The sequence below is a fragment of the Streptomyces sp. NPDC104761 genome, from assembly GCF_055583445.1.
In genome coordinates this window covers 141,273-197,897 of sequence record NZ_JBVJNZ010000007.1, presented here as the reverse complement: position 1 = coordinate 197,897, position 56,625 = coordinate 141,273, and the positions used below count along the sequence as shown (strand labels likewise).

Here is a 56,625-nt window from a genome sequence, read left to right as displayed (position 1 = left end):
CCGCGGCAACGCCGACGAGGCCGCGAAGAAGGCCGACGTCATCGTCAAGGGCGAGTACTACTTCGGCATGCAGGACCAGGCCTTCCTCGGCCCCGAGTCCGGGCTCGCCGTCCCCGAGGAGGACGGCGGCGTCCACCTCTACATCGCCACCCAGTGGCTGCACAGCGACCTGCGCCAGATCGCTCCCGTCCTCGGCCTGCCCGAGGACAAGGTGCGGATGACGCTGTCCGGTGTCGGCGGCGCGTTCGGCGGCCGCGAGGACCTGTCGATGCAGATCCACGCCTGCCTGCTGGTCCTGCGCACCGGCAAGCCGGTGAAGATCGTCTACAACCGGTTCGAGTCCTTCTTCGGGCACGTCCACCGCCACCCGGCCCGGCTCTACTACGAGCACGGGGCAACGCGCGAAGGCAAGTTGACCCACGTCAAGTGCCGGATCGTGCTCGACGGCGGTGCCTACGCCTCCGCCTCCCCGGCCGTCGTCGGCAACGCCTCCTCGCTCGGCATCGGGCCGTACGTCGTCGACGACGTCGAGATCGAGGCCATCGCCCTCTACACCAACAACCCGCCCTGCGGCGCGATGCGCGGCTTCGGCGCGGTCCAGGCGTGCTTCGCCTACGAGGCGCAGATGGACAAGGTCGCCCAGCAGCTCGGCTTGGACCCGGTGGAGTTCAGGAAGCTGAACGCCATGGAGCAGGGCACGATCATGCCGACCGGCCAGCCGGTGGACTCGCCGGCCCCGGTCGCCGAACTCCTGCGCCGGGTCACGGCGATGCCGCTGCCGCCCGAGCGCCAGTGGGAGAGCAGCGAGGGCGCGGACGTACGGCAGCTGCCCGGCGGTCTGTCCAACACCACGCACGGCGAGGGCGTCGTACGCGGCATCGGGTACGCGGTCGGCATCAAGAACGTCGGTTTCTCCGAGGGCTTCGACGACTACTCGACCGCGCGGGTGCGCATGGAGGTGGTCGGCGGCGAGCCGGTGGCCGTCGTGCACACCGCGATGGCGGAGGTCGGGCAGGGCGGGGTGACCGTCCACGCGCAGATCGCGCGCACCGAGCTCGGCGTGGCGCAGGTGACCATCCACCCGGCCAACACCCAGGTGGGTTCGGCGGGTTCGACCTCGGCCTCCCGGCAGACGTACGTGACCGGCGGCGCCGTGAAGAACTCCTGCGAGCTGGTCCGCGAGCGGGTGCTGGAGCTGGGCCGCCGCAAGTTCGGTACGTACCACCCCGCCTGGGCGACGGCCGAACTGCTCCTGGAGGGCGGCAAGGTGGTCACCGACGGTGGTGAGGTGCTCGCCGATCTGGTCGACGTGCTCGGTGACGAGGCCGTGGAGGTCGAGGCGGAGTGGCGGCACCGGCCGACCGTGCCGTTTGACCTGCACACCGGTCAGGGCCACGGCCACGTCCAGTACAGCTTCGCCGCGCACCGCGCGGTCGTCGAGGTGGACACCGAGCTGGGCCTGGTCAAGGTGATCGAGCTGGCCTGCGCCCAGGACGTCGGCAAGGCGCTCAACCCGCTCTCCGTCGTCGGCCAGATCCAGGGCGGTACGACCCAGGGCCTGGGCATCGCGGTGATGGAGGAGATCATCGTCGACCCGAAGACCGCGAAGGTCAGGAACCCGTCCTTCACGGACTACCTGATCCCGACCATCCTCGACACGCCGACCATCCCGGTCGACGTCCTCGAACTCGCCGACGACCACGCCCCGTACGGGCTCCGTGGCATCGGTGAGGCCCCGACCCTGTCCTCGACCCCGGCGGTCCTCGCGGCGATCCGCAACGCGACCGGCCTGGAGCTCAACCGGACACCGGTCCGCCCAGAACACCTGACGGGCAACGCGTAACACTGCCGAACGGCAGCCCGGCGCCGGGCAGTTGCCCCACCACCCGGCGCCGAACCCACAAGCGTGCACCTCCGGGCCGTCCCCCGGGTCATGCACTTCCCAAATCCCGCGTGCCGCCGAAGACATCGGCATGCGCGGGGGCCCCTGTGAACCTTGGGAGACGGCACCATGACCCAGCAGTCACTCGAACCCAGGGCGACGGCCGAAGACGCGGGAGAAGGCACCCGCGTCCCGGCCGGACGGTCCTGGCTCGACCGCTACTTTCACATATCCCGGCGCGGATCGAGCGTCGCGCGTGAAGTCCGCGGCGGCGTCACCACCTTCATGGCGATGGCGTACATCCTCCTGCTCAACCCCCTGATCCTGTCCGGCAAGGACGCGGCCGGGGACACGCTCGGCCAGAAGGCCCTGATCACCGCGACGGCGTTCGCGGCGGCCTTCACCACGCTGCTGATGGGCTTCGTCGGCAAGGTGCCGCTCGCGCTCGCCGCCGGCCTCTCGGTCTCGGGCGTGCTCTCCTCGCAGGTCGCCCCGCAGATGACCTGGCCGCAGGCGATGGGCATGTGCGTGATGTACGGCGTCGTCATCATGCTCCTGGTCGTCACCGGCCTGCGCGAGATGATCATGAACGCGATCCCGCTCGCGCTCAAGCACGGCATCACCATGGGCATCGGCCTGTTCATCGCGCTCATCGGCTTCTACAAGTCCGGCTTCGTGCACCAGGGCAAGGCCACCCCGGTCACCCTCGGCCCCGCCGGCGAACTGGCCGGCTGGCCGGTGCTGCTCTTCGCCGGCACCCTGCTGCTGATCTTCATGCTGCAGGCGCGGAACGTTCCCGGTGCGATCCTGATCGGCATCATCAGCGGCACCGTCGTGGCGGCCGCGCTGAACGGGCTCGGGGTCGTCGACCCCAGGCAGTGGGCCGACGGCGCCCCCGAACTGCACGGCTCCGCCGTCTCCATGCCGGACTTCTCGCTCTTCGGGCACGTCGAGTTCGGCGGCTGGGGCAAGGTCGGCGCGATGACGGTGGCGATGATCGTCTTCACCCTGGTGCTCGCCGGGTTCTTCGACGCGATGGCCACCATCATCGGCGTCGGCACCGAGGCGAAGCTGGCCGACGACAAGGGCCGGATGCCGGGGCTGTCCAAGGCGCTGTTCATCGACGGCGCGGGCGGCGCGATCGGCGGGGTCGCGGGCGGCTCCGGCCAGACCGTCTTCATCGAGTCGGCCACAGGGGTCGGCGAGGGTGCCCGCACCGGTCTCGCCTCCGTCGTCACCGGCTTGTTCTTCGCGGCCTGCCTGTTCTTCACGCCGCTCACCGCGATCGTCCCGCAGGAGGTGGCCTCGGCCGCCCTGGTGGTCATCGGCGCGATGATGCTGATGAACGCCCGGCACGTGGACTGGGCCGACCGGGCCACCGCCATTCCGGTGTTCCTGACGGTCGTCCTGATGCCCTTCACGTACACGATCACCACCGGTGTGGCCGCCGGGGTGATCTCCTACACCGCCATCAGGACGGCTCAGGGCAGGGGGCGGGAGATCGGGGCATTCATGTGGGGCCTGACAGGGATCTTCCTGGTCTACTTCGCCCTCAATCCCATTGAGAGCTGGATGGGCGTCCACTAGTCGCTCCGCTGGTTCAGCCGTGACGGGCCGGTGGTCGGGTGCCGGTCCGTCGTGGCTGGTCGCGCAGTTCCTACCCCCAGCCTTCGGCTGGGGGTACCCCCAGCGCCCCTTGCGGGGCGCCTGTCCTCAACCTCGTTAAGGAGATCTGGACATGTTGGACATCGCCGAGGAGCTGAACCGGTGGGTCGCGGACGGCCGTGACTTCGCCGTGGCCACGGTGGTGGCCGTTGGCGGGAGTGCGCCGCGGCAGCCCGGTGCCGCTCTCGCGGTGGATGCCGAGGGGACCGCCGTCGGTTCGGTCTCCGGCGGCTGTGTCGAGGGTGCCGTGTACGAGCTGTGCCGGGAGGCGCTGGAGGACGGGGAGACCGTTCTGGAGCGCTTCGGGTACAGCGACGAGGACGCCTTCGCCGTCGGCCTGACCTGTGGCGGCGTCATCGACATCCTCGTGACCCCGGTCCGGGCGGACGACCCTGCCCGGCCGGTGGTCGCGGCGGCGCTGGCCGCGGCCGCGGGCGGGCGGGCTGCGGCCCTCGCGCGGGTCGTCACCGGGCCCGCGGAGCTGCTGGGCCGCGCCCTCCTGGTGGACGCCGACGGTGCCCACCAGGGCGGCTTCGGCGCCCACCCCGAGCTGGACCGCACGGTCGCCGCCGACGCCGCCGCCTTCCTGGACGCGGGCCGCACCGGCACCCTGGAGATCGGAGAGCAGGGCTCTCGGTGCGGAGCACCGCTCACGGTGCTGGTCGAGTCGTCCGTCCCGCCGCCCCGGATGATCGTCTTCGGCGCGATCGACTTCGCGTCGGCGCTGGTCAGGGTCGGCAAGTTCCTCGGCTATCGCGTGACGGTGTGCGACGCGCGGCCGGTCTTCGCCACCAGGACCCGCTTCCCGGAGGCCGACGAGATCGTCGTCGAGTGGCCGCACCGGTACCTGGAGCGCACGCGGGTCGACGGCCGTACCGTCCTGTGCGTCCTCACCCACGACGCAAAGTTCGACGTCCCGCTGCTCCGGCTCGCCCTGCGCCTGCCGGTGGCCTACGTCGGCGCGATGGGCTCCCGACGCACCCACCTGGACCGCAACGAACGCCTGCGCGAGGTCGGCGTCACCGAACTGGAGCTGGCCCGCCTCCGGTCGCCCATCGGCCTGGACCTCGGCGCCCGTACGCCGGAGGAGACCGCGCTGTCGATCGGCGCCGAGATCGTCGCGAACCGCCGGGGCGGCAGCGGGGTCTGCCTGACCGGCGCGCACACCCCGATCCACCACGACGTGACGTCCGCGGCGCTCCCGGCGCGGCGGATCGGATCGGTGGCGTAGAGCCCCCGGTCAGGGCTGCCGGAGGAGTGCGTTGACCGCCCGCCCGAACACGGCCCGGGAGGCCCGGCGGACCAGCGGGTCGAAGAGCGAGGGCAGCCCCCGGACCCGCAGTTCCTCGTGCCAGACCACCCGGGTGCGGCCGCCGGGCCCGGGGTGCACCTCCAGTTCGGCCCAGCCGAGCACCACCCGGCCGTGCTTGACCAGGCGGCACCGGCCGGAGCCGCCGTCCCGCGGGGGCTCCCAGACGGTCACCTCCATGGGGTCGTCGAACGACAGCGGCCCGAACCCGGAACGGGCCACGAAGACCGTGCCCTCGTGGGTCGGGGGGTCGGTGAGCACGGTGACCCGGGTCAGCGGAACCACGTCGGCGTGCCGGGACCACTGCGTGAGCCGGCGCCAGGCCTCGTCGATCGGCAGCGGAGCCGTCCGCTGAAGGAGGAAGTTGACCACGGCACGATCGTAGGGAACCGGCCACCGTGCGCGGGTCGCACACGGGATGTTCACGGGACCGACAGATGCGTCCAGGTCGGGCCGGCGCCGGACCTTGCGCCGTACGACCCCGCAATGGCGGGCAAACCGCCTGCCTGCAGCCCGCACCACCGGACGGATCCACCGCACCGGCGAGTCGGGCGCCCGGCCGGGGTTCGGGGGCCGGGCGCCCGGGCGGTCCGGGCCGGTGGTCACCTCCCGGTGACGGACTCCACCCAGCTGATGAAGTTCGTCGTCGGGTCGCCGGTGCGCTCGGCCTCGGTGTGTCCCTGGGCCCAGACGGTGGCGAAGTCGACGTCGCGGATGCCGTAGTTGCGCAGGGCCAACTGGAGGTTGATCTCGGTGGTGTTGGCGGTGTCGCCCTGCATGATGCCGGTGCGGATGCGCCAGTGACGCGCCACCCGCGACCGGCGGTAGCCGTCGAAGGCGGGGGAGAGGAAGTACAGCGGGTTGTACGCGTCGGCCCGCCAGCCCATGTCCTTGCCGACGCTGTCCTTCTTCGCGAAGTCGCTGTCGTACGCCGCGGAGCCGTAGTCGGAGCTCCAGTCGGCGTAGGTGGCGTACGTCGTCTCGTTCGCCCTGACGACGTCACGGGTGAGCGGGGCGAAGTGCGCGGGGGCGTTGAGCCCCGTCGCGAAGACGCCGTTCTCGGTCTGCCCGCGGGAGTACCCGTCGAACGCGCCGACCGGCTTGCTCGCGGTCTTCTGGCTGGTGACGAAGCCTTCGAGGCCGGACACCGTCGCCGTGTTGGTCGTGGCGTCGTACGTGACCCACGTACTGCCGGTGTTGAGGTAGGCGATGTAGTCGTCGACCGTCTGGTACGTGGTCGAGGTACCCGGCCGGCCCGAGCCGGGCGGACCGCCCATCGTGGTGACGGTGTACGGGAACGTGGTGTCGGAGAGGAAGTTGTTCAGCGAGGTGGTGATCACCTCGACCAGGTGGTCGTAGTAGCTGCCGGCCAGGTAGGTGCCGCTGTCGGACTCGGTCAGCTTCAGGCGCCTGCCCTGCTCGTCACGCAGTCCCAGCCGGTCGAGGTACCTGGGCCAGGCCTTCGCGAGGTCCGCCGAGTAGGCGCCGGTCCAGGTGCCGGACGCGCGCGTGCCTTCCGAGGCGAACTGGCCCATGTTCCACTCGTAGGACAGGTTGGCCTCGTGCAGGCTGGTGATCGGGCACCAGGCCATGACGGCGGCGACCGCGTCGCTGAGGGGCCTGCCCTGGGCGTCCGCCATCGCCGCGCCGATCGTACGCAGGTACGGGTGGTACAGGGGGCTGTCGCCGGAGGCGCCCGCCACGGTGTCCTGGGCGCCGCCGCCGCTCATGCCGAACAGGACGATGTCGTCCGTGCTGCCGGGCAGGACGCTCCGGTTGTACCGCAGGAAGCGGACCGCGGCCTTGAGGTCGGTCACGCCCCAGGGGGCCGCGTCGGAGCGGGTGCTGGTCGAGCTGTCCCGGCCGCGCAGGCCCGGCCACACGTAGATGTGCCCGGCCGCGAGGTACTGCGCGACGCTGCTGTAGCTGTAGGACGTGGTCGGCTTCTGGGCGGCGTAGCCGGGGGTGTTGACCGGGATCACGATCGGCGCCGTGCGCCCCGAGCACGCGCCGACGGTGCCCTTCGGGTCGACCGTCGCGGTGTACGTGGTGCCGTCGCTGTTCACGGTTGCCTTGAGGTAGGCGCCCGGCACGTAGACCGAGAGGTTCTCGATGTCCGTGGCGGCCGGGTCGGTGACGTACACCTTCCCCAGCTGGTAGTACACGTCGTTGGCCGAGTCGTACGACCAGGCGGTGGGATCGAACTCCAGCGAGTACGCCGGGTCCGCCGTGGACGTGCCGGACGAACCGGTCGACGACGAGGTGCCGGCGAAAGCCCTGCCTGCCGCGCCCTCGGCCATTCCGAACGCGGCCATGGCTGCGGCGCCCCGGACAACGGTTCTGCGGTTGATCTCCACCCGTGGACCTCCTTGTGCATCGGGTTGCGGTGCGGCTCTTCCGAGTCCCCGACTGTAGGCAAGGAGGCATGAGATTGTTGACAATGTTGATGATTATTTTGTTAGAAGGTTGCCGGGTGTCGTGCGGAGCCGGCGGTCGTTCCCCCGGGAGGGTTCGGCCTTCGGGGCCTCGTGGTGTGAGCATGGAGGAAGGAGACCCGACCCCGCCCGGAGAGGACGAACCGTGCGCTACCGGGACCGCGCCCACGCGGGCCGCGAACTCGCCGCCGCGTTGGGCGAGTTGCGTGACGAGGGCGCCCTGCCCGACCCGATCGTGCTGGCGCTGCCCCGGGGCGGAGCGGCGGTCGCCGCCGAGGTGGCGCGCGAGCTGTCGGCCCCGCTCGACGTGCTCGTCGTACGCAAGATCGGAGCCCCCTACCACGAGGAGTTCGGCGTCGGTGCGATCGCCGGGGACGACCCGCCACTCCTGGACCTGGCGACCCTGGCCCACCTGGACCTGAGCGAGGACTCCCTCGCCCCCGTCGTCGAGCGGGAGCGGCAGGAACTGCGCCGCCGCGAGCGCCGCTACCGTGAGGGCCGGCCGCCGCCCGCGCTGCGCGGCCGTACCGTGCTCGTCGTCGACGACGGCCTCGCCACCGGCTCCACCGCCCGCGCCGCGCTGCGTCACGTACGCGGGCGGGGCCCCGCGCGGACCGTCCTGGCCGTCCCGGTCGGCGCCCCCGACTCCCTGGACGCGCTCGCCGCCGAGGCCGACCTCGTCGTCTGCCCGTACCGTCCGGCCGTGTTCAGCGCGGTCGGTCAGTGGTACGACGACTTCGCGCAGCTGACGGACGACGACGTGCTCGACGCGCTGCGCCGGGCCTGACCGGGACGGGGCGCGCGGTGCCGGAGCTGGCCGACGACGAGGCACGACGCCGGTTCGCGGCGGCCCGGGTGGCCCGGCTCGCGACCGTGGACGGGAACGGCCGCCCCCATCTGGTGCCGGTCGTCTTCGCCCTGCACGGCGCCGACGGGATCGTCACCGCCGTGGACCACAAACCCAAGACCACCACCCGTCTCAAGCGGCTGCGCAACATCGCCGCGCGGCCGTCCGTGTGCCTGCTCGCGGACGACTACGACGAGAACTGGGACCGCCTGTGGTGGGTCCGGGCGGACGGCGAGGCGGCCGTGGTTCCCGCCGGCGCGGAACTCGTCGGGCCGCTGAGCGCGAAGTACCCGCAGTACCGGGAACACCCGCCGGCCGGCACGGTCGTCCTCGTGACCGTGACCCGCTGGACCGGCTGGCAGTCGGCGCCCCTGTGACCCGGCCGCCTCCGGTCCGCCGGAGCGCGGCCTTCTCGCGGGCCCCGGGCCCGCTGGATACGATGGGAGCGATGGCGACGCGCATCGCGGGCTACGAGGTCCAGGGCGAGATCGGGCGCGGCGGCATGGCCGTCGTCTACCGTGCCAGGGACCTGCGTCTGGACCGGACCGTCGCCCTGAAACTGCTGGCCCCCGAGATGGTGCGCAACGACACCTTCCGCCGCCGTTTCACCCACGAGTCGCGGGTCGCCGCCGCCATCGACCACCCCCACATCGTGCCGATCTTCGAGGCCGGCGAGGCGGACGGCGTGCTCTACATCGCCATGCGGTACGTCTCGGGGCCCGACCTGCGCGCCCTGCTGGACGAGGAGGGCGTACTGCCGGTGGACACGGTCCTGCGGATCGCCGCCCAGGTCGCCTCCGCGCTCGACGCGGCGCACGAGCACGACCTGGTGCACCGGGACGTGAAGCCGGGCAACGTGCTGGTGGCGCGAGGCACGGACAGCGACCACCCCGAGCACGTCTACCTCACCGACTTCGGGCTCACCAAGAAGTCGCTGTCGCTGACCGGGTTCACGACGGTCGGCGAGTTCGTCGGCACCCTGGACTACGTGGCACCGGAGCAGATCTCGGGACGCCCGGTGGACGGGCACTGCGATCTCTACAGTCTCGCCTGCGTGGTCTTCGAGATGCTCGCCGGCGGTCCGCCGTTCGTCCGGGACGAGGACATCGCGCTGCTGTGGGCGCACCAGTACGACGCCCCGCCCGCGCTGAGCGAGGTGCGGGCCGGGCTGCCGCCGGCGCTCGACGACGTGTTCGCCAGGGCGCTGGCCAAGGCCCCCGAGGACCGGTACGGCTCCTGCCTGGAGTTCGTGGCAGCGCTGCGGGGCGCCGCGTACGGCCCCGGACCGGCCGGGCAGGCCCCTGTCCACCGGGATGCCCGGGACGCAGGCGGCGCCCCGACGGTCGGCCGCGACACCGTCCGCACCCCGACCGTCGTCCGGGAGACCGCGGACCCCCCGCACCCGCCTGCCTGGGCCCGCCCGGTGTTCCGCCGGTAGTCGAAGCCGCCTACCGAAGCCGCCTACCGAAGCCGCCTACCGAAGCCGCCGGCCGGAGCCGGTGGCCGGAGCCGGTGGCCGGGTCCGTGGTGGGCAGCCGCCCGCGGCCGCGTCAGTCCTCGGTGAGGTGCTGCTCGGCCCAGACGGTCTTGCCGGTGCCGCCGTGCCGGGTGCCCCAGCGCCGGGTCAGCTGGCCGACCAGCAGGAGTCCGCGTCCCCCCTCGTCGTAGGTGTGGGCCCGCCGCATGTGCGGGGCCGTGTTGCTGGAGTCGAACACCTCGCAGGTGAGGGTGTGGTCGTCGTGGATCAGGCGGAGCCGGACGGGTGGGCGGCCGTACCGGAACGCGTTGGTGACCATCTCGCTGACGATGAGCTCGGTGATGAACGCGGCCTCCTCCAGCTGCCATGCGGCCAGCTGCTCGGTGGCCAGTTTGCGGGCCTCGGCGACCGCGGCGAGATCGAAGGGGAGCTCCCAGGTGGCGACCCGGTCGGCGTGCAGGGCCCGGGTGCGGGCGACGAGCAGGGCGATGTCGTCGTCGGGGCGGTGGGTGAGCATGGACGTCAGGACGCGGTCGCAGACGGTGTCCAGGGTCTCGGCGGGGCGGCCGAGCGCGGCGAACATCGTGTCGAGGGCGTCGTCGATGTCGTGCTCGCGGGGTTCGAGCAGGCCGTCGGTGTAGAGGGCGATCAGGCTGCCCTCGGGGAGTTCCGTCTCGTACGACTCGAAGGGCAGGCCGCCGAGGCCGAGCGGGGGCCCGGCCGGGATGTCGAGGAAGCGGACGGTGCCCGCGGCGACCACGGCGGGCGGCGGGTGCCCGGCCCGGGCGGCGCAGAGCCGCCGGGTGACGGGGTCGTACACGCTGTACAGGCAGGTCGTGCCGACGCCGCCGGCCGCCTCGGCGGCGTTGTCGGCGCCGGCCTCCTCGGCGGAGAGGTGGACCACCAGGTCGTCGAGGTGGCTGAGGAGTTCGTCGGGCGGCAGGTCGACGTCGGCCAGGGTGCGGACCGCGGTGCGGATCCGGCCCATGGTGGCGGCGGCCCGCATGCCGTGGCCGACGACATCGCCCACGACGAGCGCGACCCGGGTCCCGGACAGCGGGATGACGTCGAACCAGTCGCCGCCCACCCCGGCCTGGCTGACCGAGGGCAGATAGCGGGAGGCGATGTCCAGGGCCGCCTGTTCGGGCAGGGTCTGCGGAAGCAGGCTGCGCTGCAGCGTCATCGTGGTGGTGTGCTGCCGCTGGGCGCGGGCGGCGCTCTCGATGCTGGTGGCGGTGCGCGCCGCGAGCTGTTCGGCGAGCCACAGATCGTCCACGTCGAACGGCTCGGTCCGCCGGTTCCGTCCGAAGAGGGCCACGCCGAACGTGACGTCGCCCACCCTGAGCGGCACCGCCAGCAGCGAGTGCGTCCCGCTCTCCCGGATCCACCCGGCGGCCCGCGGATCCTCCCGCTCCCAGCGGCTCACGACCTCGTCGCCGCCCCGGTACACCGTGCCCCGCCCCTCGGCCAGGCACCGGCCCGACGGTGACCACGCCGGGCAGCACAGCACGTCGCCCGAGGGCTGCGGGAGCGGCGGCCCGTCGGGCAGCGACCGCACGGCGGCCCGGCGCAGGGCGACACCGTCGCCCGACGGCGCGTCGGGCCGTCGCGCGTGCCCCCGGGCGAGCTCGTCCGCGCGTGGGGGAGCGTCCAGCAGGTCCACGGCGCACACGTCGGCGAACTCGGGGACGGCGACCTCGGTCAGCTCCCGCGCGGTGCGCTGTACGTCGGAGCTGGTGCCGATGCGCACCCCGGCGTCGCCGAGGAGCAGCATCCGGCGCCGTACCAGCTGCTGGGACGCGTCGGCGTGCGCCGTCAGGGCCACCGCCCGCACCCGGCCGCCCGAGTCCGTCAGCGGCATGAGCCGGGCGTGCCAGGTGCGCTCCGGCTCGGCCGGATCCAGATGGAGCCGGATCTCCTGCGGTCCGGCGCCGTCCAGGACCCGCCGCATGCTCGCCTCGGCCTCGGCGCTGCCCTCGTACGGCGCGATGTCCGTCAGCCGCAGCCCCCGCATCATCCCCTCCGCCAGCGACAGCGTGCGCTGCGACGCGACGCTCGCCCGGGCCAGCCGCAGCTCCTCGTCGAAGACGGCGGAGACGCAGGGCGACTGCTGGAAGGCCCACTCGCCGAGCGCCTGACCGGCGGCGGTGGCCGCAGGACCGGTCACCGCGGACACCACCTGCCACTGTGTGCCGCCCGCCCGTTCGCCGGCGGACCTGCGGTGGACCAGGACGTCCCGGTCCACACGGTGCCCGTCGCGGTGGCGCAGCGCGACGGTCCCGCTCCAGCGTGGCCCGGTCGCCGCCTTCCGCCAGGCGTCCAGGTCCGGTTCGGCGAGCAGGCGGGCGGCCGGCTGTCCCAGGATCTCGGCGGGCGCGTAGCCCAGCAGCAGCCGCGCCCCGTCGCTCCAGCCCGCGACGGCACCCTGCTCGTCGACCGTGACCGAGGCGGTGCGGGCCCGCTGGGGCACGGCGTGCGTCTGCGCCGGATTGCTGGGAGGGGTGGGAGGTCGTTCCATCGACGCTCATCCTTCGCGGAACCTGCACGGCCGGCTCTCTCCCCAGGATGATCCCGGCCGCCACGGAGCACCAATCCGCCCCGGCTGCCACTGCGGGCTCTGCCGCCGCTGCCACTGGGGCTCCGCCGCCACGCCCGCGGGAGGTTCCTGTGACGCGCCCGTGACAGTCGGGGGACACCGTCATGACGTCGGCTTGTGAGGCTTTTGTAAACGGACAAACCGCCCTTATCGGATCGATCGGCCAAGGAACCCCCCATGAGTTTCACCGCACTCACCCAGCACACCGAGACCGCCGCGGCCGCGCTGGCCCCGCGTGAGCGCGAGACGCTGAAGCACATCGCCGCGGGCTGCACCTACCTCCAGGCGGCCCGTCAGATGGGGCTCTCCAGGCACACGGTCGACGCCTACCTCCGCCGGATCCGCGCCAAGCTCGACCTCAACACCACCGCCGAGCTCACCCGGCTGGCCATCTCCCTGGGACTGTGATCCCGCTCCGCCCGACAGATCCGCCCGCGCCGTGACAGCGTGGGAGCAGCGGCTGAGCACGGTGGTGTCCTGGAGGCGGAGATGACGGTGAACGGGCTCGGACTGGTGGTGCACGGCGGGCGCACGGAGGCGGTGGACGCGGCTCGTACCGTACGGGCGTGGGCCGCGGAGCACGGCGTGCGGTGCACGGACATCGACGTGTGGCACGACGGCGGACGGCACCACTCGGGGGAGGAGGTCGCGGCCGCCGGCGATCCCGACCTGATCGTCACCCTCGGCGGGGACGGCACCTTCCTGCGCGGCGCCCGGCTCGCAGCCCGCAACGACGCGCTGGTCCTCGGCGTCGACCTGGGCCGGGTCGGCTTCCTGACCGAGGTGCCGGTCTGCTCGGTGCGGGAGGCGCTGGACGCGATCCGCGAGGACCGCTACACCGTCGACAGCAGACTCCTGCTGACCATGCGCGCCTCCCGGCGCCTGGAGGTGCCGGCCGACATGGAGCGGCTGATGCAGTACGGCCGAGGCCCGCTGCTGCCGCCGCCCCAGGTCCGCACCGACTGCGAGCAGGACCGGGACTGGGGCGTCCCGCTGCACGTCGCCGCGGTCAACGACATCGTCCTGGAGAAGCTGTCCCGGGACCGCCAGGTGTCCGTCGGCGTCTACGTCTCCGGGCGGCTGCTCGCCTCCTACTCCGCCGACGCGCTGCTGGTGGCGACGCCGACCGGTTCGACCGCCTACAGCTTCGCGGCCGGCGGCCCCGTCGTCTCGCCGTGCGCGGAGGCCCTCGTCTTCACCCCGGTCGCCCCGCACATGGCGTTCAACCGCTCGGTCGTCACCGCCCCGAACGAGGCGGTCGGGCTGCGCGTCCTGGAACGCTCGGGACAGGCCGCGGTCAGCGTCGACGGCCAGGTCCGGGGCGTCCTGGAGCCGGGGGACTGGATCGGCGTCTACGCGGCCCCGACCCGGCTGCGGGTGGTCCGGCTCGCGGCGATGGACTTCTACGGCCGGCTGCGCGAGCGCATGAACCTGACCGACGCCCCGGCCGCTGTCGCCGACGGCACCCCCGCCCCCCTGTGGTCGCTGCGCACGCCCCCGCCCGGCGACCTCTCCCACCTCTCGCTGCCGCTCATGACGGCGGACCACGCCGAGGCGGAGGATCCGTGCGCCGACTGGAAGGACGGCGTCGCCCCCGCGCTGGAAAGGCCGGCCTTCCCGGGCCACGCGGAGGAAGGCGACGGCAACCCGTGACCGCCGGCTCCCCGGTCCCGGCCCTCCCGACGGGCCCGGCCCTCCGTGGTCCGGTACCCGTCGGCGAACTCGGCACCGTGCTGCTGCACGAGCACGTCCTCGTGCTCAGCGAGGAGTTCCGGCAGAGCCTTCGGCCTCGTGCCGGGCAGCCGCCCGGCGGGTGGCCGTCACGAAGCGTGTCACCGCGTCCGCGAAGGCCGCCGGCTCCTCCAGGTGGCCGAAGTGCCCGCTGTTCTCCAGGATCACCAGCTCCGCACCGGGTATCAGGGTGTGCAGTTCCTCGGCCCACCCCACTCCGCAGACGACGTCGTGCCGGCCGGCGAGCACGAGCGTGGGAACGGTGAGCCCGCCGAGGCCGGCGCGGTCGTCGAAGAGGACCGGGGCCAGGTCCTCGTCGAGACCGGAGACGTACGTGGTCCGCACGGCCGCCCGGACGGGCGCGAACTCCCCTTCCCGGCCCCAGTAGTCGGCGAAGTAGGCGGGGAACAGCCCCCGGGCGACGGAGAAGTTCGAACCGGGCCGTGTGAGGGCGGTCACATGCGAGGGGAGTCAGTAGCGGCCGCCCACCGTCCGCGCGGCCAGCCCGTCCAGCGCGGCGGTCTCGTCGGCGGTCAGCTCGACGCCGGTGGCGGCCACGTTCTGCTCCAGCCACTTCACGCGCTTCGTGCCCGGGATCGGCACCACGGGCACCCCGAGGTGCGCGCTCCGGGCCTGCACCCAGGCCAGTGCCAGCTGTGCCGGGGCCACGCCCTTGGCCGCCGCCAGGGTGCGGACGGCGTCCGCGATCACCTCGTTGTCCGTGGTCCGGAACCGGGGCAGCCGCAGGCGCGCGTCGCTCGCGGGCAGCGCGGTGACGTCGACCGTGCCGGTCAGGAAGCCGCGGCCGAGCGGCGAGTACGCCACCAGCGCGACGCCCAGTTCGCGCAGGGCGTCCCCGACGGTCGTCTCCACGTCCCGGGACCAGACCGAGTACTCGCTCTGCACCGCCGTGACCGGGTGCACGGCGTGGGCGCGGCGCAGCAGGTCGCCGCTCACCTCGGACAGGCCGATGTGCCGGATCTTGCCCTCCTTCACCAGCTCCGCCATGGCGCCGACGGACTCCTCGATCTCGGCGTTCTGCGGCGGCCGGTGCAGGTAGTAGAGGTCGATGTGGTCGACGCCGAGGCGCAGCAGGGAGGCCTCGCAGGCGCGCCTGATGTAGCCCGGGTCGCCGCGCAGGGTCCAGGTGTCGGCGCCCATGCGGTCGATGCCGGTCTTCGTGGCGAGCTGAACCTCGTCCCGGCGGCCCGCGAGCGCCCGGCCCACCAGCACCTCGTTGTGCCCGAAGGCGTAGGCGTCGGCGGTGTCGATGAGGGTGACACCGAGGTCGAGGGCCCGGTGGATGGTCCTGATCGCGTCGTCCCAGCTGGTCGGGCCGTAGCCCTCGCTCATGCCCATGCAGCCGAGCCCCTGGGCGGAGGTGGTGAGGTCACCGAGAGAAACCGTGTTCACGGCAGGACTCCGTTCGATGTGCGCAGTGCGTACGATGGCAGATACCGGAGGATCCTCCGGTAGTGGTTGACGTTAACGGAGGATCCTCCGGTAAGCAAGTGGGCAGAATGCCCGGTACGGTGACCGGCCTGGAGGGGAGTACGGCATGAACGAGCAGGGACCCGGGCGGCCGGTGCGCGCCCACGCCCGCCGCAACCGCGAGAAGCTGGTGGCGGCGGCGCTGGCGGAGTTCACGCGCAGCGGCAAGGACGTGCCGCTGGACAGCATCGCCAGGACGGCCGGGGTCGGCATCGGCACCCTCTACCGGCACTTCCCGACCCGGGACTCGCTGGTCCTCGCGGCCTACGAGCACGAGGTGGACCAGGTGTGCGCCGACGCGGCGGACCTCCTCGAGACCCTTCCGCCGGACCGGGCGCTGCGCGAGTTCATGGGCCGGCTGGCCGGCCTGCTCGTCACGAAGCAGCACATGTCCGAGGCGCTGCGCTCCGGCGGGACGGAGGGCTCGTACGCGAAGGTCTACGACACCATCGACACGCTCTTCACGGCGGGCGTCGCCGCCGGGACGCTGCGGTCCGACATGGAGACGGCCGACGTGGTCCGGGCCATGGGCGGTCTGCTGCGGCTGGACGCGGCCGGCGACTGGAAGGGCCAGGCCGGCCGCCAGATCAGGCTCCTGATGGACGGCCTGCAGACGGGAACTCCGGCCCGCGCCGAAGGGCACGAGCCGGAGCGGTAGTTCGGTTCAGGCGCCGGTCAGTCCGCGGACCGCACCGTCGGCATGGCGAGCGGGACCGGGCCGGTCTTGCAGGAGTCGTGGCAGTCCTTCTCCAGGCTGCAGCACAGCGAGCAGATCGCCCCGGAGTGGAACGGGCAGCCCGCCACGTCCGGCCGCTCGAAGTCGGTCGCGCACACCGTGCAGGTCAAGGTGGCCGCCGACGGCAGCCCGTCCGGGCCGAGCAGCGGCTCTTCGAGGTCGTCGACGCGGGCGATGTAGTACTTCCCCTTGGTCAGCACCGCGAACAGCGGCGAGAGCACCATCGCCAGGAACAGCGCGACGAACGGCGAGTACGCCTTGCCGTACGCCCCGAAGGCGTTGAAGTACGCGGCGATCGACACCGCCGACGCGATCAGCATCGAGCCGAAGCCGACCGGGTTGAAGTTGTGCAGGTGGGCCCGCTTGAACTCGATGTACGACGGGCTCAGCCTCAGCGGCTTGTTGATGACCAGGTCGGCGACGACCGCGCCGATCCAGGCGATCGCCACGTTGGAGTAGAAGCCCAGCACGGTGTTGAGGAAGCCGAAGACGCCGCCCTCCATCAGGGCCAGCGCGATGCCGACGTTGAGGAAGATGTAGACCACCCGCCCGGGGTGGCGGTGCGTCAGCCGGGAGAAGAAGTTCGACCAGGACAGCGAACCGGAGTACGCGTTCGTCGAGTTGATCTTTATCTGGGAGAGGATCACGAAGAACGTGGCCAGGCCCAGCGCGACGGGCGCGGCGAAGGTCCTGAACCCGGACACGTACTGCTGGATCGGCTCGTTGGCCTTGGCGAGGCCCACGCTGCCGGCGATGAAGAAGGCGAGGAACGCGCCGCCGATCTGCTTGGCGGCGCCCAGCACCACCCACCCCGGACCGGCGGAGAGCACCGCACCCCACCACTTCCGGCCGTTCTCCGGCGTCTTGTCCGGCATGAACCGCAGGTAGTCCACCTGCTCGCCGATCTGCGCGATCAGCGACAGCGCCACACCGGCACCCGCGCCCACGCCGAGCATGCTGATGCCGGAGCCGGTGGGGGAGTTGCCCGCGAAGTGCGTGAACTCCGAGAACTTGCCGGGCTCCTGGATCGCGATGGACACGAACGGCGCGACCATCAGCACCAGCCACACCGGCTGCGTCCACACCTGCATCTTCGACAGCGCGGTCATGCCGTAGATGACCAGCGGCAGGATGATGACCGAGCAGATCAGGTAGCCGACGGCCAGCGGGATGTGCAGGCCCAGCTCCAGGGCCTGCGCCATGATCGAGCCTTCGAGCGCGAAGAAGATGAAGGTGAAACTGGCGTAGATGACCGAGGTGAGCGTCGAGCCGAGGTAGCCGAAGCCCGCGCCCCGGGTCAACAGGTCCATGTCGATGGAGTACTTGGCCGAGTAGTACGAGATCGGGATGCCGGTGAGGAAGATGACCACCGCCGCGGTCAGGATCGCCACCATCGCGCTGGAGAAGCCGTTGGAGACGGCGATCGAACCGCCGATCGCGAAGTCCGCGAGGTAGGCGATGCCGCCCAGCGCGGTGGTGGCCACCACATAGGGGCTCCAGCGGCGGAAGGACTTCGGCGCGTACCGCAGCGAGTAGTCCTCCAGCGTGTCGTTCTGCGCCCAGTCGTTGTACGTCCGTTTGCCGTCCGTGCCACCGTCCGTGCCGCGGCCCGTCCCGCCGTCCGCCACGGCCGGTGGCGCCTCTTTCCCGACGATCTCCGTCACGACTCTGCCCTCTCTCGTCCCCGGTCGTTTGCACGGAAGAGTCGCGGCGCGCTGTTTCCCGAACGTTTCACCTGCTTTAAAAGACAAGGCTTGATACTTCCCATGGGAAGTAACGGGTCGGGAGGGGGAGTTGGGTTCAGAGCTGGGCGACGACGTGGAAGTCGAAGGCGTCCGCCCGCGCCAGGTACAGCCGTTGGGCGAGATGGTTGCCGCGCAGCCGTACGGCACCCCGCGGACCCTCGTACGACACCGCGTCCCCGACCGCGCACATCGCCCGCACCTCCAGCGACCGGGCCCGCTCGGCCAGGGCCGCCAGCAGCCGCACCCCCTCGAAGCAGGACTCGCCGAGGCTCCCCACCACCGGGGCGTGCACCCCGAACCGGGCCGCGTGCCGGGCGCCGAAGTCGAGGCTCTCGGCGGTCGCGAGGGTCTCGAAGAAACCGGCCGCCGCCCACAGCCCGTCGGTGCCGTCCGCACCGGTGGCCAGCAGGATGTTCTCGTCCATGTGGGTGCTCAGCCGCAGGCAGCGCTGGTGCAGCCCGTACCCGGCGAACGCCCGGTTGAAGCGGGCCGCGTCCGCGCCCACCAGCAGCATCAGCACCGCGTCCGCCTCGCACCGCTCGATCCGGCGCAGTACCGGCCCGAACCCCTCCGTCCCCAGCGGCACGAACACCTCGTCCCGCACCCGCCCGCCGCACTCCCGCACGTACGCCCGTGCCGTGCGCGCGGTCACCCGGGGCCACACGTAGTCGTTGCCCACCGTGCACCAGCGCCGCACCCCGGCCGCCTCCGCCAGCAGCCGCATCGCGGGCAGCAGTTGGGCGACGTCGGTCTCACCGGTCAGGAAGACGCCGGGAGTCCGCTCGCCGCCCTCGTACTGCGCGGTGTAGACGTACGGCACCCGGCCCGCGATCCGGGGCAGCAGCGCCTGCCGTACCGCCGAGGTGTGCCAGCCCACCACCCCGTCCACGGCGCCCAGCGACACCAGCGTCCCGACCTCGGCCGCCACCCGCGCCGGAGGCGCCCCGCCGTCCACGGTGAGCAGCCGGACCTCCCGGCCCAACACCCCGCCCGCCGCGTTGAGTTCCTCCACGGCCAGCCGGGCGGCCGACTCGCACGACGGCCCGAGGACCCCCGCCGGCCCCTGCAACGGCACGACCAGGGCGAGCAGCAGGGTGCCGCTCCCGTCGTCGGACGGCGCCGGACGCATCGGCCACCTCCGTACGGGCATGGGGAACGCGGATTCCGGTCCCGGGCCCCGGCGCCGTCGCCAAGACTCGTATTCTGCGCGCACAGTAGACCTAGCGGAAGGACACCGGCAATGCCGTCCGTACCCTCCTCGCCGGACCTCGCCCACCTCCTCAGCCATGCCGAGCGGCGGGTCGTGCGGCGGCTGGCCGCGGTGCTGGCCGAGGAGGACTGCACGGTCGAGGAGTGGCGGGTCCTGTCGCTCGTCGGGGACGGCCGGGGGCACCCGATGTCCGAGATTGCCGAGCACGCCCTGATGCCGGCGCCCAGCCTGACCAAGCTCGTCGACCGCATGGTCGCGGACAACCTGGTGCACCGCCGACCCGATCCGCACGACCGCCGCCGCGTCCTGCTCCATCTCACCCCGCGCGGCGAGGACCTGCACGGACGTGCCGCCCGCCGGGTCCACGGCGACCAGGCCCGGCTGCTCGAGGAGGTCGGCGACGGCGCGGCGCTGACGGACCTCCTCGCGCAGCTCACGACGGCGGCCGAGGCCCGGTCGGCCGACCTGGGGCCGTCAGTCCTCCCGTAGCCGGATCGCCGCGGCGGGGCAGGTCGCGCGGCCTCGGGGACCCGGCCGGCGGGGTCACCAGCCGGTGAACAGCAGGTGGTTCAGCAGCAGCCCGAGCAGTGCCTGCGCAGCGAGCCAGGCGCGCGGCCGGGGCAGGAACGCGCAGGCCGGCAGCAGCCACATCGCGAACGGCAGCCAGATGCGCTCCGTCTCCGCCTTGCTCATCCCGGACAGGTCGGCGAGCAGCAGGGCCAGCAGGGCCGCGCCCACGAGGAAGGCGAGCCGCCGCCGCGCGACGGGCGCGGTACGGCGGTGGACGAGCACGGCACCCGCCCGCCGCAGCCCGGCCACCGTCGCCAGGCCCGTGATGACCACCGTGCAGGCCAGGTTGGCCCACACCCAGTAGCCGTACGGCCGGGTCCCGCCGACCCCCTGGTAGTAGCGGGTGACCAGCAGCCGGTACCCCTGCCACCAGTCGAACCCGGCCAGGGTGAACACGAGCGGGACGACCGCCGCCCCCGCCGCCAGCAGCGCGAGCACGACCGGGCGGGCCCGGACCCGGCGCCGGCCGAGCACCAGCACCGCCGCCCCGATCAGCGCGAAGAGCGTCAGGCCGTACGACAGGTAGCAGGTCAGCCCGTACAGCAGCCCCGCACCCGCCGCCCAGGCCACGGACCGGCCGGTCACCGCGAGCGCCAGCAGGGCCACCGTCCAGGCCGCGACCGCCGCGAAGTACCCGTCCGCGGAGGCACCCACCCACACCGCGGCCGGGGCCATCACCAGGAAGGGCGCGGCCCGCCGGGCGAGCCGCTCGTCGGCCAGGGCCCGCACCGCCACCAGCACGGCGACGCAGGGCGTCGAACCGACCGTGATGCACCAGGCCCCCGCCCAGCCACCGCCGCCCAGCCCGATCCGGTCCAGGAGGACGAAGGTGAGCGTGGCCGCCGGCGGATGCCCGGCGATGTGCGCCGGCCAGGGCGCCGGTGTGCCGCTGACGATGTGATGGGTGAAGTCCCGCAGGGTCGCCGGGATGTCGTGGAAGCGGGAGATGACCGTCAGGTACTCGTTGGGGCTGGTCAGCCGGCCCGCCACGCCCCGCTGCCAGCCGTCGACCAGAGCCAGCGACCAGGTCCAGGCCAGACAGGCGCCCCAGGCCGCGCCCAGCAGCCCGCGCCAGGGCAGCCGCACGGCCAGGTTCGGCCCGTACGCCACCACGGCGCCCGCGACCAGCAGCGCTGCCGGGGTGCCCGGGCCCACGTGCGGGTCCCAGTCGGCGAACAGCGGCGGCCAGTGCACGAACAGGACGCGGTAGGTGTCCTGGAGGTGCCGGCCGACCAGGACGGCGACGAGCACCAGCAGGGCCGCGGCGAGGACGGCGAGCAGATCGGCGGTCGAACGGACGGACGGACCGGGGGACGTGTCGGTGGAGGGATCGGCGGGCCGATCACGGTGCGGAGCGCGGGTCACACCGGAACGCTAGGCCGGGGATCGCGCCGAACCGTGCACCAGGCGGCTGACGTCAGACTTTCGTCATGGGTCGCGCACCCGTTCCGGGGGTTCTCCCGGCCTACGGTCGGACCATGCGAGACGACGATCCACGGCTCCCCACCTCACCCGGCTTCTGGCGCAGTCCGCTGCGCGGCACCTGGTTCACCTCGGTGCTAGGCCTGGTGCTGCTTGTCGGCGTCACCGTGCTGTTCGTGACCGGGCTGGTGTCGTACGCCGCGTACAACCCGGACCTGGCCCCGGTGAACGACCAGACCCCGGACAAGGGCATCCTCGGCTTCTACCTCTTCTCCTGGCCGACGAACCCGTACTGGCTCTACCGTCTCACCCAGGGCCTGCACGTCACCCTCGGCATCGTCCTGATCCCGGTGCTGCTCGCCAAGCTGTGGTCGGTGGTGCCCAAGCTGTTCACGCTGCCCCCGGCCCGCTCGCTGGCCCACGCCCTGGAGCGGGTCTCGCTGCTGCTGCTGGTCGGCGGCGGCCTCTTCGAGTTCACGACCGGCGTCCTCAACGTCCAGCTCGACTACGTCTTCCCCGGCTCCTTCTACCCGCTGCACTTCTACGGCGCCTGGGTGTTCTTCGCCGCCTTCGTGGCGCATGCGGCACTGAAGGTGCCGACGGCACTGCGGGCCGTCCGGGAACGCCGGCAGCACCGGGACGAAGGGGACGAGGGGGAGTTGGCGACCCCACAGCCGGACGCGCCCACCGTCTCCCGGCGCGGGGCGCTGTGGTTCACGGGCGGCGCGTCCCTGCTGCTGCTCGTCATGACGGCGGGGCAGAGCATCGGGGGCGTATGGCGCCGCACCGCGCTGCTCGCACCGCACGGCGGGGCCGACCCGGGCAGCGGGCCGAACGGCTTCCAGATCAACAAGACGGCCGCGTACGCCGGGATCGACGCGCAGGAGACCGGGCCGGAGGCGTGGCGGCTGGTCGTCACCGGACGCGACGGCCGGACGGTCCGCCTCAGCCGCGCCGAACTGCTCCGGCTGCCCCTGCACAGCGCCGCGTTGCCGATCGCCTGCGTCGAAGGCTGGTCGACCGCCGACCAGTGGTGGCGCGGGGTGCGGCTGCGCGACCTCGCCGCGCTCGTGGGCTACGACACCGACCCGCCGGACGTGCTCGTCGAGTCCGTCCAGCGGCACGGCGCCTTCCGCCGCGCGGCCCTGCGCGCCAACCAGGTCGCCGACCCGCGCTCCCTGCTCGCCCTCCAGGTGAACGGCGAGGACCTGTCCCCCGACCACGGCTACCCGGCCCGCGTGATCGTGCCGGCCGCACCCGGTGTCCTCAACACCAAGTGGGTGGCCCGGATGACCTTCGGAGACCTGTGATGCGCCCGCGCCCGCGCCTCGTCATCGGCAGCCCCCTGCAGATCCTCCTGCTGGCCTGCTCGTTCGCACTCGCCGCCTATGCCGGGGTACGGCTGCTGGCCGGCGACTGGCTCGGCGTCGCGCTGTGGGTGGTGGGCGCGGCGCTGCTGCACGACCTCGTCCTGCTGCCGCTGTACGCGCTGGCCGACCGGGCGGTGGCGCGGGGACTGGGCGCCGCCGGGCGCCGGGAGTGGGTGATGTACGTCCGGGTCCCGGCCGCGCTCTCCGCGCTGCTCCTGCTGGTGTGGTTCCCGCTGATCAGCGGGATGGTGGCCGGGCACTACCGGTCGGCCACCGGCCGGTCCGTGGACGGCTACCTGGCCCGCTGGCTGCTGATCACCGCCGTGCTCTTCGGCGGCTCGGCGCTGCTGCTGGCGCGCCGGTCGCGCAGGGCGGCGAAGCGGCGCCCGCCGGTCTCCCACTGAGCCTCCGGCTCCCAGCCCCGCGCGTACCGCAGCAGGGCCGGGGTGCCCAGCCGCGCCCAGCGGAAGGGGGCGCCGACGGCCTCCCGGGCGTCGGTGAGGTGGACGTCGGCGCGTTCGTCGACGTCCACCGGCGCGGTCTCGGCGATCAGCAGCCCACCGGGTGCGAGGAGTTGAGCCGCCCGGCCGAGCAGGACGCGCGGGTCGCCGCCGATGCCGACGTTGCCGTCCATGAGCAGGACGGTGCCCCAGCGGCCCTCGCCGGGCAGCGGCTCGAAGACCGAGCGGCGCAGCGCCTGGCCGCCGAGCCGCACGGTGTGGTCCACGGCGGCCGCGCTCACGTCGATGCCCAGGACGGTACGGCCCCTGGCGGCGAGTTCGGCGACCAGCCGCCCGGGGCCGCAGCCGACGTCCAGGACCGCGCCCTCGCAGCGGTCGAGGACCGACCGGTCGACCGGGTCGGCCCGCGCGCACCAGCGCTCGATGTCCAGGGGCAGCAGCCAGCCGTCGGTGCGGCGCAGGAACAGCGGGCCGTGCCCGGCGCGCAGCGCGGCGGCGTAGGGGTCGGCGCCGGTCCAGCCGGTCCGGGGGACGGGCGGCGAGGTGGTCATGAGCGGTCCGTTCCGCTGTACGCCGTGCACCGGGACAGCAGGGCGGCGAACCGGCCGCGCGGGACGAGGGCGGCGACCGCGGCCGCGTCGGCCGCGGTGTCCACGTCGCGCAGCCGGGGCAGGTCGCACACCCGCAGCCCGGCGCCGACGAGGCGCTGCCGCTGGACGGCGCCGGTCTCCGGCGTCGACATCGGCACCCCGCGGAGCAGGGCGGGGTCCGGGTCGGCCAGTCCCAGCGCCCAGAACCCCCCGTCCTCGGCGCCGCCGAAGTACGCGTCGCACTCCGCGAAGTCCACGGTGAGCAGGGCCGGGGTGACCTGCGGGGTGTCCATGCCGATGAGGAGCGCCGGGCCGGAGCAGTGCGCGAAGGCGTCCGCGAGCCGCTCGTCCAGCCCTCCGCCGCACTGCGGCACGACGTCGAAGCCGGGCGGCAGCCAGGGGCCGGGTTTCCCGTCGAGCACCAGCACGCGGCGGGCGGCCGGGGTCGCGGCCACGGCGTCCAGGGTGTCGGCGAGCGAGGCCTCGGCGAGCGCGGCGGCCTGCGCGGGCGAGAAGGGCGGGGTGAGCCGCGTCTTGACCCTGCCGGGGCGGGGTTCCTTCGCGATGACTAGGAGGGTGGTCATGGGGGGTCCCTTGGGGGTGCGGGTGGGTGTGGTGCGGGGGTGGGAACGCTCACCGGCACCTGCCGGCTGCCGCTGCGCCCACCCGTGCCGCCCCAGCGGCACGACTGCCCGCAGCTGAGCAACTACCGACGCTGCGCGCGCCTGCGCGACCGCGACGCTGCGCGCCGCCGAGCATTTGCTGACGTTGTGTGCGGCTGAGTGGCTTCGGTGCTGCCCACGGCTGGGCAGCTGTTGACGTTGGGCGCTGCTGAACAGGTGTTGACGCTGCGTGCGGCTGGGTGGCTTCGGTGCTGCCCGGGGCTGGGGTGGGCGCGATGCCGGGCGCGGCTGCGCAGGTGCGGCGGGCGTGGTGCCCCGTGAGGGGCGCTGGGGGTACCCCCGGCCGAAGGCTGGGGGAGGAACTGCGCGGTCAGCCCCCACCCACCCGCACCCGGGGTGTCTCGTGCAGCACCCGGCTCATGTCCCGCACCGCATGCCACGTGCCCCGCCAGGTCCCGGTGACCTTCGAGGCCCCCACCCGCGGCCGGTACGGCACCTCGTGCTCGGCGATCCGCCACCCCGCGTCCGCCGCCCGCACCACCATCTGCAGCGGATAGCCACTGCGCCGGTCGTCCAGCGACAGCCCGAGCAGCCCCTCGCGGCGAGCGGCCCGCAGCGGACCGAGGTCGTGCAGGCGCAGCCCCGTGCGGCGCCGCAGCATCCGCGCCAGCGCCAGATTCCCCGCGCGGGCATGCGCGGGCCACGCGCCCCGCCCCTCGGGACGCCGGCGGCCGAGCACCAAGTCAGCCTCGCCGTCCAGGACTTCCCGCACGAACGGCACGAGGAGGCCCGGGTCGAGCGAGGCGTCGCAGTCGCAGAAGCAGACGATGTCGGCGGTCGCCGCGGTCAGCCCCGCATGGCACGCCGCGCCGAAGCCGCGCCGCGCCTCGTGGACGACGGTCGCCCCGTACGCCCGGGCGATGTCCGCCGAGCCGTCGGTGGAACCGTTGTCCACCACGAGGGCCCGCCAGCCCGCCGGGATCCGGCCGAGCACCCAGGGCAGGGCCTCCGCCTCGTCGAGACAGGGCAGGACGACGTCCACGTCCGCCGCCGGGGACGGAGAAGGAGAAGAAGGTGAGGTGGTCACGGCCTTCACCCTACGAACGCGAACCGGACATTCCGGTCCTCGACTGCTTACGAAACGCGGACGTCGGCGCCGGGCGGCACCGGCGCCCCCGGCTCCGCGGTTCCTTACGAAACACGAACGTCGCACCCCGAGTCCTGGCCCGGCCGCGACACCCGCGACAGCCCGGTGCGAGGGTGGAGGCATGCAGCAGCCGTACGAGCTCACCGAGGCCGGGACCACCACCGGTGCCGCCCGGGTCCTGGTCGTGGACGACGATCCGACCGTCGCCGAGATCGTCGCCGGGTACCTGGACCGCGCCGGGTACCTGGTCGACCACGCCGGTGACGGTCCCACCGCCCTGACCCGCGCCGCCGCGCACTGGCCCGACCTGGTCGTGCTCGACCTGATGCTGCCCGGCATGGACGGCCTGGAGGTCTGCCGGCGGCTGCGCGGCCACGCCCCCGTCCCGGTCATCATGCTCACCGCGCGCGGCGACGAGGACGACCGCATCCTCGGCCTGGAGGTCGGCGCCGACGACTACGTCACCAAGCCCTTCAGCCCCCGGGAGCTGGTCCTGCGGGTGGAGTCGGTGCTGCGCCGCAGCCGCCCCGCCCCCTCCGACCGGTCCTTCTCGTCCGCCGGTCTCACCCTGGACCCCGGCGCCCGGCGTGCCACCAAGGACGGCACCGAACTCGCCCTCACGCTGCGCGAGTTCGACCTCCTCGCCTTCTTCCTGCGGAACCCGGGACGGGCGTACAGCAGGGACGACCTGATGCGCGCGGTGTGGGGCTGGGACTTCGGCGACCTGTCCACCGTCACGGTCCACGTCCGCCGGCTGCGCGCCAAGGTGGAGGACGACCCGGCCCGGCCGCGGCTGATCCAGACCGTGTGGGGCGTCGGCTACCGCTTCGAGCCGGACGGAGAGCACGACCGGAGCGGCCAGGACGGCCGGAACCACCAGCACGGCCCGGACGGACGGGAAGGGGCGGCCTGACATGCGCGACACCCTCCTCATCGCCCTGTACGCCTTCGCCGGAGCCGCCGGCACCGGACTGCTCGGGGCGGCCGCGCTGCGCCTGCTGCGGCGCCGCTCGCTGACCGCGTCCCTCACGGTGGTCGCCGTCGTCGGCGTGGTCGCGATGCTCGCCGGCACCCTGGCGGTCGCGTGGGCGATGTTCCTCTCCTCGCACGACCTCTCGGTGGTGACGACGGTCGTCGCGATGGCGGCCGTGGTGTCCCTGGCGACCGCGCTGATACTGGGCCGCTGGGTGGTCGCCCGCAGCCGCGAACTCGTCCTCGCGGCACGCTCGTTCGGCGAGGACGGCGACTTCGCCGCGCCGCCGGTCCCGGCCACCGCCGAGCTGGCCGAGGTGAGCCGCGAGCTGGCGGCGACCAGCGCGAAGCTCGCCGAGTCGCGCGAGCGGGAGCGGGCGCTGGAGACCTCGCGGCGGGAACTCGTCGCCTGGATCTCCCACGACCTGCGCACCCCGCTGGCCGGTCTGCGGGCCATGTCGGAGGCCCTGGAGGACGGCGTCGCCACCGACCCCGACCGCTACCACAAGCAGATCCGCACCGAGGTCGAGCGCCTCAACGACATGGTCGGCGACCTCTTCGAACTCTCCCGCATCCACGCCGGCACCCTCGCCCTGAGCCCGAGCCGGATGTCGGTGTACGACCTCGTCGGCGACGCCCTCGCCGGTGTCGACCCGCTGGCCCGGGAGCACGGCGTACGGCTGGTCGGCGACCGGGTGGACCCGGTGCCGGTCGAGGTGGACGGCAAGGAGATGAGCCGGGTGCTGGGCAACCTGCTGGTGAACGCCATCCGCCGGACGCCCCCCGACGGCACGGTCGCGGTCGCCGCCGAGCGGTCGGCCGAGGGCGCCGTCGTCCTGTCCGTCACGGACGGCTGCGGCGGCATCCCCGACGAGGACCTGTCCCGCGTCTTCGACACCGGCTGGCGCGGCACCCACGCCCGGACCCCGCCGGCCGGAGCGGGCCTCGGTCTCGCCATCGTGCGCGGAATCGTCGAGGCCCACCAGGGCCGGGCCACGGTGCACAACATCCCCGGCGGCTGCCGTTTCGAGGTCACCCTCCCGGCGGCGCCATGACGCCGGCGGCTACCGCGCCCGCGCGAACTCCCGCATCCCCTCCGCGAACCCGACCTCGGCCTTCCAGCCCAGTTCGGCCCGCAGCCGGGCGGAGTCGGCCGTGATGTGCCGTACGTCGCCCAGCCGGTACTCCCCGGTGACCACCGGCACCGGCCCGCCGTGCGCCTCGGCCAGCGCGCGGGCCATCTCGCCGACGGTGTGCGGCTCGCCGCTTCCGGTGTTGTACGCGGTCAGCACACCCGGCGCGGAGCCCGCCTCAAGCGCCGCCGCGTTGGCGGCGGCCACGTCCCGGACGTGCACGAAGTCCCGGCGCTGCCGCCCGTCCTCGTACACCCGGGGCGCCTCGCCCCGGGCCAGCGCGGAACGGAAGAAGGAGGCGACGCCCGCGTAGGGCGTGTCGCGCGGCATCCGGGGCCCGTACACGTTGTGGTAGCGCAGCGACACCGCCGAACCGCCCGTCGACCGGGCCCACGCGGCGGCCAGATGCTCCTGGGCCAGCTTGGTCGTGGCGTACACGTTGCGCGGATCGACGGGCGCGTCCTCACCCACCAGCCCCGGCGTCAGCTCCTCCCCGCACACCGGGCAGTTCGGCTCGAACCGTCCCGCGTCCAGATCGGCGACCGCGCGCGGCCCGGGCCGTACGACACCGTGCCGCGGGCACTCGTACCGCCCCTCCCCGTACACGACCATCGACCCGGCGAGCACGAGGTGGCCCACCCCCGCCTCGGCCATCGCGGAGAGCAGTACGGCCGTGCCGAGGTCGTTGCGGGAGACGTACTCGGCCGCGTCGCCGAAGCCGACCCCGAGGCCGACCATCGCGGCCTGGTGGCAGACCGCGTCCACGCCCGCGAGGGCCCGCCCCACCGCCACCGGGCTGCGCACGTCGGCGCCCGGATCGTCCCGTACGTCGAACACGACCGCCTCGTGCCCACGCGCGGTCAGCGCCTCGACGACATGGGACCCGATGAACCCGGCACCGCCGGTGACCAGTACACGCATGAGGCCACGCTAGGCGCGCGCGGCCCCCGGACCACGTGCCCACGCCCGCACGTCACGACTCCGTAAGGCGCCGGGCGGCCGGCACGCCACCTCGTTCGGTTCAGTAGCCGCTCAGCAGCGCGCGCACCCTGCGCAGGGACTCCGGTCCTGCGGTGCTGTGCCAGCGGGCCGGGTCGGCGGGGCGGCGGCCCCACAGCAGCAGGACGCGGACGGCCGCGTCGCTCTCGATCGTCGCGGGGCCCTCGGGCGCGGCGAGCCGGATGCCGGTGCCGTCCGCGTCGGCGGTCACCACGACGTCGTCCGTGCCGGGGGTGCGCAGCCGGCCCTCGATGCGCCCCTCCGGGCCCAGGTCGAGACCGGTGCGGCCGCGCTCCAACAGCGGCCCGACCGACGTCACGCTGTGCTCCGTCATCCAGGGCTCGTTCAGCGACCGCACCGCCGTACCGTCGTCGCCGGTCAGGTCCCAGCGGTGCAGGATCAGCTCCTCCCGCATGTGCTCGGCGAAGAAGGGGACCTTCACCGTCCGGCCGGTCCACGTCACCTCGGTGTCCGGGGAGAGGTCCTGGGCGGCGGCCGCGGCGACCTCGCTGAGCTTCTCGCACCGGCTCAGGAACGCCGCCCACAGTTCGGTGTCCGACATCAGCCGGTAGGGCTCCTCGCGGTCGAAGCCCCTGGTCTCCACCGGCGCGCCGGCGAGGAACGCCTGCAGCACCCGGGCCAGTTCCTCGGCGTTGCCGGTCTGGTGGACCAGGACGTCCCGCACCGTCCACGCCTCGCACCACGTGCCGCCGTCGGGCCGCCGCGCCTGGACGGCGTGCACGAAGGGGGCCAGCTCCGGCAGGGTCTCCTCGACCCGAGAGGGAATCATGCGCCATGGGTAGCCGGACCGGCCGCCGCCCAAACGCCGCCGGAGACCTCGGGGGGCGACCGGGCTTGGCGGTTGAACGGCCCGGCCGGGGGTCACGTACCTGTCGCTGTGGGCGGTTCCGAGCCGCCCGAAAACACCGGTGCCGCGCGGCAGCCGGTGGTCAGAGGAAGGGCCGAACCATTTCCGTGGATGCGAGTCGCCCGGCCGGCAGTGCTCTCGACCTGGCCGTCCCCGTACCCCGGGAGGAGACCGGGACCGGGGACGGGAACGCGGGCCGGCCCCGTCGGCAGGCGCCGGCGCAGGTGCGGGGCCTGGACGGCCTCCGCGGCCTGGCGGCGCTGTACGTCGTGCTGTTCCACTGCTGGCTGTACACCTTCCCCGGCTACCCGCACAGTTCGGCGCCGCCGTGGCTGGGCGGGCTGATGTTCGGGCGCCTCGCCGTCGTCTTCTTCCTCGTGCTGTCCGGGTTCTCCCTGGCGATCTCCCCCGCGCGGCACGGCTGGCGGGCGTCCGGTGTCGGCGAGTTCCTGCGCCGGCGTGCCTGGCGCATCCTGCCCCCGTACTGGGCGGCGCTGGCCCTGAGCCTGCTGGTCTCGAGGTTCGTGGTGCCGGCCTCGCACTTCGGGCCGCCCACCGGCGCGACGGTCCTGGTGTACGGCCTGGTCGCCCAGGACATGATCACCGCCCCGACGCCGAACGGCGCGTTCTGGTCGATAGGGGTGGAGGCCGAGCTCTACCTCCTCTTCCCTCTGCTGCTCCTCGTCCGACGGCGCTGGGGCGCCGCGATCCTGGCCGCTTCGGTGACACTCCCGGTGGTCGCCCTCGGTCTGACGGCGCCCGGCGCGAATCCGGTGGAGGGTGACAACTGGCTCGCACCCCATCTCGCCCCGGTGTTCGCCGCGGGCGTCGCGGGCGCGGGCATCGTCACCGCGTCGGACCGGGTGCGGCGACTGCCGTGGGGGTGGTTCGCCGTCCTGGCCGCCCTGCCGGTCCTGGCCCTCGGCGCCGTCCGCGGCTCCGCCTGGACGGTCAGCCACTACTTCTGGATCGACCTCGCCGTCGCCCCCGCCATGACGATGCTGCTCGCCGCCGTCGCCACCGGGAAGCCCGCCGTCCTCGTACGGCTCCTGACCGCACGCCCCGTCCACGGCCTCGGCGGATTCTCCTACAGCCTCTACCTGATCCATCTGCCGGTCGTCCTGGCCGTGATCCGCCGGGTGGCCCCGCACGTCGTGGCGCCGGGGCTGCCCACCTTCTGGTTCACGCTGTCGGTGGGCCTGCCGGTTTCGGTCGTCTCGGCGTGGCTGTTCTCCAAGGTCTTCGAAATTCCGTTCAAGCGGAACAGGTCCTGGAAAACGTTTGTCGCGGCCCGTTCCGGTGCCTGAGAAAAGGCCCGGCCCTCTCCTTCGGGCCGGGCCGCCGGTCCGTCAGCCCGTCGCCGTCGACTTCTGGCCGGAGGGAGTGACGGCGTACCACTCCTGGTCCTTTCCCTGGCCGTTCGTCTGCCCGGCCGCCGTGTCGCCCACGTACCGGTAGAGCGGCCAGCCGGCGAGGGTGAGCTGGGTCCGGCCGTTCCGGTGGACCGTGCCGAGGAGGCTCTTCTCCACCCCCGAGGCCTGCACGGACTCCGGCACGATGACCGGCAGCCAGGTCTTGGTGCACGTGCCGGAGCACGTCCACTTGGAGGGGTTGGGCTGGTCCTTGTCGTAGCGGTAGAGGGTCAGCCCCCTGTCGTCGGTGACGATGCTGCCCAGTCCCTGGGCCGACCTGGTCAGCACGGCCGCGGTGGTGGCCGGCTGCCCGCTCGTGTCGCCGGCGCCGGCGGCCGTCGTGGCGGCGGCCGGATCCGACGCGGCCGGGGTCGCCGACGTGACCGGGGCGGCCGGGGCGGCGTTGCCGGTGCCGTTCGAGGAGCCGCACGCCCCCAGCAGGAAAGCGGAGGCGAGCCCCAGAGCGAGGCTCGGACCGATGCGTCGCGGGATCAAGGAAGTTGCCCTTCGTCGGAGTCGCGTCTACCTGCCCCTTCAGTACGTCCGTCGGCTCCGGCCCGCTCAGCCGCCGTGCTCACGTGACGCACTCTTGACCATCCCCCGGCACCCGCTGCGTGACCGGAGCCGGTCCGGGCGCGCCTGGGCGCCGCCGGCCTTCCGACGGCCGGCTGTTAGCGTGCGGACGCATGGCGGACAGCGTGTACGTGGGCAACGCGGGCAAGGACGCGGCACTGGACCGGGGATGGCTGCTCGGGCACTTCAAGGAGCCCGACGACCCCCGGCACAGCCAGGCGGTCGAGGTCAAATGGGGCGTCCACGCACGCGGCGAACAGCGCACGCAGTGGGTGGAGGGCGACGTGCGCACAGCACTCCTGGTCCTCGTCACGGGCCGCTTCCGCCTGGAGTTCCCCGGCCGCAGCGTGCTCCTGGAGCAGCAGGGCGACTACGTCGTCTGGGGCCGGGGAGTCGACCACTCCTGGTTCGCCGAGGACGAGTCCGTCGTCCTGACCGTGCGCTGGCCTTCCGTGCCGGGATACGCCGCCGGGTAGGACGGCCGCGACCGCCGCGATCTCGGAGTACGTCCGCGGCGTCGTTCGCGGCGCCTTCCCCGGAGCCGACACCGACGCGCTGGCCGTCACCGTGTGGGCTCTTGTCCACGGCCTGGCCTTCCTGCACCTCGACGGCAAGCTCGACTCTGCCACCCCCGAGCTGGTCGCCGACCAGGTGCGCACCGCCGTTCGCGCACTGTTCACCGCCTCCGCGGCGATGTGACGGGCCCTTCTCGCGCACGGCGGGGCCGGGGGAGTCGGTGCCGCGCACGTGCGTGAAGCTCCTGGCAGAAGGGGCTGTTCATGTTCGACAACCCGTCTGCCAGGAGCTTGGCCGTGCTGACAGGGCAACCTGCGGGCTTCACCAGCAGTTGGGCAGCCACCCTGGTCCGGTGCTGGGAGGCGGTCAGCAGGTGAGGTTGGAGCCCGCGGGGACGCCGAGGACGGAGGTGAAGGAGAGGTAGTCGTTGACGCGGTCCTGCATCTCGGCGGTGTTGCCGCCGTTGCACTCGATGCTGCCGTTGATGCTGCGGATGGTCTCGCCGAAGCCCGCGCCGTTGACCATGGCGTTGTGTCCGGTCATCGTGCCGGGACCGGTCTGGGTGTTCCAGTACCACAGGCCGGTCTTCCAGGAGATCGCCGCATCGGTGGCGACCAGGCCGGGGTTGTCCAGGAGGTCGATGCCGAGGGCGTCGCCGGCGGCCTTGTAGTTGAAGTTCCAGCTGAGCTGCATCGGGCCGCGTCCGTAGTAGGCGTAGGTGCCGGCGGGGCAGCCGTAGGGCTCGCTCGCGCAGTAGTTCCCGGACTGGTCGACCTCGTTGATGTAGACGAGGCCGCCGGTCTCGTGGTCGACGTTGGCCAGGAACGCCGCGGCCTCCTGCTTCTGCACGGTGGTGCTGCCGGTGGTGGCGAATCCGGGGTAGGCACTCAGCGCGGCCACCAGGCCGCTGTAGGTGTAGAAGGAGTTCCGGTTCGGGAACATCTGGTTGAACTGGGCTTCGCTGACCACGAATCCACCGGTGCCGCCGCCACCGCCTCCGCCGCCGGAGCCTCCGGTGCAGGTGTAGGGGGACCAGTACCAGGTGCTGATGGTGGGGTCGTATCCGGGGTTGTCGTGGGTGGCGACGTAGTACTGACCGTTCGGGGTGTACTTCACGATGGCGCCGGTCGCATAGGACTGCCCGGCGACCCAGGCGGGGTAGTTGCAGCTTCCGCCGGTGCCTCCGCCGCCGGAGCCGCCGCAGGCTCCCTGATCGGCCCAGACCGAGGCGACGCCGGGCGTCTCGCCCTGCGTCCACCACTTGGCCTGCCAGTTGTCGCCGTTGTAGGAGGCGGTCATGCCGCCGGTGTAGACCGCGCTGGAGCTCCAGGCCGCCGCGCAGTCCGCCGCCGCCGCGGGGCTCGCGGTGCCGAGGACGGTGAAGGCGCCGAGAAGACCGGCCAGGACGACGAGCAGTGCTGTCATGGACCTGCCATACATGGGTCTGCGAGACCCGCGGGGCATGGTGGTGCGCATGCGCCACTCCAGAGGTAGGGGGTGAGTGGTACCCCAGCAGCAAAGCGTGATTGGTCCAGACCAGTCAAGAGCCGGATACGGACTTTTGCCTGGGCATGAGCGGCGGGTACTTCCGGAAAGGAATCACCGGCAACGCCGCCGCGGCCTCGTGAGGCGGCTGGGGAGCCGCGGCCTACCGCGCATGAGTTGGGGTCGCCATGTCGACGTCCGCAGCGATGCCGGGGCGATCCTGCGACTCGCGGCAGCCGGCGTGCCGGAGACGGACGACCGCGTCGAGTCCGCCGCCGGGGGCCGCCTCCAGGGTGACCTCGCCCCCTCCGGCGCGGGCGAGGTGGCGGACCAGGGGCAGGCCGAGGCCGGTGCCGTCGTGGTCGGCGTGGGGGGCTCGCCAGAACCGGTCGAAGGCCCGGTGCCGTTCGGTCTCGGTCATGCCGGGGCCCTGGTCGGTCACGTGCAGCTCGGTCGTGGGCGGGGTGCGGGTGCCTTCCGCGGGGGTGGTGACGACGGCCAGCGTGACGGAGGTTCCCGGTGCGGACACCCGGAGCGCGTTGGAGAGCAGGTTGTCGATGATCTGTTCCAGTGCGCCGGGGACTGCCAGCACCGGCACGGAGGCGCTTCCGGACACGATGATGCCGACCTGCTGTTCGGCGGCGAAGGCCGTCCAGATGTCCGCGCGGTCGCGGACGACGGCATTGAGATCGGCGGCTGCTGCCCGGATCTCGGTGTTCTCCATCCGGGCGAGAGCGAGCAGCCCCTGCACCATGCGGCTGAGCCGCTCCAGCTCGCCGAGCGCCGTGTCGAGGCTGTCCTGGGCGCAGGGGGCGAGGTGCGGCTCGAAGTTCTCCAGGCGCAGGCGCAGTGCGGTCAGGGGTGTCTTCAGCTGGTGCGACACGTCGGAGGCGAACGCCTGCTGAGCCTGCAGCAGGTGCTGAAGGCGAGTCGCGGTCCGGGTGAACGACGCGGCGAGCCTGCGCAGTTCCGGTGGCCCGTGGTCGGTGGCCGGGGGGTCGGTGATCCGGCCTTCGGCGAGCTGCGCGGTGGCGCGTTCCAGGGCCTGCACGGGGCGGGTGATCGAGCGCGCGAGAGCGAACCCGATCAGGGAGGCCGCGGCGAGCACTCCGAGACCGACGGCGGCGAGGACCAGCCAGGTGGTGCGCACCCTGGCCTTGAGCGGGCCCAGTGCGTACACCGTGCGCACCACACAGGCGACGGCGGGGTTGGACCCGCCCGGCACGGTGACGAAGAGGAGTTCACCGTCCGCGGACGGGGCCGTGCGCGTGCCGACGGTGGGGCGGTCGTGCAGTGCCGTGGAGATGTCCGGCTCGGCGGAGAGGTCCTCGCCGACCACGGCGCGGTCCGCGGTGTCGGTGAGGACGATGCCCCGGCGGTCGGCGACGAGCACGGTGCCGCCGGTCCGCCGCCCGTACGCGAGGGCGAGGTCGGGCAGGTCAGCCGTCAGTCCGTGCTCCATCTTGTCCTCGCAGACCTCGGCGAGCGTCATCGCCCCCTGCTCCGCCGTGCGGGAGAAGCGGGCCAGCTCGCTGCGGGCGTAGAAGACGCCGAAGGGCACTTCGAGCGCGAGCAGGACGAGCAGTATCAGGCTCAGGTGGCTGAGCAGGAGGCGACGGGTCACCGGAGCTCTCCGCCGCGCGTCCGCACCGCGGCGGACGGGACGTCGGAATGTGCCGGGGGGACGAGGCGGAAGCCGATTCCGCGGATGTTCTCGATCCAGGAGGCGTCGCCCAGTTTGCGCCGGAGCGCGGCGATGTGGACGTCCAGGGTCTTGGTGGGGCCGAAGAAGTGAGGTTCCCAGACCGCGTCGAGAATCTGCCGGCGGGAGCAGACGGCGCCGGGGTCCTCGGCGAGGCAGCTGAGCAGGTCGAACTCCTTGGGCGCGAGGGCGATGGACGTCTGGTGCAGGCGAACCTGCCGCGTGCGGCAGTCGATGGTCAGCGGGCCGATCCGCTGGATGCCGGGCGTCGCGGGACGGCTGAGGCCGTCGGAGGGGTTCGAGGAACCGGACCGGGGGTCCGCAACCGCTGGGCGGGCGCGGCGGGTGACGGCCCGGATCCGGGCGACGAGTTCCCGTACGCCGAACGGTTTGGAGACGTAGTCGTCCGCCCCCAGTTCGAGCCCGAGGACACGGTCCACCTCGTCGTCCCTGGCCGTGATCATGATGATCGGTACGGACGAGCGGGACCGCAGCGTCCGGCACACGTCGATGCCGTCCATGTCCGGCAGCCCGAGGTCCAGCAGCACCATCGCCACCTCCGGCGCGGCCAGGCCCTCGGCCCCCGTTCTGGCGTGTTCCACGGTGAACCCGAAACGGCGCAGCCCCTCCGCCAAGGGCCCGGCCACCCGGTCGTCGTCCTCGATCAGCAAGACACGCATGCCGAAAGGCTCACAGACACCGGCCGCGGCGCGTGGCGCAAACGCCGCAAGCTCCCCCGAGTCAGTGATCTTCCACGGTCGGCTCAACCGCTGTGGCGCGGCTTCTTGACGACATCAAGGGCCCGGCCAGCGTGGCGTAAGCAACGAGTTAAGACGTCGGACGCCGGCACGCGGCCTCCCAGGCGACAGCCGGAATCTGATCCAAGGTCAGTGCGCCGGCCCCTGTGCCGGCCTCGGCCGGACCGGCCGGAACCGCGCCCGGCGAAACGCTGTTCCGGAGGTGTCCGCGACCTCTCGCTGTATTCGCTCTGGCAATTCCCTTGATCGTCTTCCCGTAGCGTCGGCCGGGCGGTCGGTGCCACCGGAGCACCACCGGACAACCCGCCACCGCGAGAACCAGGGACACCGCATGCCCATGGACGACCGCATGCCCGTTGACGAACTGCGCCGCATCCGCCCGGACCTGGTGGAGCCCTTCGCGAGCGCCCTCCCGGGAGCACGCGCCACCGTGCTGTCCCGCCTGTGGGGCGCCTTCGGACGAGAACCCCTGCCCGGTGTGACCAGGCGACGCCGCGAGTCCGGGTCTCTGCTTGTCGAAGTGCAACGGGGCGGTTCGCTCTCGGCACCCGAGGACGGCGCGCGGCCCTTCGCCGACGTTCCGCAGGACTTCGCCGTGTCGGGACCGGAGGGGCCGATCGGCGACCCGGCCCGGCTGCTGGCACAGCTGGGCCTGCGCACCCCCGCGGCGGAGCGACTGGCCACCGAACTCGGCAACAGCGTCGTCAACCTGGCCCTCGCCAGAGCCGCGAACGCTGACCGCAAGGCCGCTCCGGCCGACTCGGCGGATGCCGAGCAGGCGGTCGTCGACGGCCACCCGCAGCACCCCTGCTGCCGGACGCGCACCGGCATGTCCGTCGCCGACGTGCTCGCCTACGCGCCCGAACACCACCCGGTCGTCCGACTGGCCCTGGTCCGGGTCCCGGCCGAGCGCTGGCAGGGCGCCGGCGACTGGCCGCGGGCGCTGCGGGACGGCGACGCGTTCCTGCTGCCGGTGCACCCCTGGCAGCGGGACCACGTGCTCCGGCACCACCGCGACCTGGCCGTCGTGGAGGAGACGGTCCCGGCCCGCCCGCTGCTCTCGCTGCGTACCCTCGCACCGGTGGGCACCCTGCCCGGCTGCCACGTCAAGACCGCGCTCGACGTCCAGGTCACCAACTACCGGCGCACCATCTCCCCGGCCGAGGTCGCCGACGGGCCCCCACTGTCCGAGCTGGTCGCGGCCGTCCTCGACAAGGCCGGGCACAGCGGCAGCCTGCGCGTCCTGCGGGAGCTGGGCGGTGGCTCGGTACGCGTGGACGGACAGCCCTCCGCGAGCCTGACGGCCATGATCCGGGAATCGACCGAGTGCCACCTCGACGCCGGGGAGGTCGCGGTACCGCTCACGGCCGTGCACGCGACAGGAGCCGCCATGGTGTCGGGGGACCCGGTGAGCTGGCTGGCGGACCTCGCCGGCCTCGTCCTGCCGCCCGCCCTGACGCTGCTGTCCATGGGGGTGGCCCTCGAGGCACACGGCCAGAACACCCTGGTCGTCCTGCGGAACGGGCGGCCGGTGCGGGTGCTGTACCGGGACCTGGACGGCGTACGGGTCAGTCCGCGCCGCCTGGCCCGGTGCGGCTTCACGCTGCCGCCGTTGCTCGGCACCCGCGCGGGCGACGACATCGGCGCGCTGCGCACCAAGCTCTTCGGCGGCCTGGTCAGCGGGGTCTTCAGCGAGCTGGTCGACGTCCTCGGCCGGACCCGGGCGGCCGAGCCACGGGCGCTGTGGGGCACGGTCGCCGAGGCCGGACGCCGCGTCTTCGCCGACCTGCCGGACCAGGAGGACGCGGCAGCGTTCTTCGGGGACACGATGCCGCTGAAGGCGACCATCGCCATGCGCCTGTCCGAGAACCCGGGCGCCGCGCAGTGGACGTCCGTTCCCAACCCCCTGGCGCTGTGCCGTTGACCCCTGACCTCGACCGCTGTCCCACTGGAGCGACCACATGAACATCGGCACGGCCCCCCACACCGACAGTGCCACCACCGTCCCTTCCCCGGCCACGGAGCCGTCGCGGACGGCCGACCTCGTCACGACCCACACGCTGCTCAACTGCCTGATCCGCGAGGTGTCCGCCCCCGAGCACCAGGTGACGGTCGCCGGCGATCACCTCCTGCTACGACTGCCCCGCCGGGGCCTGCTGCTGCGTGCCGCGCTGCGCCGGACCTCGTTGATCGGGGCCCACCGCTTCGAGGGCTCGGTGCAGCGGCTCGACGGCGATGCCTGGGTGACCCTGGACTGGCGCGAGCTGGCCCTGTGCATCCAGGACGAACTGGAACAGCGCACGGGCCTGGCCAACGAGGAGTTCCTGGGGCAGGTGGCGGACAGCCGGGAGACGATCCGCGTCGTACTGGAGGAGCGGGCGGGCGCCCGGACGGCCGCGGACCCGTACGTGGCCTCGGAGCAGTCCCTGGTCTTCGGCCACCGTTTCCACCCCACTCCCAAGGCCCGTACCGGTGACCCGGCGGACTGGCTGGCGTACGGCCCGGAGACCGGTACCCGCTTCCGGCTCCGCTACCTGGCCGTACGCCGCCACCTTGTAAGGGAGGAGGGCGAGCCGCACGTGCTGGACGCGCTGCACCCCGTGGCCGACCCGGAGTTCGCCGTACTCCCCGTCCACCCCTGGCAGTACCGGCTGCTGAAGGACCACGACCGGCTGCGCGAGGCGGTCGCCGCCGGGGACGTCGTGGACACCGGCACGGGCGGCCCGGAGCTGGTGCCGACCGCATCGGTGCGGACGCTGTACGCCCCGGAGACCGACGCGTTCCTGAAGTTCAGCCTCGACGTCCGCCTCACCAACTGCGTCCGCAGGCACGCGAGGTACGAGCTGTCCGGGGCCGTCGCCCTCAACCGGCTGCTCCAGCCCGTCTTCGCCCGGCTCACCGACCGCTACCCGGGCTGCGCGCTCCTGGCCGAGCCCGGCTACCGCACCCTCGGCACGGCCGGCGACACCGCCCTCCTGGAGGGCTTCGGCGTCATCGTCCGCTCCGGCCTGCGCCGCCATCTGCGTCCCGGGGTCACACCCCTGCTCGCCGCCGCGGTGGCGGACGAGTATCCGACCGGCGCAGCCCACGTCTCCCGGCTGCTCGCCCGCGGTGACGGTGACATCCTGGCCTGGTGGGACGCGTACCTCGGGCTGTTGCTGCCGCCGGTACTGGCCGCCTACTTCGAACACGGCGTCGTGCTCGAACCCCACCTGCAGAATGTCGTCGTCGGCGTCGGGGCCGACGGCACTCCCGCGCAGATGTTCTTCCGCGACCTGGAGGGCACCAAGCTCCTGACCAGCCGTCACGGTCCGGCCCTCGACGAGCTCCCGGACGACGTGCGCGAACCCCTCACCTACGATCCCGAACACGGCTGGAACCGGGTCGCTTACTGCCTCCTGGTCAACCATGCCGCGGAGATGCTCAGCGCCCTGGCCGACCTCGCCCCTGCCCTGGAAGCCGCCCTGTGGGGCCTGGTCCGCGACCACCTCGCCGGCTACGCCCGCACCGCCGCCGAACCGCCCCGCCTGCGTGCCCTGCTGTCCGGCGTACCGCTGCCGGCCAAGGCCAACCTCCTGCTGCGCTGGTCCCGCAAGGCCGACCGGCACGCGACCTACGTGCCCCTGCCGAGCCCGCTCGGCGCGGACTTCCCCCGCGAGGTGGTCCGGTGAGGCCCGGGACGTACGACCTCGCCGCCGCACTGCCCGAGGACGATCTGCCCGCCTACGTCTACGACCTGCCCGGCCTGCGCGAACACGTGCGCACGATCCGCGCCGCACTGCCGGACCGCGTCGAGCTGCTGTACGCGGCCAAGGCCAACTCCGACCCCCTGATCCTGCGCGCCCTCGCCGAACACGTCCATGGCTTCGAGGTGGCCTCCGGAGGCGAACTGGACCACGTCCGCGCCGCCGTCCCGGGCGCACCGGTCGCCTTCGGCGGCCCGGGGAAGACCCAGCAGGAGCTGGCCCGCGCGCTGGACGCGGGAGCCGAGCGGCTGCACATCGAGAGCGAACACGAACTCCGCGTGCTCACCACCCTGTTGGGCGGCCGGACCGTGGACGTCCTGCTGCGCGTCAACCTGCCCGTCGACGTGGGCCGGGTCGCCCTGGCCATGGGCGGCGGGCCGTTCGGCATGGATCCCGTACAACTGGACCGCTGCCTGGAGGTGATGGAGCCGGTCCCGGGTGTCCGACTGCGAGGCCTTCACTTCCACCTGGCCAGCGGGCTCCAGGCCCAGGCCCAGGTCCCGCTCGCCGACGAGGTCCTCGCCTGGGCCGGGAACTGGGCCCGCGCTCGCGGAGTGGACCTGCGCGAGGTCAACGTGGGCGGCGGGATGGGCGTCGACTACACGCATCCGCCCAGGGTGTTCGACTGGCCCGCACTCGGCGCCGGACTGCGCCGGATCCTCGGCCGCCACCCCCACCTCACCCTCCGGATCGAGCCCGGCCGCTCGGTCACCGCCTACTGCGGCTGGTACGTCACCCAGGTCCTGGACATCAAGTTCAGCCGGGGGCACGCGTTCGCCGTACTGCGCGGCGGCACCCACCACCTGCGCACCCCGGCCGCGAAACAGCACGACCAGCCCTTCGAGGTGATCCCCGACGACACCTGGCCGCGGCCATGGAAGCGTCCGGAGGTCCGGGACGAGCCGGTGACGCTGGTCGGGCAGCTGTGCACGCCCAAGGACGTCCTGGCGAGCCGGATCATGACCGAACGGCTGCGCGTCGGCGACCGCGTCGCCTTCGCCATGGCCGGCGCCTACGCGTGGAACATCTCCCACCACGCGTTCCTCATGCACCCCCACCCGACCTTCCACCACCTCGACGACGGCGATGCCTGCAGGCCCGTCGCGGGCGGCACGTATGCCCGTCAGACGTCATGAGCGCCGGCTTCCGCCTGCCGGCGACGCACGCGCTCGCCGTCCCGGACTTCCGGCGCTACCTGCTCGGACAGCTGGTCTCCAACACCGGCACCTGGATGCAGCGCGCGGCCCAGGACCTCCTCGTCCTCCACATCAGCGGCGACAGCGGCAGCGCGGTCGGCATCGTGACCGCGCTGCAGTTCCTGCCGCAGACCCTCCTCGGCCTGACCGGAGGCGTGCTGGCCGACCGGTACCCCAAGCGACGGACGCTGCTCCTGACCCAGACGGCGATGGCCGCCCAGTCGCTCCTGCTGGGGCTGCTCACGCTGACCGGGGCGGTGAACCCGCTGTCCCTCTACGCGCTGGCCTTCGCCCTCGGCACCGCCACCGCCGTGGACAGTCCCGCCCGCAACGCCTACATCCGCGAACTCGTCTCCCACGAGCACACGGCCGGCGCGGTCAGCCTGAACGCCGCCCAGTTCAACGCGGCCCGCGCCGTCGGCCCGGCCCTCGCCGGCCTGGCCGTCGCGGCCTTCGGCACCGGCCCGGTGTTCCTCCTGAACACCGCCTCGTACCTGGCCGTCCTCTACGGCCTGATCACCATCCGTACCCACGTACCGGACGCCCCGGTCCGCGCGCGACCGGGCCGCGTCCGAGCGCGCGAGGCATTCCGCCACATCGCCGCCACCCCGGAACTGCTGCTGCCGATCAGCCTCGTCGCCCTCGTCGGCACCTTCGGTCTCAACTTCCAGGTCACCGTCTCGCTCGTCGCCGTCACGGTGTTCCACACGGGCGCCGCCACCTTCGGCTGCCTCTCCGCCGCCTACGCCCTGGGCAGCCTCCTCGGCGCGATCCACTGGGCCCATCACGGCAGGCCCCCCACCGCACGCCGTCTGCTCTCCGCCACGACCGGCTTCGGCGCACTGGAAGTCGCGCAGGGCCTCATGCCGGGCTACGGCTCGTTCCTGGTCCTGCTGTTCGTCACCGGATGTGCCGCGGTGACCGTGACCACGACCGCCAACGCGATGGTCCAGCTCCATGCCGACCCAGGGCTACGGGGTCGCGTCCTGTCGGTGTATTTTGTCGTCCTCCTCGGGGGCACCCCGGTCGGCGCGCCGCTGGTCGGCCTGGTGTCCGACGCTCTCGGGGCCCGCTTCACCCTGGTGCTGGGCGGTGTCGTCTCGCTCGCCACCGCGCTCGTGCTCTCCGTCGTGTTCGCGAGCCGAAACGGACGGCGGGTCCGCATCGCGGAGCCGGCACCGGTGACCAGTTCACCCTTTGCCCCGGGCCGGCCGGAGCGAGAGCGGCAGCCCGAGCTCTGACCGGGGCTGCAGGGGGGCGGCTGCATGCGCGGTGCGGGAGCAGCCTACTCTTACAACATGTAGGAGAAGGTGGGGGGCACCGATCGAGGAGTGGCGAGAATGAGCGAACACCGGCGCCGATCGTCGGGGAGGACCACACCGTCCGGCCCCGACGGCATGCACGGCGGTGGCCGGGCCGCGGCGCGCAGGGCTGCGCAGTCCCGGGGCGGGCGCGCCCGCCGAGCCGCCGGCACCCGGCATGCGAACGTCGCGCGGCCCGGTCGGCGGAGCCTGATCGACTACCCGCGCGCCGGACGACGGGGTGTCCGGCGGTGGCTGCCGTCGTGGAAGCTGGTGTCCGGCACCTTCCTGCTGTTCGTCGGGGGCCTGCTGGGGCTGTTCGGTTACGCCTACGCCACGACGACCATTCCCAGTGCGAACCCCAGTACCCAGGCGCAGAGCAACACCTACTACTGGTCGGACGGCTCGGTGATGACCACCCAGGGGGCCACCAACCGGCAGAACGTCGACCTCGCCCAGGTGCCGAAGCTGGTGCAGTGGGACTTCCTCGCCGCGGAGAACGCGACCTTCTACTCCGATCCGGGCGTCGACACGCAGGGCATGCTCAGGGCCGTCTACCACATGGCCACGGGAGGTGAGGTGCAGTCGGGGTCCACCATCACCCAGCAGTTCGTGAAGAACACCTACCTCAGCCAGGACCAGTCGGTCACCCGCAAGCTCAGGGAGATCATGATCTCCCTGAAGATCGGCGGCCAGCTGTCCAAGCAGCAGATCCTGCAGGGCTACCTCAACACCTGCTACTACGGCCGGGACGCCTACGGCATCGAGGCCGCGGCCCGTACCTACTACCACGTGCACGCCTTCCAGCTGAACGTCAGCCAGGGGGCCTTCATCGCCGCCACGGTCAACGAGCCGAGCCTGCTGATGCACGCCGACACCGATCCGCAGGCCAAGGCCCAGGCCAAGGCCCGCTGGACGTACGTGCTGGAGCGGATGGCCAAGATCCACAAGATCACCGACGCCCAGGAACAGCGGTACCTCGCGGCGGGCTTCCCCACGCCCAGGCCGTACGCGCCGTCGGCGGGCATGGCCGGGCAGACCGGGTACCTGGTGCAGGCCGCGGAGAAATACGTCGAGGCCCACACGTCCCTCACGGACCAGCAGCTGGGTCACGGCGGCTACCAGATCTACACCACCTTCGACAAGAAGAGGGTCGGCGCCCTGTCGACGTCCGTCACGGCGATGGAGCGCAAGCATCTCGATCCGCAGCACCGCCCGGCCGACAAGGACGTCCAGGTCGGCGCGGCGTCGATCGATCCGTCGACCGGCGCGATCGTGGCGCTGTACGGCGGGGCCGGCTGGAACAAGGGGCACTGGACGGACAACGCGGACGCGACCGGTGTGCCGGTCGGCTCCACCTTCAAGCCCGTCGACCTGGCCGCCGCCCTCGACCACGGTGCCGTCCTCTCCCCGGGGCAGCCGCCCTCACCGATCACCCCGTCCTCGAAGTTCGACGGCGACGACGGCATCACCATCAAGAACCAGCAGGGCCAGGAGCTGCCGGACTCGAACGACCCCACCGGTCTCCTGCACCAGCGCAACGACGTGTCCACGAAGTGGGGTTACATCACCCTGCGCAAGGCGATGGAGCAGTCGGTCAACACCCCCTACGTCCAGCTCGGCGAGTACGTCGGCTACGACAACGTGGAGAGCGAGGCCCTGAAGGCGGGCCTCCTGCACACGAGCCTGCAGTACGACACCCCGGGCTTCTACATAGGTACCTCCACACCGTCGGCGATCCGGATGGCGGACGTGTACGCCACCTTCGACGACGGCGGGGTCCAGCACGAGCCGTACTCGGTGACCAAGGTCGTCGCCGACGGCCGGCAGCTGGCCGGCTTCGACAAGCCCAAGGGCACCATGGCCATGCCCGCCTCGACCGCCGACACCGTGACCGACGTCCTGCGAGGTGTCGTCAAGAACGGCACCGGTACCAACGCCCAGGCCCTGGGCCGCCCGGCAGCCGGCAAGACCGGTACGACCGACGACTACAAGTCCGCCTGGTTCATCGGCTACACCCCGCAACTGACCACGGCCGTGAGCATGTTCAAGGAGGACCCGAAGAACGCCGGCCTCCAGTCCATGCAGGGCGTCGGCGGCTACGCCAAGGTCTTCGGCGCCGACATGCCCACCGAGGTGTGGACCGGCTACATGACCGCCGCCCTCCAGGGGCAGCCCGTCCAGCAGTTCCCGCCCGCACCCGCGCTCGGCCAGTCCACGGACGAACTCGGCGCGCCCTCGCCCACCCCCTCCGCCACCGCGACCCAGAGCACACCCCCGGCCACCCCGACCGTGCCGGCCACTCCGACCCCCAGCACCGCACCGTGCCACGGGCACGGGCACGGGCAGCACTGTGTCAGCCCGACTCCGACCGACACCTCCGGAACCACCGCCGGTACCGGCGGCGGCCTCCTCGGCGGCACGACCGGCGGCGGAACCTCACCCACACCCACGCCGACGGGCAGCACACCCGCGCCGGCAGGCGTCCGCGGCCGGCCCTGAGCCGTCGCGTCGTCCGAGGCCGAGAGCGTGGCTCAGGCGGCGTTCACCCGCGGGGCAGGCCGGGGACGCCGTGGTCGCGCAGGGGGCCGACCTGCCAGCCGCGTTCCTGGCAGGTGTCGAGGATGCGGGGAAGGGCGGCGAGGGTGGTGCGCCAGGAGCCGGTGGCGGAGGTGCAGTCGGAGTCGTGCAGCAGGATGGTGCCGCCACCGCGCAGGTCGGTCAGCACGGTGCGCTCGACGGACTGCCGGGTGGCCCGGCCGCGCCAGTCCTCGCCCCAGCAGGTCCACAGCACCGGGGTCAGGCCGAGGCGCCGGCAGGCCAGATGGGCGGCGGTGCTCATCACCCCGTACGGCGGCCGGAAGAGCACGGGCGGCCTGCCGGTGACGTCGGCCACGGCGTCGCGGGCGCGGGCGAGGTCGTCGTGGGCGGCGCGGGGACCGCGGAGCAGCAGCGGGCGGTGGTGCCAGCCGTGGACGGCGATCTCGTGCCCGGCGGCGGCCATCTCCTTCGCCAGGCCGGGAGAGCGGGCCAGCATGGAGCCGAGCAGGAAGAAGGTGGCCCGCAGCCCGCGTGCGTCGAGGTAGTCCAGGAAGCGCGGGGTGGACAGGTGGTCGGGGCCGTCGTCGAAGGTGAGCGCGACGTGATCCGGCCGGCCGCGGCCTGCCAGGCGCGGCATGGCCGCGTTGCGCAGCGGCCCGAAGGTGGAGATCACGGGTGCCGCGTGCAAGGCCGCCAGCGCGGGCACCGCTGCGGCCGAGGCGAGCGCCGTGGCACGGACGAGACGGGCCGGGGTCACCGACCGTCTCCGTCCAGGTAATGGGCGACGGCCGTGAAGCGGGCGGGCGTCTCGTTGTAGGCGTGGGCCAGCGGGGCGGCGACGCCCAGACAGGCCGTGGCCGCCACGGTCGCGGCCGTCAGGGCGATCCGCCGCCGGCCGGCGAGGCGCCGCATGACGGCCTGTGCGTGCGGCGCGGGGTGCGGCCCGGTCCTGGTGGCGATGGCGGTGGCCGGTCCGGGGGCCAGGCGGTGCAGGTCGAGTCCGGCCGCGCGCTGGGCCCGACCGCGGGGTCCGTGGAGGAGCTCGGCCAGCACCCGGCCGAGGTCCGCCGGGTCGCGGACCCAGGCCGCCAGGCCCGCCTCGTCCAGGGCGTCCGCGTTGGTCTGGCCGTGACCGGGGATGCAGCGGTAACTGGCCACCGGCAGCCCGGCGGCGAACGCCTCCAGCGAGGTCAGCCCGCCCGCGTTCTGCACCAGGACGTCGCAGGCGTGCATCAGTCCGGGCATGTCGTCCACCCAGCCGAAAGCGTGCGCGATGCCGTCCGCGCGCAACTCCGCCACGAGAGAGTCGTTGCGTCCGCACACCACCACGGGCACCGCGACCCCGGTCTCCCGTATCTCGACGGCGGCCCGTCGCACCGGTCCGACGCCCCACGACCCGGCGACCAGCAGGGCCAGGGGCGCGTCCGCGGGCAGGGCGAACCGCTCGCGGGCGGCGGTCCGTTGCCCGGCGGTGGCGGGGGTGAAGCGCGCATCGGTGACCGGACCGACGACGGTGGCGGCGGCCGCGCCCTGTACGTGGGCCTGGGCCGCCGGCACCGCGTGCACGGCCAGGTGGGCGTCGATGCCGGGGGCGACCCAGAGGGCGTGGACGGAGAAGTCGGTGAGGTAGGTGAAGGCCGGTACCGTCAGCCTGCCGCGCCGGCGCAGTGCGCCGAGGACCTGGCTGGCGCCGGGGTAGGTCGAGACGACCGCGCGGGTGTCCGGCGCGAGCGCCCGCAGGGTGCGCCGCTCGGCCGCGCGGAACAGGGCCCGCCACAGCGCGCCGGGCCGGGCGGCCCGGTCGGTGGCCGCGTACAGGCGCTGGTAGCCGCTCGGCATCCAGGTCAGCATCCGGTGGTAGGTACCGCACAGCAGCCGGCCCGTACCGGGGGGCAGCAGGTCGAGGAAGTCGTGCCGGTCCACCAGGTACCCGTGCTCGGTCAGCCGCTCCGCCAGCCCCGCGGCCGCACCGTCGTGTCCCGCGCCGACACCGGCCGAGATGATCGCGATCCGCCCGGCACCGCCCTGCGGCGGTGCGGCGGGCAGCGAGGGTGCCGACTCCGGCACCAGGTCGTCACGGTGGACCACGGTGGATCGCCTCCTGATGGGCTACGGGGCACGCCGGGCATGCCCCGGCCCGAACGGCGCTGCGGGCAGGCCGAGGCCGCGCCTGCGCGCGGGCCAGGGCCACGACTCGACCGCTGTGGTGCCGAGAACGGAAGCTACTACATGATGTAGAGCTTAGGAAATGATCGTCGCGGGGCCGGTGTTGGGCGACGGCTCGGACCCGCCCCGTTCGCATCTACAAGTTGTAGTAGATTAGCCGGGTGGTCACTCTGGCGTCGTCGCCACGTCATGCGAGCGTCACCTCGCGAGCGCGAGGCGACCGGTGACAGAGCCCGGGACCCATGGCCGTTCGCTCATCCCGTGAGCACTCGGCGCCCTCACTTGGACGGAAGGACCCCCGCTATGGCCGCGGTCGCCACCGCGCAACCGGCCCTCGACGGATCCGGCATCGACGGCTCGTTGTTCACCTCGGTCACCGACTTCGCCCGGGACACCAAGTGGCTCAACACGCCCATGGAGGTGTGGACCAACCTCGGTCTCGGAGTCTTCGCCGTCCTCATGGTCGCCGGCTGGTGGACCGCACGGCGCCGTGGCCCGCGGGCGATGACCGTCGCGCTGGCCGCGCCGGTCGCCGTCCTGACGGCCTTCGCCGCCGCCGAGGTGGTCAAGAAGCTCGTCGCGGAGGTGCGGCCCTGCCGGTCGATGCCCCACGCCTACTTCGTCGACACCTGCCCGGCACCTTCGGACTACGCCTTCCCCAGCGGGCACGCCACCGTCGCCGCCGCGACCGTGGCGGCGCTCTTCCTGCTCGACCGCCGGCTGAGCGCCGTCGCCGCCGTGTTCGCCGTACTGGAGGGCTTCAGCCGGGTCTACGTCGGCGCCCACTACCCCCACGACGTCCTCGGCTCCGCCGCGGTCGCCCTCCCGGTCGCCTTCCTCGTCAGCTCGGCCGCGAGCCGCTGGGCCACCCCGCTGGTCGGCTCCCTGAGCCACGGGCGGCTGCGCCCGTTGCTGGCGGCCGAGCTCATCGCCACCACAGCGCCGGCCCGGGAGGCCGCTTCGGCCGGGGATCCACTGTGACCACCCGCCGGGCGGCGTGACCTCGTAACACCTTGCGGCGGCCGGAACGGGCAGGACCAGGAGGCCGGCAGCAGAGGGCCGGCGCCCGGCAGGTCAGACGTGCCGCTCTCCGTGATCCGGACGATCAGGGACGGCACAGCAGCCGTCCGGCCGGTGCCCAGGGGCATCGTCGTGGCCGGTGGGCGCGGCGGCGGTGGTGGCAGGGGCCTGTGCGCTGCACAGCGCCCAGTGCGCGCTGTCCAGCATGCGGTCGCTGTCCGAGGCGGCGTTGGCCAGGCTCGCGCAGCAGACGGCGAGCAGCACACCGCCCACCAGCAAGGGCAGGCTGCGACGGGCGGGCGGCGGTGCCAGCAGGGCCCGTACCCGCTGCGGCACCACCCCGCCGGTCGCGGCCAGCGCGGCGGGACGGGAGGCACCGACGGATGCCAGAGCGGCGCGGCCCACGGCGTGGGCGACGACCCTACGGTCACCGACCCGCTCGGCGGCCTCCTCGTCGGCCCAGCGCTCCAGGACGAAGTTGCCCGCGACGGCCACCGGCCGCAGCAGCGGGTTCAGGGCGGCCGTGAGCCGCCACACGCTCTGGAAGACGTGGTGACGTCCGCGCAGATGCGCCCGCTCGTGGGCGAGCAGTGCCTCGCGCTCGGCGCCATCGAGACGGCGCAGCATCCCCCGGGAGACGACGATCCGGCCCGGTGCCCCAGGCAGTGCGAAGGCCAGCGGGACGTCGTCGTCGAGTACGGCAAGCTCCGTGTGACCGGGCAGGCCGGCGCACTCCCGCCGGGCCCGGAGCAGGTGGCGGCCCTGCCGGACGGCGGCCACGCCGAGGGAGACGACACACACCGCGAGCACCAGGGTGCTGACGGCGGCGACCACGGCATAGACGGGGTCCTGGGAGCGCAGCGCGGACACGGACCAGCGGCCCTCCTCGGCGATCTCCGGGATCTGCGCCACTCCGGTGAAGGCCAGCAGGGCGAGGGACCCCGCCCATCCGGCCGCCGTCACCAGCGCGGCGCAGGCGAGCGCCAGGGCCGCAGGGCGCGGGGGCAGCCGGTGCGCCACAGGCGGCGCGAGCACGGCGAGCGCGGCCGTGACGAGGAACGGGATGTAGACGCTGATCAGCACCGGCTCACCGCTTCCCGGGCGAACGCCGGCTCTCGGAGGGTACGTCGTCGTGCCCGGCCAGCAGCTGCTGCAGCAGGTGCTCGTCCTGTTCGGACAGCTCCGAGACGAAGCGGGCCAGGACCGCCTGGCGGTCAGAGCCACCCGTCAGCAGGGAGTGCATGCGCTGGGCGGTGTGCGACGCCTCGTCGCGGGCCGGCTCGTAGGCATAGCCACGGCCCTCGCGGTGCCGCACCAGCATGCCCTTGTCATGCAACCGGGACAGGATGGTGAGGACCGTCGTGTAGGCGAGGTCGCCCGGCAGCTGCTCCCGGACCTCCCGTGCAGTGCGCGGACCGTCGGCGGCCCAGAGCGCGGCGAGCACATCGCTCTCCAGTTCGCCGCGCGCCCGCCTGCCGGACCCCTCGTGGGCTTCCTCGTCTGCCTGGCCCGTCACCTCGCCGTCCGCCTTCCCTCGCCGTCGTCGGGTCCAGGCTACCTGTCCGTTTCCTACTTGTTGTAGGACGTGTCCCTGCGTGAGACGGCCAGGTAGCCGACGAAGCAGGCGATGGCGACCGTCCAGGCGAGAGTGACCGGACCGAGTCCGAACCCGAGGCCGCCACGGCTGTGCCCGAGTGCCATCCAGTCCGCGAGGGATGCGCCCAGGGGGCGGGTGATGACGTACGCCGTCCAGAAGGCGGGCACGGCGGCCAGGATGCCGAAGCGGTGGGCGACTGCGGGCACGCAGATCGCCACGGCGAAGAGGACGGCCGAGCCGAGGTAGCCGAGTCCGGCGGTCGCGGTGAGGTCGCCGGCGGCGGTGCCGAGGGCGAAGGTGGCCAGGACGGCGGCCCAGTAGAAGAGCTCCCGGCTGCGCGTGGTGATGCTGTGGATGGACAGGGTGCGCTCGACGGCGTACCAGAGGGCGAAGACCGCGGCCAGCGTGACGAGGAAGAGCGGGGTGGACACGATGTAGGGCACGCCGAGACCGACGTGCAGCACGTCGGCGGCCATCGTGCCGAAGACGCTGACCATGACGACGGCCGTCCAGTAGACCCAGGCGACGTAACGGCGCACGGCGAACTGCACGGCCAGGGAGGCCGCCAGGGCGAGACCTCCGAGGCCAACCGCCGGCACCGGGCCGAGGACCTTGGCCAGCAGGTCCGACGCGGTCTCGCCCATTCCGGTGGTGAGAACCTTGATGATCCAGAAGTAGGCGGTCACTTCCGGCACCTTGTTCGCCATGGCGCGCACGGAGGTGAGGGGGCGGTCGTCGAGGAGACGGTCTGTGGTCATGGTGCGCACGATGACATGGCCTTCTCCCGCTGCCCCCGGCCCCTTTACCGTCGCTTGGGTACTTCTGGTGCATGAATTTCACTACCGCGCGTTCAACCTGACCACAACCTGAACGCTTCGCCGAAGCCCCTGGTCACAGCCCCCGTGGGGATGATATGACCGCCTGTTGGCCTCTCTCGTCCCGCCCGGCGCCCCGGCGACATGTGAGACTCCGTACGGCTCCCGAGTGCCTACTACATCACGTAGAGGCAGGGCGTATGGTGGGCGCATCGCAGGAGCCGGGCAGCCTTCCGGCCGGTGCCGACCCTCTGTCGTCGGCAGCGCCGGGGTGACGTGCGGGAGCGGATGCTCCCGGCGGGCGCCCAGGGTTCCGGAAGAGGTCCACAAGGCTTGGGCCGGCCAGTATCCGTCTGCACTCATCCACCGAAAGGACCCTGCTCCATGACGGCACCGATTCCGGCGGCGTCCCAGTTGGCTGTGAACGTGCTCGACGCCCACTCCCTGCTGGCGGCCTTCGGCGTGCTGGGCGTCGCGGTGGTGATGTTCGCCGAGACAGGACTGCTGGTCGGGTTCTTCCTGCCGGGCGACTCCCTGCTGTTCACCGCCGGCCTGCTGTGCACGGGGTCGGCGCAGGGAAGCCTGCACCTGTCTCTCGGCCCCCTGCTCGTGGCGGCGGCGGCAGGCGCGCTGGCCGGGGCCCAGTGCGGATACCTGCTCGGGCGGAAGGCCGGCGGAGCGCTGCTGGCTCGCAGCCGCTCCCCGCGACTGCACGAAGGAGCGAAGCGCGCCGAGGAGCTCCTGGAGCGCTACGGGTACGCCAAGGCCGTCGTGCTGGCCCGTTTCGTGCCCGTGGTGCGCACCGTCCTCAATCCGGTGGCGGGCGCGCTGGAGGTGCCGGTACGGACGTTCACCCTGTGGCAGGTCGTCGGCGGGCTCGTGTGGAGCGTCGGCCTCACCCTCGCGGGGTACGCGCTCGGTTCGTCGATCCCCAACGTCGACCGCTACCTGCTCCCGTTGGTGGCGCTGATCGTCGTCGTGTCCCTGGTCCCCCTCGTCGCCGAGGTGTACCGCGGGCGCCGGGCGGCGCGGGCGGATGTCGCGCACCGCCAGGGCGCCGGCCAGGAAAAGTAGAGAACCGTTGCCGGAGTACCTGGGGTCAGCCTGTGGCTTTCATTGCGGTCTGTGAGGATGACGCGGCGGTCCGTGGCGTCCTCAAGCGGGCACTCGAGCACGACGGCCATACGGTCGCGGTCGCGTCCACCGCGGACAGCCTGCTGCGGCAGCTCGAACCGGTCCCTCACCTGGTCGTCCTGGATCTGGGACTCCCGGACGCCGACGGCCGCGACGTCTGCCTGGCGCTGCGGGCCCGTGGCGTCGACGCCCCGGTGCTGATGCTCACCGCTCTGGACGGCGTGCATCACAAGGTGGGCGGCTTCGAGGCGGGAGCCGACGACTACCTGACCAAACCGTTCGACATCCCGGAGCTGCTGGTGAGGGTCCGTGCCCTGCTCCGCAGGACAACCGCGACGACCCTACCGAGGGGCGTCGTTCTCGATCCGGCGAAACATGTCGTGACCCACGGTTCGACGAGCGAGAGCCTGACGCCGACCGAGTTCCGGTTGCTGGGCAGGCTCATCGCCTCGCAGGGCGACGCGGTACGCCGCCACGCCCTCGTCGCCGCGGGCTGGCCGCACGGCGCGCAGGTCAGCGACAACACCCTGGACTCCTACGTTCGCCGGCTACGGACGAAACTCGGCGCGCTGGGCGTGGCCGACCGTCTGGCGACCGTCCGTGGGGTGGGCTACCGATGGGAGTGACGGGCTTTCGCGGGAGGGTCGTCGCTCTCGCGGTTCTGATCGCGACGGCGGTGGTCGCGGTGCTGGTGGTGGTCTCGCACGTGCTGCTGAGCCAGGTGACCGACGCGGACGCGAACGCCCTGGCCCACACCCGTGCGGAGGCGGTCGCGGCGAACGTGGCCGTACGCGGCGGCCACGTCGTGCTGATCGAGGGCGGCAACGAAGCGCTGGACACGGTCTCGTGGGTGTACGCCGACGGGCACCTCATCGACGGAATCGTGCCGGGCAGCGTCCTGGGACGCGTCGACGCGCTCGTCGGCTCCGGACAGTCCCAGACCACCACGGTCGGCAGTGACCTTCTGTACGCCCAGCCGATCCGGCTGCAGGGCCACCAGGTCATGGTGGTCGTGAAGGTGGATCTGACACCGTACGAGACGTCGGAGCAGCGCAGCCTGACGATGTCGCTGATTCTGGGCGGCATCTCGATCGTGCTCGCCGGCGTCGTCGCGCGCCTCGTGGTGGGGCGTGCGCTGCGGGTGGTCCACGAAATGGCCGCTCTCGCCGACGAGTGGGGCGATCACGAACCCGGGCGCCGATTCGACCTCGGCGTGCCCCGGGACGAATTCGGGGAGCTCGGGCGAACTCTCGACCGCCTGCTCGACCGCGTGGACAACGCGCTCGCGGACGAGCGCCGGCTCACCGACGAGATCGCCCACGAGTTGCGGACGCCCCTGACGGCCCTGCGGGGCGAGGCACAGCTGGCGCAGCTCTCCGGTCAACAGGTGGCACCGGAGGCCGTTCTGACCGAGGTCGACCGCCTGAACACGGCGATCACCACGATCCTCGGTGCCGCCCGGACCCGGATCGACGGCGGTACCCGCTGCGATCTCAGGGCGGCGGCGCGGCAGGCGATCGCCGGTCGCTCCATCGAACTCGCCGTCCCGGCCGACGTCGACGTCGCCGTGGCGGCGGAGCTCGTCGTGGCCGTGCTGTCACCCCTGCTGGAGAACGGCCTGCGGCATGCGAGTTCGCGCGTCTGGGTCACGGCGCGCGTCCAGCCCGAGGGGGTCGTGATCGATGTCCTCGACGACGGCCCTGGGTTCGACCCCGAGGAGGTCGACCGGGTCTTCGAAGCGGGCGTGACCAGCGGCGACGGGAACGGGTTGGGGCTGGCGGTGGTGAAGCGCCTCGCCGTGTCCGCGGGAGTGGCGGTCCGCGCGATCGCGGCCGGCCACGGTCGCGTCGAGGTGACCTTCCCCACGGCAGAGGCGATCGCGTAGTCAGGTTGTGTGCAGGTTGGTCACACCAACCTCATTGCATGACAACGACAAGCGAAGTCCGCACACGCCACAGCGGGCGGCTGATGCTGAACAAGGTTCCCGAGGTCACCATCTGGTTCTGGGTGATCAAGATCCTGTGCACGACCGTCGGTGAGAGCTTCGCCGACTGGATCAACATGAAGCTGGGCGTCGGCCTGGTGAACACGGCCTGGATCTTCACCGCGGTGTTCGTCGTGGTCCTGGGCGTCCAGCTGCGGCTGAAGCGGTACGTCCCGTTCCCGTACTGGCTGACCGTGGTCGTCGTCAGTGTCACGGGCACGCTGTACACCGACATCCTGACCGACCAGCTCAACGTGCCGCTGTGGATCAGCACCACGGTGTTCTCGGTCCTGCTCGCCGTGGTCTTCGGCGCGTGGTGGCTGCGCGAGCGCACCCTCTCGATCCACTCGGTCAACACGCTGCCGCGCGAGTCGTTCTACTGGCTCACCGTTCTGGTCACCTTCGCGCTCGGCACCGCGACCGGCGACTGGACCCTCGAACTCACCGGCTGGAGCCCGGGCGTCTCGGTCCTGCTGCCGCTCGGCCTCATCGCGGCGATCATGCTGCTGTGGAAGTTCGGCGCGAACCCGGTGCTGTCCTTCTGGCTCGCCTACATCCTGACCCGCCCGCTGGGCGCCAACATCGGTGACTGGCTCGCCTCCCCGAAGGTCGCCCAGCCGGGCGAGCCGACCGGCCTGGCACTGGGCACCTTCACCACCAGCGTGATCTTCCTCGGCCTGATCCTGGCGACGGTCGTCTACCTGACGGTGACACGCTCCGACGTGATCGAGACCTACGACGCCACGCACACCCCGCAGACCACCGCCAACCCGCAAAGGGAGCGCACCGCGCTGGCGGGCTTCGGCCTCCTCGCCGTCGCCACCGTGGGCCTGCTGATCTGGGCGCACAGCCAGCCGCACGTCGGACCGGCCCCGGAGGAGGACGCCACCTCCACCGTGCACCTCGCCCCCGGCCAGGCCGTGAAGAAGTTCCCGGCCACGAAGGTCGACGCGCTGCGGACGCTCGCGTCGACCTCGCTCAGGGACGCACAGTCCGGGAACGCCACCGGGGCCCACACGGCCGCCCAGTCGCTGCGGGACCTGTGGGACGCCGACCAGGCTTCGCTGCAGCCGCTGGACAACACCGGATGGACGTTCCTCGACGCCCAGATGGACCAGGTCCTGAAGACCTTCGGCATCGACCACTCCAACCCGCCGATGTCGTCGGCCCACCAGGAGGCCGAACTGCGCACCCTCCTCACGGACATGCGCTGACGTCCCCACCCGCCCCCTCGGCGCGGCCGTCGGCGACCACCTCTCGCCACCGGCCCGCGACGGCGGGGCGGGCCCGGGTGCCTGACGTCACGCTGCCGCGGGAAACCGTGCGCCACGCCGCCTGAACAGGGCAGGAGCAGGCGTTCAGAAGGTGTTCAGGTCGTTGCTGCCAAGGTCGTTGACCGCGGTCGCCCCACCGCGGTCGCCCCTTCACACAAGGAGCCCCCCACCTTGCAGCAGCCGAACCACCTCACTGATCTCGACGTCGCGAGCACGACGACATCGGTGATGAAGAAACTGCCCGAGGTCACCCTCGCCTTCTGGATCATGAAGATCGCGGCGACGACCCTGGGCGAGACGGCCGGCGATCTCTTCTCCCAGACCCTGAAACTGGGCTACTTCCTCACCACGATCGCGCTGTTCCTGATCTTCGTGGTGACCCTCGTCGTCCAGCTCAGGTCCCGCCGCTACAACCCGTTCTTCTACTGGACGGTCATCCTGTCGACCAGCATGGCCGGCACCACGATGTCCGACTTCATGAACCGCGACGCCAGCACCAGGTACCTGTCCGCCGGCGCCACCTCGCTCGGCTGGGGACCGCAGGGCCTCGGACTCGGCTACCCGGCCGGCGCGGCGATCCTCGTCTCCATCCTGCTGGCCGTCTTCGCCGTCTGGCGGCTGAGCGGGATGACGTTCCAGATCCGCGACATCGTCACCTTCCGCGGCGAGGCCCTGTTCTGGTCGGCGATCCTCGTCTCCAACACCCTCGGCACCTCCATGGGCGACTTCCTGTCCGACAGCTCCGGCCTCGGCTACGCGGGCGGCGCGCTGCTGGTGACCGGGCTGCTCACCGTACTGGCTGCCCTGATGAGGGTGCCCGTGGTGCCGAACGTCCTGCTGTTCTGGATCGCGTTCGTCCTCACCCGCCCGCTCGGCGCCACCGCCGGCGACTTCCTGACCAAGCCGGCCGCCAAGGGCGGCCTCGATCTCGGTACCCCCGGTTCGTCCGCGGTCCTGCTTGCCGTCCTGTTCGGCCTCATGGCCTACGCGCACGTCCAGGAAGGCAGGACCCGCGGCGAGCGGGTGTGAGACCCACGGCGCACAGACGTGTAGTACCGCGGTACGACCCGGTGGGTGTGGATCAGCCCGCGGTACCACCGAATCGAGGCGTTTCGCCTCCTAGCGTGGTCGGTGAGGCGTCAGGGCGACAGACGGGCGCCGGCTCCCACAGGAAGAGACGCGCATGATCGACGCACAGCAGCTGACCAAGAGATACGGCGAGAAGACGGCCGTCGACGGGCTGGACTTCGCCGTGCGGCCGGGTACGGTGACCGGCTTCCTGGGGCCCAACGGCGCGGGGAAGTCCACGACCATGCGCATGATCGTCGGGCTCGACGCGCCCACCAGCGGGTCGGTGACGGTCAACGGGCAGCACTACGCCGGCCACCAGGCACCGCTCCAGGAGGTCGGTGCCCTCCTGGAGGCGAAGTCGATCCATCCCGGCCGCTCGGCCTACAACCACCTGCTGGCGCTCGCGCTGACCCACGGCATTCCGCGCCGCCGGGTCGACGAGGTGATCGAACTGGCCGGCCTCGGCAGCGTGGCGAAGAAGCGGGCCGGCGCGTTCTCCCTCGGCATGGGGCAGCGGCTCGGCATCGCCGCGGCGCTGCTGGGCGATCCGCAGACGGTGATGCTGGACGAGCCGGTCAACGGGCTCGACCCCGAGGGCGTCCTGTGGATCCGCAACCTGCTCAAGGCCCTCGCGGGCGAGGGCCGGACCGTGTTCGTGTCGTCGCACCTGATGAGCGAGATGGCCCTGGTCGCGGACCATCTGATCATCGTGGGGCGCGGGCGGCTGCTGGCCGACACCACCGTGGCGGACCTCGTCCGGGAGGCGGGCGGCGACACGGTGCAGGTGGCCACCCAGGAGCCGGCACGGCTGCGGGAGGCACTGGCGGGTCCCGGTGTCGACATCACCGGCCGGGCCGGCTCCGAGGAGCTTCAGGTGACCGGGCTCAGTGCCCGGGAGATCGGCCTGAAGGCGGCCGAGCACGGGATCGCGCTGTTCGAACTGACCGCGCGGACGGTGTCGTTGGAGGAGGCGTTCATGAACCTGACCAGGGATGCCGTGGAGTACCACGGCTCGACCGGCATCGAGAACCGCGTGGCCGAGGGGAGTGCGGCAT

51 protein-coding genes and 1 pseudogene (3 of these 52 only partly in view) are annotated in these 56,625 nt (G+C 72.7%); 30 read left to right on the top strand and 22 right to left on the bottom strand.

Translation table 11 applies throughout. The features are described from left to right. From ACZ63F_RS20775 to ACZ63F_RS20765, 3 genes are all read left to right on the top strand, one after another. Positions 1-1,843, top strand: partial view of a xanthine dehydrogenase family protein molybdopterin-binding subunit gene (locus ACZ63F_RS20775; protein WP_469712776.1) — the 3' portion only. 554 nt of this gene lie to the left of the window's left edge; only the last 1,843 of its 2,397 coding nucleotides appear in the window; the start codon falls outside the window, past its left edge; the stop codon is at positions 1,841-1,843. Between the two features lie 168 nt (positions 1,844-2,011). Continuing rightward, on the top strand, positions 2,012-3,469 hold the full coding sequence (locus tag ACZ63F_RS20770) for an NCS2 family permease (protein ID WP_469712774.1): 1,458 nt from the start codon (positions 2,012-2,014) through the stop codon (positions 3,467-3,469). A gap of 151 nt (positions 3,470-3,620) precedes the next feature. Beyond that, complete coding sequence (locus ACZ63F_RS20765; protein ID WP_469712773.1) at positions 3,621-4,778, top strand: XdhC family protein; 1,158 nt, start codon at positions 3,621-3,623, stop codon at positions 4,776-4,778. A gap of 9 nt (positions 4,779-4,787) precedes the next feature. Here ACZ63F_RS20765 and ACZ63F_RS20760 read toward each other — a convergent pair whose 3' ends face one another. Next, the gene (locus tag ACZ63F_RS20760) at positions 4,788-5,228 is read right to left on the bottom strand and encodes an SRPBCC family protein (protein WP_469712771.1); all 441 of its coding nucleotides are present in this window, start codon (positions 5,226-5,228) and stop codon (positions 4,788-4,790) included. 230 nt (positions 5,229-5,458) lie between these two features. Beyond that, on the bottom strand, positions 5,459-7,213 hold the full coding sequence (locus ACZ63F_RS20755; protein ID WP_469712770.1) for an esterase: 1,755 nt from the start codon (positions 7,211-7,213) through the stop codon (positions 5,459-5,461). A 223-nt stretch (positions 7,214-7,436) separates the two neighbouring features. Between ACZ63F_RS20755 and ACZ63F_RS20750 the strand changes: the two genes are divergently transcribed. From ACZ63F_RS20750 to ACZ63F_RS20740, 3 genes are all read left to right on the top strand, one after another. Beyond that, positions 7,437-8,078, top strand: a complete 642-nt coding sequence (locus ACZ63F_RS20750) for a phosphoribosyltransferase (RefSeq protein WP_469712768.1) — start codon at positions 7,437-7,439, stop codon at positions 8,076-8,078. A 17-nt stretch (positions 8,079-8,095) separates the two neighbouring features. Next, on the top strand, positions 8,096-8,515 hold the full coding sequence (locus ACZ63F_RS20745) for a TIGR03668 family PPOX class F420-dependent oxidoreductase (RefSeq protein WP_469712767.1): 420 nt from the start codon (positions 8,096-8,098) through the stop codon (positions 8,513-8,515). Positions 8,516-8,577: 62 nt separating this feature from the next. Continuing rightward, positions 8,578-9,576, top strand: a complete 999-nt coding sequence (locus ACZ63F_RS20740; protein WP_469712766.1) for a serine/threonine-protein kinase — start codon at positions 8,578-8,580, stop codon at positions 9,574-9,576. A gap of 112 nt (positions 9,577-9,688) precedes the next feature. On the opposite strand, the gene ACZ63F_RS20735 is transcribed toward ACZ63F_RS20740, so the two are convergent. Continuing rightward, the gene (locus ACZ63F_RS20735; RefSeq protein ID WP_469712764.1) at positions 9,689-12,133 is read right to left on the bottom strand and encodes a SpoIIE family protein phosphatase; all 2,445 of its coding nucleotides are present in this window, start codon (positions 12,131-12,133) and stop codon (positions 9,689-9,691) included. A 255-nt stretch (positions 12,134-12,388) separates the two neighbouring features. Here ACZ63F_RS20735 and ACZ63F_RS20730 point away from each other — a divergent pair, with 255 nt between their 5' ends. Further along, positions 12,389-12,619, top strand: a complete 231-nt coding sequence (locus ACZ63F_RS20730) for a response regulator transcription factor (RefSeq protein WP_352358873.1) — start codon at positions 12,389-12,391, stop codon at positions 12,617-12,619. An 81-nt stretch (positions 12,620-12,700) separates the two neighbouring features. Continuing rightward, positions 12,701-13,864, top strand: coding sequence for an NAD(+)/NADH kinase (locus ACZ63F_RS20725; protein WP_469713079.1), 1,164 nt, complete (start codon positions 12,701-12,703; stop codon positions 13,862-13,864). Positions 13,865-13,969: 105 nt separating this feature from the next. On the opposite strand, the gene ACZ63F_RS20720 is transcribed toward ACZ63F_RS20725, so the two are convergent. After that, positions 13,970-14,401: an alpha/beta fold hydrolase gene (locus tag ACZ63F_RS20720; protein ID WP_469712762.1), complete on the bottom strand. Its 432-nt coding sequence runs from the start codon at positions 14,399-14,401 to the stop codon at positions 13,970-13,972. A 12-nt stretch (positions 14,402-14,413) separates the two neighbouring features. After that, the gene (locus ACZ63F_RS20715) at positions 14,414-15,301 is read right to left on the bottom strand and encodes an aldo/keto reductase (RefSeq protein WP_469713077.1); all 888 of its coding nucleotides are present in this window, start codon (positions 15,299-15,301) and stop codon (positions 14,414-14,416) included. Between the two features lie 199 nt (positions 15,302-15,500). Between ACZ63F_RS20715 and ACZ63F_RS20710 the strand changes: the two genes are divergently transcribed. Further along, a complete protein-coding gene (locus ACZ63F_RS20710) occupies positions 15,501-16,091 on the top strand; it encodes a TetR/AcrR family transcriptional regulator (RefSeq protein WP_469712760.1) in 591 nt (196 codons plus the stop codon). A 17-nt stretch (positions 16,092-16,108) separates the two neighbouring features. On the opposite strand, the gene ACZ63F_RS20705 is transcribed toward ACZ63F_RS20710, so the two are convergent. After that, positions 16,109-17,833, bottom strand: coding sequence for a hypothetical protein (locus ACZ63F_RS20705; RefSeq protein WP_469712758.1), 1,725 nt, complete (start codon positions 17,831-17,833; stop codon positions 16,109-16,111). Between the two features lie 136 nt (positions 17,834-17,969). Continuing rightward, positions 17,970-19,043 carry a substrate-binding domain-containing protein gene (locus tag ACZ63F_RS20700; protein WP_469712756.1) on the bottom strand — a complete coding sequence of 358 codons (1,074 nt, stop codon included), beginning with the start codon at positions 19,041-19,043 and terminating at the stop codon, positions 17,970-17,972. A 111-nt stretch (positions 19,044-19,154) separates the two neighbouring features. On the opposite strand from ACZ63F_RS20700, the gene ACZ63F_RS20695 reads away from it, so the two are divergent. Further along, the gene (locus ACZ63F_RS20695; protein WP_469712755.1) at positions 19,155-19,613 is read left to right on the top strand and encodes a MarR family winged helix-turn-helix transcriptional regulator; all 459 of its coding nucleotides are present in this window, start codon (positions 19,155-19,157) and stop codon (positions 19,611-19,613) included. A gap of 54 nt (positions 19,614-19,667) precedes the next feature. Here the strand turns inward: ACZ63F_RS20695 and ACZ63F_RS20690 are convergent, their stop codons facing one another. Further along, a complete protein-coding gene (locus ACZ63F_RS20690) occupies positions 19,668-21,059 on the bottom strand; it encodes a hypothetical protein (protein ID WP_469712754.1) in 1,392 nt (463 codons plus the stop codon). 113 nt (positions 21,060-21,172) lie between these two features. Between ACZ63F_RS20690 and ACZ63F_RS20685 the strand changes: the two genes are divergently transcribed. Next, complete coding sequence (locus ACZ63F_RS20685; protein WP_469712753.1) at positions 21,173-22,426, top strand: molybdopterin-dependent oxidoreductase; 1,254 nt, start codon at positions 21,173-21,175, stop codon at positions 22,424-22,426. After that, complete coding sequence (locus ACZ63F_RS20680) at positions 22,426-22,890, top strand: hypothetical protein (RefSeq protein WP_469712751.1); 465 nt, start codon at positions 22,426-22,428, stop codon at positions 22,888-22,890. The genes ACZ63F_RS20685 and ACZ63F_RS20680 overlap by 1 nt, the downstream gene beginning before the upstream one ends. Here ACZ63F_RS20680 and ACZ63F_RS20675 read toward each other — a convergent pair. The 3 genes from ACZ63F_RS20675 to ACZ63F_RS20665 all read right to left on the bottom strand — a co-directional run bounded on the left by ACZ63F_RS20675 (position 22,779) and on the right by ACZ63F_RS20665 (position 25,256). Beyond that, a complete protein-coding gene (locus tag ACZ63F_RS20675) occupies positions 22,779-23,498 on the bottom strand; it encodes a class I SAM-dependent methyltransferase (protein ID WP_469712749.1) in 720 nt (239 codons plus the stop codon). The genes ACZ63F_RS20680 and ACZ63F_RS20675 overlap by 112 nt on opposite strands. Continuing rightward, positions 23,495-24,121, bottom strand: a complete 627-nt coding sequence (locus ACZ63F_RS20670; protein WP_469712747.1) for a TIGR04282 family arsenosugar biosynthesis glycosyltransferase — start codon at positions 24,119-24,121, stop codon at positions 23,495-23,497. The genes ACZ63F_RS20675 and ACZ63F_RS20670 overlap by 4 nt, the downstream gene beginning before the upstream one ends. A gap of 409 nt (positions 24,122-24,530) precedes the next feature. Continuing rightward, positions 24,531-25,256: a glycosyltransferase family 2 protein gene (locus tag ACZ63F_RS20665; RefSeq protein ID WP_469712745.1), complete on the bottom strand. Its 726-nt coding sequence runs from the start codon at positions 25,254-25,256 to the stop codon at positions 24,531-24,533. A 172-nt stretch (positions 25,257-25,428) separates the two neighbouring features. On the opposite strand from ACZ63F_RS20665, the gene ACZ63F_RS20660 reads away from it, so the two are divergent. Both ACZ63F_RS20660 and ACZ63F_RS20655 read left to right on the top strand, forming a co-directional pair. Continuing rightward, on the top strand, positions 25,429-26,220 hold the full coding sequence (locus ACZ63F_RS20660) for a response regulator transcription factor (RefSeq protein WP_469712744.1): 792 nt from the start codon (positions 25,429-25,431) through the stop codon (positions 26,218-26,220). 1 nt (position 26,221) lies between these two features. Then, positions 26,222-27,334, top strand: a complete 1,113-nt coding sequence (locus ACZ63F_RS20655; RefSeq protein ID WP_352358895.1) for a sensor histidine kinase — start codon at positions 26,222-26,224, stop codon at positions 27,332-27,334. Between the two features lie 9 nt (positions 27,335-27,343). Here ACZ63F_RS20655 and ACZ63F_RS20650 read toward each other — a convergent pair whose 3' ends face one another. Both ACZ63F_RS20650 and ACZ63F_RS20645 read right to left on the bottom strand, forming a co-directional pair. Continuing rightward, positions 27,344-28,333: an NAD-dependent epimerase/dehydratase family protein gene (locus ACZ63F_RS20650; RefSeq protein ID WP_469712742.1), complete on the bottom strand. Its 990-nt coding sequence runs from the start codon at positions 28,331-28,333 to the stop codon at positions 27,344-27,346. A gap of 100 nt (positions 28,334-28,433) precedes the next feature. Then, positions 28,434-29,201, bottom strand: a complete 768-nt coding sequence (locus tag ACZ63F_RS20645) for a maleylpyruvate isomerase N-terminal domain-containing protein (RefSeq protein ID WP_469712740.1) — start codon at positions 29,199-29,201, stop codon at positions 28,434-28,436. A gap of 185 nt (positions 29,202-29,386) precedes the next feature. Between ACZ63F_RS20645 and ACZ63F_RS20640 the strand changes: the two genes are divergently transcribed. Then, positions 29,387-30,586 carry an acyltransferase family protein gene (locus tag ACZ63F_RS20640; protein ID WP_469712738.1) on the top strand — a complete coding sequence of 400 codons (1,200 nt, stop codon included), beginning with the start codon at positions 29,387-29,389 and terminating at the stop codon, positions 30,584-30,586. A 42-nt stretch (positions 30,587-30,628) separates the two neighbouring features. Here the strand turns inward: ACZ63F_RS20640 and ACZ63F_RS20635 are convergent, their stop codons facing one another. Continuing rightward, positions 30,629-31,186 (bottom strand): hypothetical protein, encoded by a 558-nt coding sequence (locus ACZ63F_RS20635; RefSeq protein ID WP_469712737.1) that lies wholly within the window; start codon positions 31,184-31,186, stop codon positions 30,629-30,631. 191 nt (positions 31,187-31,377) lie between these two features. Here ACZ63F_RS20635 and ACZ63F_RS20630 point away from each other — a divergent pair, with 191 nt between their 5' ends. Continuing rightward, positions 31,378-31,740, top strand: coding sequence for a cupin domain-containing protein (locus ACZ63F_RS20630; RefSeq protein WP_469712735.1), 363 nt, complete (start codon positions 31,378-31,380; stop codon positions 31,738-31,740). Continuing rightward, positions 31,739-31,963, top strand: a pseudogene (locus ACZ63F_RS20625) (WHG domain-containing protein); the annotation flags it as partial. The gene ACZ63F_RS20630 and the pseudogene ACZ63F_RS20625, both read left to right, overlap by 2 nt. A gap of 183 nt (positions 31,964-32,146) precedes the next feature. Here ACZ63F_RS20625 and ACZ63F_RS20620 read toward each other — a convergent pair. The 3 genes from ACZ63F_RS20620 to ACZ63F_RS20610 all read right to left on the bottom strand — a co-directional run bounded on the left by ACZ63F_RS20620 (position 32,147) and on the right by ACZ63F_RS20610 (position 35,647). Next, on the bottom strand, positions 32,147-33,205 hold the full coding sequence (locus tag ACZ63F_RS20620; RefSeq protein ID WP_469712734.1) for a glycoside hydrolase family 19 protein: 1,059 nt from the start codon (positions 33,203-33,205) through the stop codon (positions 32,147-32,149). 223 nt (positions 33,206-33,428) lie between these two features. Beyond that, entirely contained in the window at positions 33,429-34,889 is a 1,461-nt protein-coding gene (locus ACZ63F_RS20615; protein WP_469712732.1) for a sensor histidine kinase, read from the bottom strand. Further along, complete coding sequence (locus ACZ63F_RS20610; RefSeq protein ID WP_469712731.1) at positions 34,886-35,647, bottom strand: response regulator transcription factor; 762 nt, start codon at positions 35,645-35,647, stop codon at positions 34,886-34,888. Before ACZ63F_RS20610 ends, ACZ63F_RS20615 begins: the two co-directional genes overlap by 4 nt. Positions 35,648-36,056: 409 nt before the next feature. Here ACZ63F_RS20610 and ACZ63F_RS20605 point away from each other — a divergent pair, with 409 nt between their 5' ends. From ACZ63F_RS20605 to ACZ63F_RS20585, 5 genes are all read left to right on the top strand, one after another. Then, positions 36,057-37,649, top strand: coding sequence for an IucA/IucC family protein (locus tag ACZ63F_RS20605; protein ID WP_469712730.1), 1,593 nt, complete (start codon positions 36,057-36,059; stop codon positions 37,647-37,649). 37 nt (positions 37,650-37,686) lie between these two features. Next, entirely contained in the window at positions 37,687-39,396 is a 1,710-nt protein-coding gene (locus tag ACZ63F_RS20600; protein ID WP_469712729.1) for an IucA/IucC family protein, read from the top strand. After that, positions 39,393-40,607, top strand: a complete 1,215-nt coding sequence (locus ACZ63F_RS20595) for a type III PLP-dependent enzyme (RefSeq protein ID WP_469712728.1) — start codon at positions 39,393-39,395, stop codon at positions 40,605-40,607. Before ACZ63F_RS20600 ends, ACZ63F_RS20595 begins: the two co-directional genes overlap by 4 nt. Further along, positions 40,604-41,908: an MFS transporter gene (locus tag ACZ63F_RS20590; protein WP_469712727.1), complete on the top strand. Its 1,305-nt coding sequence runs from the start codon at positions 40,604-40,606 to the stop codon at positions 41,906-41,908. The genes ACZ63F_RS20595 and ACZ63F_RS20590 overlap by 4 nt, the downstream gene beginning before the upstream one ends. Before the next feature lie 99 nt (positions 41,909-42,007). After that, a complete protein-coding gene (locus tag ACZ63F_RS20585; protein ID WP_469712725.1) occupies positions 42,008-44,470 on the top strand; it encodes a transglycosylase domain-containing protein in 2,463 nt (820 codons plus the stop codon). A 43-nt stretch (positions 44,471-44,513) separates the two neighbouring features. On the opposite strand, the gene ACZ63F_RS20580 is transcribed toward ACZ63F_RS20585, so the two are convergent. Together ACZ63F_RS20580 and ACZ63F_RS20575 are read right to left on the bottom strand one after the other, a co-directional pair. Further along, complete coding sequence (locus ACZ63F_RS20580; protein WP_469712724.1) at positions 44,514-45,266, bottom strand: polysaccharide deacetylase family protein; 753 nt, start codon at positions 45,264-45,266, stop codon at positions 44,514-44,516. Then, positions 45,263-46,597, bottom strand: a complete 1,335-nt coding sequence (locus tag ACZ63F_RS20575; RefSeq protein WP_469712723.1) for an MGDG synthase family glycosyltransferase — start codon at positions 46,595-46,597, stop codon at positions 45,263-45,265. Before ACZ63F_RS20575 ends, ACZ63F_RS20580 begins: the two co-directional genes overlap by 4 nt. Before the next feature lie 381 nt (positions 46,598-46,978). Between ACZ63F_RS20575 and ACZ63F_RS20570 the strand changes: the two genes are divergently transcribed. After that, entirely contained in the window at positions 46,979-47,656 is a 678-nt protein-coding gene (locus ACZ63F_RS20570; protein ID WP_469712722.1) for a phosphatase PAP2 family protein, read from the top strand. Between the two features lie 93 nt (positions 47,657-47,749). Here ACZ63F_RS20570 and ACZ63F_RS20565 read toward each other — a convergent pair whose 3' ends face one another. The 3 genes from ACZ63F_RS20565 to ACZ63F_RS20555 are packed head-to-tail and all read right to left on the bottom strand — an operon-like array spanning position 47,750 to position 50,050. Then, positions 47,750-48,778: a M56 family metallopeptidase gene (locus ACZ63F_RS20565; protein ID WP_469712721.1), complete on the bottom strand. Its 1,029-nt coding sequence runs from the start codon at positions 48,776-48,778 to the stop codon at positions 47,750-47,752. A 4-nt stretch (positions 48,779-48,782) separates the two neighbouring features. Further along, the gene (locus ACZ63F_RS20560; RefSeq protein WP_469712719.1) at positions 48,783-49,211 is read right to left on the bottom strand and encodes a BlaI/MecI/CopY family transcriptional regulator; all 429 of its coding nucleotides are present in this window, start codon (positions 49,209-49,211) and stop codon (positions 48,783-48,785) included. Between the two features lie 53 nt (positions 49,212-49,264). Continuing rightward, entirely contained in the window at positions 49,265-50,050 is a 786-nt protein-coding gene (locus ACZ63F_RS20555) for a COG4705 family protein (protein WP_469712718.1), read from the bottom strand. A gap of 441 nt (positions 50,051-50,491) precedes the next feature. On the opposite strand from ACZ63F_RS20555, the gene ACZ63F_RS20550 reads away from it, so the two are divergent. Then, the gene (locus ACZ63F_RS20550) at positions 50,492-51,181 is read left to right on the top strand and encodes a DedA family protein (protein WP_469712716.1); all 690 of its coding nucleotides are present in this window, start codon (positions 50,492-50,494) and stop codon (positions 51,179-51,181) included. Positions 51,182-51,213: 32 nt separating this feature from the next. After that, complete coding sequence (locus ACZ63F_RS20545; protein WP_469712715.1) at positions 51,214-51,867, top strand: response regulator transcription factor; 654 nt, start codon at positions 51,214-51,216, stop codon at positions 51,865-51,867. After that, complete coding sequence (locus ACZ63F_RS20540) at positions 51,858-53,126, top strand: sensor histidine kinase (protein ID WP_469712713.1); 1,269 nt, start codon at positions 51,858-51,860, stop codon at positions 53,124-53,126. The genes ACZ63F_RS20545 and ACZ63F_RS20540 overlap by 10 nt, the downstream gene beginning before the upstream one ends. Positions 53,127-53,164: 38 nt before the next feature. Then, a complete protein-coding gene (locus tag ACZ63F_RS20535) occupies positions 53,165-54,439 on the top strand; it encodes a COG4705 family protein (RefSeq protein WP_469712712.1) in 1,275 nt (424 codons plus the stop codon). A 231-nt stretch (positions 54,440-54,670) separates the two neighbouring features. Next, positions 54,671-55,528: a COG4705 family protein gene (locus tag ACZ63F_RS20530; RefSeq protein WP_469712710.1), complete on the top strand. Its 858-nt coding sequence runs from the start codon at positions 54,671-54,673 to the stop codon at positions 55,526-55,528. Between the two features lie 154 nt (positions 55,529-55,682). Next, positions 55,683-56,625, top strand: partial view of an ABC transporter ATP-binding protein gene (locus tag ACZ63F_RS20525; protein ID WP_469712709.1) — the 5' portion only. Its footprint extends 2 nt past the window's final position; only the first 943 of its 945 coding nucleotides appear in the window; its start codon is at positions 55,683-55,685; the stop codon is cut by the window's right edge — 1 of its three bases falls inside, at position 56,625. Beyond that, a protein-coding gene (locus ACZ63F_RS20520) for an ABC transporter permease (RefSeq protein WP_469712708.1) crosses the window boundary here: on the top strand, positions 56,624-56,625 show a 2-nt sliver of it. It continues 838 nt past the right edge of the window; a 2-nt sliver of its 840-nt coding sequence is all that appears in the window; the start codon is cut by the window's right edge — 2 of its three bases fall inside, at positions 56,624-56,625; the stop codon falls past the right edge of the window. Before ACZ63F_RS20525 ends, ACZ63F_RS20520 begins: the two co-directional genes overlap by 4 nt.

Coding starts and splice junctions, on each gene's coding strand:
- ACZ63F_RS20770 (WP_469712774.1), top strand. CDS start 2,012: ATGACCCAGCAGTCACTCGAACCCAGGGCGACGGCCGAAGACGCGGGA.
- ACZ63F_RS20765 (WP_469712773.1), top strand. CDS start 3,621: ATGTTGGACATCGCCGAGGAGCTGAACCGGTGGGTCGCGGACGGCCGT.
- ACZ63F_RS20740 (WP_469712766.1), top strand. CDS start 8,578: ATGGGAGCGATGGCGACGCGCATCGCGGGCTACGAGGTCCAGGGCGAG.
- ACZ63F_RS20735 (WP_469712764.1), bottom strand. CDS start 12,133: ATGGAACGACCTCCCACCCCTCCCAGCAATCCGGCGCAGACGCACGCC.
- ACZ63F_RS20730 (WP_352358873.1), top strand. CDS start 12,389: ATGAGTTTCACCGCACTCACCCAGCACACCGAGACCGCCGCGGCCGCG.
- ACZ63F_RS20725 (WP_469713079.1), top strand. CDS start 12,701: ATGACGGTGAACGGGCTCGGACTGGTGGTGCACGGCGGGCGCACGGAG.
- ACZ63F_RS20715 (WP_469713077.1), bottom strand. CDS start 15,301: ATGGGCATGAGCGAGGGCTACGGCCCGACCAGCTGGGACGACGCGATC.
- ACZ63F_RS20710 (WP_469712760.1), top strand. CDS start 15,501: ATGAACGAGCAGGGACCCGGGCGGCCGGTGCGCGCCCACGCCCGCCGC.
- ACZ63F_RS20700 (WP_469712756.1), bottom strand. CDS start 19,043: ATGCGTCCGGCGCCGTCCGACGACGGGAGCGGCACCCTGCTGCTCGCC.
- ACZ63F_RS20695 (WP_469712755.1), top strand. CDS start 19,155: ATGCCGTCCGTACCCTCCTCGCCGGACCTCGCCCACCTCCTCAGCCAT.
- ACZ63F_RS20685 (WP_469712753.1), top strand. CDS start 21,173: ATGCGAGACGACGATCCACGGCTCCCCACCTCACCCGGCTTCTGGCGC.
- ACZ63F_RS20680 (WP_469712751.1), top strand. CDS start 22,426: ATGCGCCCGCGCCCGCGCCTCGTCATCGGCAGCCCCCTGCAGATCCTC.
- ACZ63F_RS20675 (WP_469712749.1), bottom strand. CDS start 23,498: ATGACCACCTCGCCGCCCGTCCCCCGGACCGGCTGGACCGGCGCCGAC.
- ACZ63F_RS20670 (WP_469712747.1), bottom strand. CDS start 24,121: ATGACCACCCTCCTAGTCATCGCGAAGGAACCCCGCCCCGGCAGGGTC.
- ACZ63F_RS20660 (WP_469712744.1), top strand. CDS start 25,429: ATGCAGCAGCCGTACGAGCTCACCGAGGCCGGGACCACCACCGGTGCC.
- ACZ63F_RS20655 (WP_352358895.1), top strand. CDS start 26,222: ATGCGCGACACCCTCCTCATCGCCCTGTACGCCTTCGCCGGAGCCGCC.
- ACZ63F_RS20650 (WP_469712742.1), bottom strand. CDS start 28,333: ATGCGTGTACTGGTCACCGGCGGTGCCGGGTTCATCGGGTCCCATGTC.
- ACZ63F_RS20645 (WP_469712740.1), bottom strand. CDS start 29,201: ATGATTCCCTCTCGGGTCGAGGAGACCCTGCCGGAGCTGGCCCCCTTC.
- ACZ63F_RS20630 (WP_469712735.1), top strand. CDS start 31,378: ATGGCGGACAGCGTGTACGTGGGCAACGCGGGCAAGGACGCGGCACTG.
- ACZ63F_RS20620 (WP_469712734.1), bottom strand. CDS start 33,205: ATGACAGCACTGCTCGTCGTCCTGGCCGGTCTTCTCGGCGCCTTCACC.
- ACZ63F_RS20610 (WP_469712731.1), bottom strand. CDS start 35,647: ATGCGTGTCTTGCTGATCGAGGACGACGACCGGGTGGCCGGGCCCTTG.
- ACZ63F_RS20605 (WP_469712730.1), top strand. CDS start 36,057: ATGCCCATGGACGACCGCATGCCCGTTGACGAACTGCGCCGCATCCGC.
- ACZ63F_RS20600 (WP_469712729.1), top strand. CDS start 37,687: ATGAACATCGGCACGGCCCCCCACACCGACAGTGCCACCACCGTCCCT.
- ACZ63F_RS20590 (WP_469712727.1), top strand. CDS start 40,604: ATGAGCGCCGGCTTCCGCCTGCCGGCGACGCACGCGCTCGCCGTCCCG.
- ACZ63F_RS20585 (WP_469712725.1), top strand. CDS start 42,008: ATGAGCGAACACCGGCGCCGATCGTCGGGGAGGACCACACCGTCCGGC.
- ACZ63F_RS20570 (WP_469712722.1), top strand. CDS start 46,979: ATGGCCGCGGTCGCCACCGCGCAACCGGCCCTCGACGGATCCGGCATC.
- ACZ63F_RS20555 (WP_469712718.1), bottom strand. CDS start 50,050: ATGACCACAGACCGTCTCCTCGACGACCGCCCCCTCACCTCCGTGCGC.
- ACZ63F_RS20550 (WP_469712716.1), top strand. CDS start 50,492: ATGACGGCACCGATTCCGGCGGCGTCCCAGTTGGCTGTGAACGTGCTC.
- ACZ63F_RS20540 (WP_469712713.1), top strand. CDS start 51,858: ATGGGAGTGACGGGCTTTCGCGGGAGGGTCGTCGCTCTCGCGGTTCTG.
- ACZ63F_RS20535 (WP_469712712.1), top strand. CDS start 53,165: ATGACAACGACAAGCGAAGTCCGCACACGCCACAGCGGGCGGCTGATG.